Source organism: Acidobacteriota bacterium (assembly GCA_022562055.1).
Lineage (GTDB): Bacteria > Actinomycetota > Acidimicrobiia > Spongiisociales > UBA5794 > BMS3BBIN02.
Genome location: JADFQA010000014.1, coordinates 1 through 55,781 on the forward strand (window position 1 = coordinate 1; position 55,781 = coordinate 55,781).

Consider the following 55,781-nt stretch of genomic DNA (forward strand, 5'->3'; position numbering starts at 1 on the left):
GGACCTGCCTCAAGAAGCGCCGAGACGAAATGGGCAACGACACGGGGACCGCCCATCGCTCCACCTTCGACAAGGTAGTCGAGGCGCGGCCCGATGGCGTTGAACGGCCGGATGATGGAGTAATCGAGGTCGCCGCGCAACGAGTAGGCATGGATCACCCGCTCAATCATCTGCTTCGACGTGGCGTAAATCCAACGTTGATTCGTCACAGGACCCATCACGAGCGGGGTGGTGTCCTCCTGGTACGTGTTCCCCTGCGGGCGGCCGTAGATTTCCGAGGTCGAATACTGGATGAGACGCTTCTTATGCTTCACACACAGGTCCACAACCTCGAGGTTGCGGCGGAAGGTAATGTTGAAAATGAGCAGTGGGTCGCTTACATAGAGAGACGGGTTTGGCATCGAAATGAGGTCGACAACCACGTCGGCACGTTTGATGAGTCCTTCTACCGTTTCGGTATTCCCCATCAGGTCAGCCTTGATGAATTCGAAGTTGTCACCTTCGATCCCCGCAAGCTTCGCATCACTGATATCGGCGCCGATGATCTGATGATCACCGCGTTCGATCATGTGCTCAACGATGTGAGAGCCGAGAAATCCGCCGGCGCCAAGAAGTAGAAGTTTCATGAAATCCCCAGTGGTGGTTTGAATTGCTACGTAGGTGCGAAAGCCTATCAAAGGCCACTACAAGTGTAAATATGACTACTCTCTGTGGCTGTGCATATTCGTCTGAGTGCAAAACTGGCTAGTCACCCGATGAACACGTTTCCGTCGGGCGTACACTCGGGACCACATGAGCTTCGCACGTCACATCGAATCGCGCCTGGAACGTCTCATCGAAGGCGCATCTGCAGGTCTGTTCGGGGGTAAGACAGGTCCTCTCGACATTGAGAACAAGCTACTCCGAACGGCCGACCTCGAGATGTTCGACGGCCTCGTGGGGCCGACGATTCCAAACGCCTTTGCTCTGTACCTCCACCCTGAAAATCTGACCGCGCTAGCCAATTCTTCGCTTACAACAGACCTTGCGCAATCACTCACTGCGCTTGCCGTAGTGGAAGGTTGGCGCCTCGACGGCCCGGTGGCCATAACGATCAGCAGCGACCCTGAAATGTCCAAGAGGAAGATCCGCTGTGAGTCACGAATTATCGTCGGCGAGAACGATCCGTGGGGCACCCTCATCAGTTCAAACGCAGACCGAGCGTACCCGGTTCAGCACATCAGATCGCTTATCGGTCGGGGCACGGACTGCGATATCCAGATCCCAAATGCTGACATCTCACGCAACCACTGCGTCATCTTCCAAAAAGGCCAAGACACCTGGATAGTGGACCTATCCTCTTCGAACGGAACCCGTGTGAACGATGTCGACGTCACGTCCTCACCGATTCTCATCCGGGCGGACGACTACATTTCACTAGGAACTCACCGCTTCACACTGAAACGAGTCTAGGGACGCTAGCCAGACAGAACGGAACCACCGCCCTGCAAACGAGGATCGCAAGACCCGCGTAGCGTGGACGCCCGATACACTGAGCCTCTCCGACAACACGGTTGCCGCATGCCCGCTCTTTTCCTCAGCATACTCAAACTCATTTTCCTCGCTCTCGTCTATCTGTTCATCTGGCAGATCGCCCGTTCGATCGGTGCCCACGTGGGCCCCGGACAAAGATCCAGAAAGACGAAAGCAGCGGACGAGCTCACGGTGATCCGCTCTGAGACAATGGCCGGACAGACGATTCGCATCGGTGCGGGAATAGTCATAGGACGCAGCGACGAAGCCGACCTCGTCATTGATGACACCTACGCATCCGAGTTCCACGTTCGTATCGGACAGCACCAAAACAAGGTCCTTCTCACTGACCTAGGATCAACGAACGGTACGTACGTGAACGGACGCCGGGTGACCGTTCCAACGTCGCTGCGAAAAGGCGATACTGTCCAGATTGGTAAAACAATCTTCGAGGTCAGATGAAGTACACGTGGTCAAGCGCAACACATGTCGGGTTTGTTCGAGAGAACAACCAGGATGCCGTCGCGCCGAAGGACGACGGGACCACTGACGGAATTCTGATCGCCGCAGTAGCGGACGGGATGGGTGGCGCGGCTGCTGGCGACGTTGCTTCGCGAGTTGCACTCGCCGCCGCAATCGCACCCTCGCCGCAAGACCAGCCCGATCCCGGCGAGCGCGTGCAGTTTGCGAACGAAGCAGTGATCCAGGCCGAGGCCGAAGATGTGGCGCGTAGGGGCATGGGCACAACGCTCACCCTCGCGATGTTCCACCCCGATGGGCATGTCGACGTTGGCCACGTAGGAGACTCACGGCTGTACCTATTCCGTTCAGGAAAACTCAGCCAGGTGACCGAAGATCACTCCTTTGTTGGCGAATTGGTGCGCGCCGGCAAGCTCAACCCAACCGAGGCCATGCACCATCCTCGCAGGAACATCATCACGCGGGTCCTTGGCATGCCGGGAATCGTCGCGGATCGGATAACACTTCACCTCGAGCCTGACGATCGTGTATTGATCTGCTCTGATGGGCTCACCGACATGGTCACCCGCGGCGGTATCGAAACAATATTGGACGATGCCCAAACCGTGACAGATGCTTCATGGGGTCTCGTCGAAGCAGCAAATAAGGCCGGGGGTGTTGACAACACCACCGTGGTTGTCGTCGCCGCCGCCCAATGAACCGCAACGCCGAGGCGTCGCTTCTGATCGGGGCAGCTCTTCTTGTGTCTCTCGGTGTCGCGATGGTGAACTTCACGATCGGTCGAGGCTTCGATGCACAGGTTGCCCTCAGCTTTATTGTGTGGATCGTGTCTTTCGGGTCTGTCAGCCTGGCGCTGCGACGATGGGCTCCAGCCGCGACACCGTACCTCCTCCCGTTGGCCGCAATCCTCGCCGCGCTCGGATTCACCGAGATCTATCGGCTAGACGCCGGTCTGGCGGCAATCCAACGGTGGTCATTCTTGGTAGCCGGAGCGGTGGCATCTCTTGTCCTGTTCCTACTAAGGGACGAAGGGGTGGCAAGGCTCCGACGGTATCGGTACCTGTTCCTCACCGGCGGAATCCTGCTTCTCCTCCTGCCGCTTCTGCCGGATTCCCTCCCGCTGCACGGGGCCGAGATCAATGGATCCCGTCTGTGGGTACGGTTCCAAGGATTTAGCTTCCAGCCGGGCGAAGTGGCGAAATTGTTCCTCGCCGTCTTCCTGGCCTCGTACCTCGCGGAGAACCACATTTCCATGTCGCGACACACACGTCGGGTGTTCGGCCTCGGCTTCCCACCGCTACGGCATTTCGGACCAATCCTGATCGCCGGTGGCGTCGCATTCATCGTATTGGTCTACCAAAGGGACCTTGGAGCGTCGCTGCTGCTCTTCGCCTTGTTCGTGGGGATGACCTACATAGCAACAGGGCGCCGGTCATACCTCGCCGTCGGAGGAATCCTGGTCGTGATAGGAGGTGGTGTTGCCTACCAGGCGTTTGACCACGTACAACGCAGAGTTTCCGCGTGGTTAAACCCCTTCGGCGACTATGCGGACAGCGGGTACCAGATAGCCCAGAGCCTCTTCGCCATGGGCAGTGGAAGCCTTACGGGGTCAGGTATCGGTCTTGGCCGGCCGGATCTGATTCCGGCTGCATCAACCGACTTCATCTTCGCCGCCGTTGCTGAGGAAATGGGTTTCGCTGGCTCAGTCGCGGTAATTGCGGCGTTCGCCTTGTTGGTTGCAGCCGGATTTGGCATCGCGTTGCGCACGAGAGACGTGTTCAGAAAGTTCTTGGCCGCAGCGCTAACGATCGTCATCGGTGTCCAGACTCTGTTGATTCTCGCCGGCGTCCTGCGCCTGTTCCCGGTCACCGGTATCACGTTGCCATTCATGTCCTATGGAGGATCGAGCCTTGTGGCGAACATGGTCCTGATTGCACTGCTCGCCCGAATCTCGCATACCGGACGCAGTGTATGAACCCACCGATTCGTCATCTAGCCCTGATCATGTTTGTGGCATTCTCGCTGCTCATTGGGGCCACAACATACCATCAGCTCATTGCAGGCCCTGGGTACCGCGACGACCCCAGGAACCTCCGCGTTGCGGCCTCCCGTCTCGGAAGAGAGCGGGGGACGATCATCACACGAGATGGGGAGGTCGTTGCCGAGTCCATCCAAGACGCTAACGACCCGAGCGTATTCCAACGCTCATACCCACGCGGTGTTTTGTACGCCCACATAGTCGGGTACGACTCTCTGCTGTTTGGGACGACCGGTCTTGAATCATCTCGAAGCACCGACCTTGTCTCCACCAGGGACGCGACAATATCGGGGCTATTAGCTGCCCTCTTCGGCAGCGATCTACGACCAAAAGGCCTGCGGCTCACCATCGATCACCAGCTACAGCTTGTTGCGGCCACCGCTCTTGGAGATCAGCGTGGAGCAGTGATCGCTATTGATCCGGCCACCGGAGCCATCCTTGCAATGGTGTCGACACCCAGTTTTGATCCCAACAGCCTCATCGGGCCTCGAGCCGGCGACGCAGGACAGGCTCTCGATAGCGACCCAGCGCTTCCGCTACTAAACCGCACCACAAGCGAATCGTATGCCCCCGGGTCCATATTCAAGATCATCACTATCGCCGCAGCGCTTGAAAACGGTAACGCCAACCCACTGACTCTTTTCGACGATCCGGTCGCCCTCGACCTTCCGGGCTCCACCGCGGTGATCCACAACTTTTCCGGCAAGACGTGCACCGCCGGAGACACGGTTAGCCTTGAAAACGCGTTCATCCGGTCATGCAACACCATTTTCGCACAGCTCGGCATGGACGTCGGCTCGGACGTTTTGGTCAGTCAGGCCGAGAAATTCGGCTTTAACGACGAAATGCCCGCCGACTTCCCCACACTGGGCTCAGTCATCCCTGCCGCAAACACATTTACATTCGATCTGCCAGGTCTGGCACAAACAGCAATCGGTCAGAAAGATGTTCAGGCGACACCCCTCCAAATGGTCCTTGTCGCGGCGGCAATTGCCAACGGTGGCGACATCATGGTCCCCTACATCGTCGACGAAGTGTTCACCGCCGAAGCAACTGTGGTCGAGCGAACGCAACCCGCGGTGTGGCGAAAGGCGGTGGGTCGTGCCACCGCCGAAACCGTAACAACGCTTATGGAACGCGTCGTCACCTCCGGAACCGCCCGCCGAGCGGCAGTAGCAAATGTGCGGATCGCCGGCAAGACCGGCACCGCCGAAGTCCCCGGCGGTCCTCCTCACGCGTGGTTCGTCGGCTTCGGTCCAGTGGCCCCAGAACCGGGCGAAGCACAGATCGCGATAGTCGTGATCGTGGAGTCGGGTGGGGACATAGGAGAGAGCGCGACCGGTGGGTCTTTGGCTGCGCCGATCGCACAACAGCTGCTCGCCACATTCTTTGGCGTTCCCAAGTAGCGAGACGCCGTGTTTGCGTAGAACAGGGGTAGCATCTACGGGCCGTGACAGAAATACGCATTCTCTCAGACCGATATAGGCTCATTCGACACATCGCCCGCGGGGGTATGGCTGACGTGTGGGAAGCAGCAGACCAGCTTCTTAACCGTCGAGTCGCGGTGAAGATGCTGCACCCGCAGTTCGCCAGGGATGAAGCATTTGTGAAGCGGTTCCGCAAAGAAGCCCAGAACGCTGCGAACCTGACCCACCCAAACATCGTCGCCATTTACGACTGGGGTGAGGAGGGGGACACTTACTTCATAGTGATGGAACTCATTGACGGACGAACGCTGCGAGACATTCTCCGCTCGGAGGGCGAGTTCCTCCCGCGGCGGGCGGCCGAAATCGCCGCAGAGACGGCTGCTGCATTGACCGTTGCACATGAAGCTGGTGTCTTCCACCGAGACGTCAAGTCTGGCAACATTCTTCTCACACCGGACGGGTCGGTGAAGGTCACAGATTTCGGCATTGCGCGAGCTCTCGACGACTCGGAAGAACTCACAAAGACGGGCGCAGTTATCGGGACCGCGACATATTTCTCACCCGAGCAGGCGCAAGGCCTGCCCGCGGACGAACGGTCTGACATCTACTCACTCGGCGTTGTCCTGTACGAACTGGTTACCGGGCAACCCCCGTTCAGCGGTGAAAGCCCCGTTGCCGTCGCCTATCAGCACGTATCCGAACTCGCGCCACCTCCGTCGGGCATCAATCCGGACGTCCCAGCCGCGCTCGAAACGATCATCGAAAAAGCCCTTGAGAAAGATCCCGCGGTTCGCTACCAAACAGCGATCGAGATCCGCAACGACCTCCTGCGTTTCTTACGCGGTGAGGCACCGATCGCTGCGCCTGGCACAACACCTCCGCCTCTTATCCCGGTCGGATATGAGCCCCAAGCCCCAATTGTGCAGCCCGATGCCGCAACACAAGTCATGCACAGCGCGTACGCCTCGAGTCAGCCGCCACCACCGACGGCGACACCCGACGAAGTAGGTCGTCACGTCTCGTACGTCCCGGTAGAAGAGACTGAATCACACCTCAACTACATTCTTATGGTTGTGGGTCTTGTCGCGGTGCTGGCTCTCGGTCTCTTCCTATTGACGAAGGTCCTGTCTCAGCCCGATGTTGTCGCAGCAGACATCACGATCCCGGCCCTCGCAGGACAGGCAGAAAGCGACGCCTTTCGCGCCCTCCAGGATCTCGATCTCAAGGTCCGGCGCACGTTCGTGTCTTCGCTTGACGTGCCAGCTGGATTTGTGGTCAAGACCGATCCTCCCGCGGGAGAACTAGTTTTGGCGGGAACCCTGGTCGACGTCTCTATCTCGACCGGCGAGGAGACCAGTAAGGTACCGAGCCTCGTCAACCAAGACATCGACAGCGCCACAGCATCGATCCTCGCAAGTGGGTTCATTGTCGGAGAGATAACGATTGATGAGAACTCCAACGCCGACGAAGGGACCGTGCTTCGCCAAAGTCCTCTTCCGGCAAGCGACCAGCCTGCTGGAACCGTTATCAATCTGGTCGTGTCGGGTGGACCGTTTGCGGTAATCATCCCAAATCTTTTGAACATGACTGAAGAGTCCGCCCGTCTCGCTCTCGACCGTGTGGGGTTCTCCAGCGTCGAGATCGAGACCGAATTCAGTCTTGAGGTAGACGAAGACCTCGTCATTCGATCAGTACCAGGCGCCAACAACCTCCACGACCGGAAGCAGCCGGTAGTCATCGTTCTTTCCCTCGGTCCTGAACCGTTTGCGATGCCGGATTTCACGGGCCTTACCGTGCAAGGGGCACAGGATCTCGCCAACCTGCGGGGATTGACGATGATTCTCGACACCTCCGCAATCGAAGTGTCCGCGGCGTCGGGCCTCGATGGCCTCATTGCTGCACAGTCCATCGATGAGGGCACCGAGTCGCGCGCAGGCGACACGATTACTTTGAAACTAGGTCTGCTTAAGCAAGTGACCATGCCGAACCTTGGCGGGAAGACCGTTGCAACCGCACAGGCCGAACTCGCTGCGATAGGCCTCTCCATCGAGGTTCTCGGCGATCTTGAGGTTGCCGCCGATTCTGGTCTCGTCGGAGTCATCGCTGATCAGATTCCGGCACCGGGAGACCTCGTCAACGATGGCTCTACAATCGGTGTGTGGATCGGAGTCCTTCCCGCAACCACGACAACCACAACAACTACACCTCCGACCACGACATCTACGACGACAACCGCTCCCCCGTAGTCGTGAGCACGGTGGAGCACGAGCGAGCCGCCGCTTTGCTCGACTGGTATGCGACTTCTAAACGAACGCTTCCGTGGCGTGACACCGGGAGCCGCTACCACGTTCTCGTTTCCGAGTTCATGCTGCAGCAGACTCGGGTGGATCGAGTGATTTCATATTTCGAGGCGTGGGTCGCGGCGTACCCAACCATCGAGGATCTGGCTAACGCGTCTCTTGCGGACGTCCTGAAACTGTGGAACGGGCTGGGCTACAACAACAGGTGCAAGCGTCTGCTTGAGTGCGCCAGAATTATCGCCGCTGACGGCTGGCCTACGTCTGTCACTGGACTGCAAGAACTGCCGGGAGTCGGTGCGTATACCGCAAGCGCGATAGCGGCATTTGCAATGGGTGCACATGTGGCAACAACTGATACCAACCTACGACGTATTTTGAGCCGATGGCATGGGGAGCCGCTCACGGGCGAAGCGCTCAAGCTGGCAGCGGACCGCAGCCTCGTAGCCCCAGCCGCCGATTGGAATCAGGCGATGATGGACCTTGGAGCGCTCGTATGCCGAAGCCACGACCCTTCATGCGGCGAATGCCCTGTCGCCGCTTGGTGTGCGGGACCCGGGCTGATTCTCGAGGTGCCCCGCCAAACCAAGTTCGAAGATTCCAAAAGACAGGTACGCGGGGCTGTCATAAGAGCGCTCGTGAGGAAAACCCCTCAATCCACGCACGAACTCGTGTCGACTACGCGGTTTCCAACACCCCGCGTCGTCGATGCGATCTCCTCCCTGGTTGAAGATCAGCTCGTCGAATCGGCGGGCGGCGTGGTACGCCTGCGCGACTCTTGAGTCCGTCAACAGATGTTCGCCCCTACAGGTGCAAGCATCACGGCGGCTCGGGAATCTCTTCAGGAACTCTGTTGGGAAAACCTCAAGAAGTTCGCCAGTAGAGGTTTCCCCTGCGTCGTCAAGATCGACTCTGGGTGGAACTGCACACCGCTGATAGGTAGGTCGGTGTGGCGGATCGCCTGTATAACGCCGTCCTCAGAACGGGCGCTTACTTCAAGAACGTCGGGGAGTTCTTTGCTCGACAGGGAGTGGTATCTGGTCGCTGTAAAGGGGCTGGGCAGGTCTGCGAACACCCCTTTGCCGTCATGAGTTATCTCGGAGGTCTTGCCGTGGCGCGGCTCAGGAGCCAATCCAATCGAACCACCGAACGCGACGGCGATTGCCTGGTGCCCGAGGCAGACACCGAGGATCGGCACCTTCCCTGCGAAGTGCTGCACATACGCGACCGAGTAGCCGGCATCTTGGGGTACGCCCGGGCCGGGCGAGATCAAGAGGCTATCAATCTCAAGATCTTCAGCATCCTCAGGCGACAGGGCGTCGTTGCGGACAACATGAGGATCGGCGCCAAGTTCACCTAGATACTGGACCAGGTTGAAAGTGAACGAGTCGTAGTTGTCGATGACCAGGACCCTCAATTGATCACTCCGCCGGTGTCGAGGAACGTGTTTCCCATCCAGTCGTACACAATGTTAAGTAGCAGCAGAAAGACAACCATCGCGACGGTAGCCAGCAGTATCCGTAACGGTTTCGGTCCGGGGAGCGCTCGGTAGGCGCGTTTGAAGATCACAGTGACCCCAGAATAACTTCCGCGTTCGGGCCCGAAATCAGCTCGGCAAAGATGATCAGTCTCTCACGAGAGGAGAACCTTGGATTGCACGTCGTGAGCGTCAACCACGCTCCCGTTCTGTTGTCAGTAACCCATACGTCCGTCGGGGCGACAATGAGCGTTTCCCTGACCATATATGTGTGAACACCGAGGGCGGTCTCTACCTCGATGATGTCGCCGATCTCAAGCAGATCTAAATCGCGGAAGGGAGCACCGTAGGTTGTGCGGTGCCCGCTTATCACGGCGTTGCCGGGCTGACCAGGAAGCGGGGTACCCGCCATGTGCCCTGCGCCGTTCCTGAGGTCGGCAACCGATGTACCTTCGACAACGTTCCATCCCTGCGCCAGAGACTCGATGCTCGGAATCCGAATCAACGCAAATGCCTCACCCTTGGCGGGTGGCAATTCCCTTTCGATGATCAAAGGAACGCCGTCGCCAGAGTCGATGAGAGTGTCCGAACCAGAGACGTCTACGCCTTCAGAGATCGGCGCACTGAGATCGGCCCCCGATACCAGCGGAGTCCACTCGACCTCCTCAATCACAGCACTGTCAAAATTGGCGACCCGTTCCTCGGCGAGCGCCACCTGGTTCCTTTCTGCAAAGAAAGTCGTGATGAACACCGCATGGACCACGAAGCCAATGAGAAACAACCCGAGGTTTATCGAAACCCAACCGACACTACGCACAATCCGCGCCACCATCCGTCGACGCCCACCGGGCAAATCGTCTACTCCGTCAGATTGGAATGCAATTGGTTGTTCTGCCTGCGCACTCTCGATTGTTTCAGTCTGCATGGGTGCTCCTCGCGAGCAAAGACAACCGAAACGAACCCTAGACACATTGTCCGAATACATGGCACCCCGGCGATGAAATCGACAGCGAACTGACGGTCATTGAGCACTATCGGCAGCGATTGCTACTCTATGAAGCTATGCCTGTATCGAAAGGGCGCAAGAGCGCCAACAAACGTCCTGCCCCACCACCGACAAAGGACCCCGGCAAGACGAAAGGTCCTTCGCCGACGTGGTACGTCGCCACAATGTTCGCCCTCATGGGTGTCGGCATTCTGGTGATAGTCATCAACTACATGGCCGTGTTCCCGGGAACTCCCAAAAACACGCTTCTCCTGGGCGGTCTTGCCGGCATCGGTGCTGGGTTCGCAATGACCATGGACTATCGATAGCGTTTCGCGCAATTTGGTGGTACGCAGTGAAAACACCTGATTCCTCAGCCGATCTGGGAGACTGGTTCGAAGACAAAGCCGATGTGCTCATTGGTTTTTCGCACACACGGACATCTGCGTACGCGTCAGACGAATTACACTGTGGCGAAATCGCAGCGGGAGAGTTCGCGACATGAAAACCTCGATGGCGCTGGTTGTGGCAATGTTGATGATCGTCGCCGCATGCGGCGGGAGCAACGACAACGGAACACAGACTGACATCTCCTCACCGGCCGACATCTCCTCACCGGCCGAAACGGCAGCACCGGCTGACACCGGAGGAGGGCTCGGCGGCGCACTGAGCGCCGATGAGAAGGCCGCCGCGGCGAAGTTTGCGATCAGCTTAAAAGACAGCTTCGATGACGTAGATAGCGGAGTGTCGGTCACCAGCGAACAGGCAACATGTGCAGCCGAAACGTTCGTCGATGCGTTCGGAATCAGCGCGCTCGAAAACATTGAGAACGCCACCGCAGGTGACGAGTTTGCGCTGTCCCTCGCCGAGGCCAAACAAATGGCTCCCCTGTTTCTTGACTGCGTACCGTTAAAAGACATCATGATCGGAACCATGCTGACCGGCGCTGAGATGACTCAGGCCCAGGTGGACTGTATTTCCGATGCCTTCACGGACGAGGTCATAGAAGACATGCTTGTGCAGTCGCTCGCTGGAGAAAACACCGATACCGGGAACAACGCACTGTTCGCTGCAATGCTCCCGTGCCTAACTTCCTGAGAGCAGACTTTGCCAGAGGAACGGGTCGGCGCAAACAGCGTGCCGGGTGCGCGTATCTAGCACTGCGACTCGATGGGCGGGGAACTACATGTACGTAGTTATCCACGCAATTGTCCCCATGGTGTGGAAATATCGACTCCGTTTTCCGTTGGAAGCGCCTCGTGGTCGAAGCCGTCGGTCGCCGACCGCGTTTAGGACTCTTGGCTCGGCTCCCACGCGGGATCCATGTCTTCACGGCAGTGGCGAGGGGCTTCGATATCGTCGGATTGTGCATGCGTTACCGTCAGACGCAGACCGCACACGGCGCATTTGTAGAGCTGGTCAACCTCGCCCACATCCTCCGGATCGGGCTCTGGCGGCACCGGAATCGCCAGCATTCTGACAACCCACGCGATTGTCCGAAAGATCACGGCCGCAAGAACGCCGGCAAAAGCGAGCTTTAGCATATGGCGTCAGTCCAGACGTTCGATGATCGTGGCGTTGGCCAGACCGCCACCCTCGCACATGGTCTGCAGACCATAACGACCTCCTGTCCGCTCCAACTCGTTCAGCAGGGTGGTCATAAGCTTGGTCCCCGAGGCACCCAATGGGTGGCCGAGAGCGATCGCCCCTCCATTCACATTCGTCTTTTTCAAGTCAGCCCCGGTTTCGCGCTGCCATGCAGCGACGACCGTGGCAAAGGCTTCGTTCACTTCGAACAGATCGATGTCGTCGATCGTCATCTCTGCTTTTTCTAGAACCTTCCTAGTCGCGGGAATTGGGCCGGTCAGCATCGTGATCGGGTCGGTTCCCGCGAGAGCGAACGTGTGGAAGCGGGCACGTGCCTTGAGACCTAGACACTTGGCTTTCTCTGCAGACATGATCAGCACCGCGGAAGCTCCGTCACAGATCTGCGACGAGTTGCCGGCGGTGACAACTCCACCTTCCTTGAAAACTGCAGGAAGGCCAGCGAGTCCCTCAAGTGTGGTTGTTGGACGGATGCCCTCATCTCGACCGGCCATCTCGATTGATCCGTCGTCCTTGGCGACTCGGATCGGAACGATCTCATTCTCAAACCGGCCTTCTTCGGTGGCCCGATTCGCCCGCACGTGCGATTCGTTCGCTATCGCGTCAATCTCTTCTCGAGAGATTTTCCACTTGTCTGCGATGAGTTCTGCAGAGATACCTTGCGGTACGATTCCGTCGTCGTAGCGTCGCAGCATCATTGGGCCGAAGGGTTTGCCCGGGCCATCCATGTTCGAACCCATGGGCACCCTTGTCATCGACTCGACGCCAGCAGCGATCACGATGTCATAAGCACCGGCAATCACACCTTGTGCAGCAAAATGGGCAGCCTGCTGGCTAGAACCGCACTGCCGATCTACCGTTGTGGCGGGAACAGTCTCCGGGAAATCGGCGGCAAGTACGGCGTTCCGGCCGATGTTCAGACCCTGCTCCCCAAGCTGTGAAACACACCCAACAATGACGTCGTCAATAAGCGCTGTATCGAGTTGGTTGCGTTCGCTCAAAGATTTCAGTACCTCGGCGAGTAGATCGACAGGGTGCCAATCCTTGAACTGGCCTCCGCGCCTCCCACCAGGTGTGCGGACGGCGTCAACGATGACTGCGTCAATCATGTGAGCTCACTTTCGTTGCGCAACAATGGTGGCGCCCTCGTACGGACGATAGCCATGGCTACGTCGGCGTCTGGCCAGCGAACTCACCGTTTTCTTAGGTGTTGCTCGTCTGTCCCTACGAGTGGAGACGATCGGATTCGAACCGACGACCCCCTGAATGCAAATCAGGTGCTCTGCCAGGCTGAGCTACGTCCCCGAGGGTTAGATGATTCTACTCCCCACCCCACGAACTCCGATCGCACCCGCAAACAGGTCGACCTTTCCACCTTCCGCGTGGATTCGGGAAATGGTATGCTCACGCTTCCTTTGGGCCCATGGCTCAGCTTGGTTAGAGCGCATCCCTGATAAGGATGAGGTCCCTGGTTCAAATCCAGGTGGGCCCACGGCTACGCCTCAGGAGGCGTTGGGAACCCCTTCGGCGCTCGGCGGCGCCAGGGGGTTCCTTGGAGGAATCCTCCGGATTCTCCATACCAAAGGTTCGGCGCAGACTGCGAGTCCTCCCGACCGCCGTGTGCGGGATCCTCACCAACGGCTAGGTCCACCCTTTAGAATCCTTCCGGCCTCGGACCCGACTAGCTGCCGATTATTGGGCTGCGGAGTGCTGCGAGTACGACGAACCAGCTACCGACGATGATCAAGATGTACCCGCTTGATCGTTTCACGGTTGAGCCGGTGGAGCGCACCGTCCGCAGTACCTCGGCGTTTAGGAACGACACCGCCACTGAGCTGCCGACGAGCAGCGTCACAAACACCACTGCGGCAGTGCCAAAGCCGACCGTTGCTTGGGTAGCACCGACCGTGAGGGATTGAGCTGCCAGACCGGCAAGCAGCGGCCCGGTTCAGCCAAACCCCGCCAGCAGGTACCCGAACCCATAGAGGACGTCGCCCTGAGCTGCGCTCTTGACACGCGATGGGGCGAAGGTTTTCCCCGCCGATCGCGCAACACTATCGAGCCACGGCATCCGAAATCTGACCAGCCGGGCCTGGCGAAGCCCGAAGGCAACAAGCGTTGCACCGACGGCGAACCTAAAGACTCGCCCTGTGACGCTGTCGAACGCAACGACCGACGTTAAGGCGGTGCCCCCACCTGCAACAACAGCGGCGACCACGCCAAGGAGCGCCGCGGCGCCTATACCGACGCGAAGAGCGCTGAGGACCGCAGCGCCCCGCGACTCGGTCGACTTCCTGGTGAGAAACGTCAGGAGCAGCGGGAACGAACACGGCGAGAAGAAGGCCGCAAACCCCGTGACGGCGCCCAGAGCAACGACGCCGACGCCGGTATCTCGGTCGGAGCCGGCAAACGCCACAAAACCCACGTATCCAGCTATCCCGACGACCATGACACCTAGAGCATTTGCGGCAAACCGGACCCGTGTTTTACGAAGCACCTGGGAGTCTTTCGATGTCATGGTCTGTCGTTGCCTGATGTCATACCAAGACCGTAACCGTTCGACCCGCTCGAATGTCAAGGAGCGAAATGACCTGGTCCAGACCGCCTCAAATCCGGGCCACAGCCCTCGTTGTCGCGCTTCGAACGCGTTAGCGCGACAACGCTACGTTTGGATTGTCTCGAGCGTCGCTAGTCCGTGGAATACCAGCGACTTCGTGTAGAGATGTTTACGGCTCGCCGCATACCGTTCGAGCCACCGATCAGAGGTCCACTTCAAGCCTCGACTTGCGGTTGCCCGCTACCACACGTGCACCATGGCGTTACGGAGACGGCCGTTCGACCCAGTCGGAAGCGTCGCAACCGCTGCGGACGGATCGCCAACACCCGTGGGTGTCAGCACCACAAGCTCATTATCGGGTTTGAGAACCCGAAGCGCTTCGTCAACGAGTGGTCCGGGGTCGTCGAGCAGGAACAACACCGAACACAGACACGCGGCGTCAAACGAATCTTCGGCGAACGGAAGAGGCTCGCCTTCGTGCGAGAGGATTAACGAAGTCTGGACTCGGTCCAGCTTCTTGGCCGCCCGGGTCCGGTTCCGATGTCCAAGACCCGTGACCTCTGTGGCAGGCCGGCAAACTGATCAAGCACTGGATCCAAAAAGGCTTCGTACCAGGGTTCGTCCACAGCTCGAACTAGTGGGGAAAATGCCATCAGGCATCGACCGTCGCGGCATCGGACGAAGACATCTTGTCGGATGCCGGACCGGAGACATACCGGCCAAGGATTGTGACAAACACCACCGGCAAAAACGCGGCCGTCGTCACCTGCGCAATCGTGACTGCTCCGGCGAACAGATAAACCACGGTAGCTACCCAGTCGATGGCCTGGACACCGATCATCGCCCGTATCCATGTCATGTGGGGCTCCGGGTTGCGAGCAGCGAAGAACATCCCATATGAAAAGCCAAGAGCCCGGGCGCTAAACATGGCGAACAGCCAATTGGTCCATTCGGGGGCATCACTGAACCCGACCATCGCGGCGAATAGGCCTGGAACAAGGAACACGAGGCCGAGCACAAGTTGCACGGCTCCGATTACAAATAGCGTACGTTTCAAGCCAGTCATAGCGACTCCAAATAGCTTATCTAGAGCTTATGTTGATGTAGTTTTGGCATTTGAGATGACCGTCGCGATGGACGGTCCGAATTGCGGTTTAGCTCTTCGAAATGCCGGCGATCGTAACCTCCTCCAGGCTCAAGCGCATGACCCGCTCTGCGTCGCCCAAGGCCCGACGGAGGGCGGCTTGACGCCGTGTCGGCGTCGTACCTTTGACTCGCGGGGCAGAATCCGTGCGAAACAGAGGCAGATCCCTTTCGATCGCATCGACAACCGCCAACAGAGTCACCTCGTCCGGTGGTACCGCAAGTCGGACTCCGCCGCGGGCCCCCTCACGAGTTTCAATGACCCCGGCTTTGTGCAAACTCCGCAGCAACCTCGCCAAGCTGGGTGCCGGGATATCGAGGTCCTTTGCAAGACGGCTCGTGGGGACAAAGTCGAACTCTCCGAGCTGTACTTTGTCTGCCACATACACCGTTGCCAGCATTGCTTGCCACACCCCCAACGAATAGCTCATGACTTGGCTCCGCGTTCTTTAACTACGTCAACTATATATTGAGTTACAATATATTGTCAAGAGTTGACCGCCACAAGCGTTGTGGACCAGCCGCAGATCCACAAAGCGGCGGCAGTGCGTAGCGCGTCGGTACAAACTCGGTTTGTCGTACCAGTGTGCGACTATTGGAGCGTGAAAGGCGTAGCGTCATGAAACGAGTCACCCCATGAACCAAATCACCAGCGTTCTCGCAGTGGCGAGTATCGAATCCGAGCTACCCCTGTGGAGAGATCGGCTTGGGTTCGACGTCACAACCGTTGTCCACCATGAGGGTGTCATGGGATTCGCGATTCTTCAGAGAGGCACAGTCGAGGTAATGCTGCAGTCCTTCGCCAGTCTCGACGCCGATGTCGGTGACGTTGGGGGAAAAGCGTTGCGGGGTCTGTCGATGCTGTTCATCAAGGTGAAAGACCTTGATGTTGCCCGCTCGCGGTTGACAGATACTGACATCGTCATGGAGGAACGAACCACGTTCTACGGGGCGAGAGAACTCGGGGTTCGCACCGCCTCCGGACACTTCGTCGTGCTCGCAGAATTCCCGGGCGAGGACTGACCCAGAACCGGGGCGCCAGAGATCCACACGAACAAGCCGTAGATGTCGGATCGTAGAATGCGGTCCGGGCCGGTCAGGAGACACAGTGCCACCGTCGTATCACATGACATCTGATGAATTTCGTCGTCACGGGAAACGTATGGTCGATTGGATCGCCGACTACATGGACTCGGCGGGTGACTACCCGGTTCTCAGCAGGGTCGAACCAGGATGGGTCGGATCACAGCTCCCCGACGCGGCCCCACAACACGGGGAGTCGTTTGACGACATCATGGACGACGTCGACCGCATCATCATGCCGGGCATCACTCACTGGCAGTCGCCAAATTTCTTCGCTTACTTTCAAGCAAATGTATCGGGACCATCGATCCTGGGCGAGCTGTTGTCCGCCGGTCTCGGTGTCCAAGGAATGCTCTGGGCAACCAGCCCAGCTTGCACCGAAGTCGAAACGCGGGTGCTCGATTGGCTTGTCGACATGATGGGACTACCGCAGGGATTTCTCTCGACCGGCAAAGGTGGCGGAGTCATCCAGGACTCGGCGTCGTCAGCGGCACTCACTGCGTTGATCGCAGCCAGAGAGCGGGCAACCAACCAAACATCGAACCGTATAGGCACCATGGGGAACCTCGTGGTGTATGTGTCGGAACACACCCACTCGTCACTCGAAAAGGGGGTCCGTGTCGCGGGCCTGGGAGACGCACAGCTACGCACTATCAGCGTCGATGCTGACCACGCAATGGATACTGAACACCTGGCAAAACAAATCGCTGCAGACAGGGCCGCTGGTCTCACTCCGATCATGGTCACGGGCACACTCGGCACAACGTCGTCGAACGCAATGGACTCGCTTTCATCTATCGGCGAGATCGCGAACCGAGAAGGTCTTTGGTTCCACGTCGACGCCGCAATGTCCGGAACCGCAATGGTGTGCCCCGAGTTCCGTCATCTCATGAATGGTGTCGAACTCGCAGACTCGTACTGTTTCAACCCGCACAAATGGATGTTCACTAACTTCGACTGCACAGCCTTCTACGTGAAGGACCGCGGGGATCTCATCAATTCTCTGACTGTGCTCCCGGAGTATCTCCGTAACGAAGCCACAGAGTCGGGAGCCGTCATTGACTACCGCGACTGGCAGATCCCCCTTGGTCGCCGGTTTCGGGCACTCAAGCTGTGGTTCGTCATCCGTCACTACGGTGTCGAAGGAATCCAGCACCACATTCGTGAGCATGTTGCATGGGCGCGATCGTTCGCCGACCGCATTGTGATGCATCCCGACTTCGAACTCTCCGCCCCACTCCCGCTTAACCTCGTGTGTTTTCGTCACACCGGTGGAGACGACATCAACCAACACATCATGGACACCCTCAACAATGACGGTGAGATGTACCTCACCCACACCAGGCTCAACGACCAGATCGTATTGCGGATGTCTATTGGGGGGACGAACACCACAGAGTCAAACGTCGTTTCAGCCTGGGAACGCATCGTCGAAGTGACCGACCGGGCTGCCCTGTAACACGCCGTTACACGCCGCCTACCCGTGTTCAGGCATTGTTCATTATCTGTTCACGGCTTATTTGCTGGTCATTCTCGGCGGTTTCGATACGCTCGAAAGTGTAAGTCAAGGCGTCCAAAGGAGACACAAAATGCGCCGAATTCTGTCACTTCTCGCAGTCGGAGTCATGGTCGTTGCCATGGCCGTTCCTGCGTTTGCAAGCAAGTCCCCACGCGATGGAAACGGGGATCTTTTACGCCCCGTCGTGTACGTTGAAAGCCAAGGCCTGTTCTATGACTCGGTCGTTCTGACGGACCTGCCGATGCCGGGCAACTTCCAACAACTCTTTCCTGAGGATGGTCCTGACGGCACTCTCCTCACCGAGTTTGGACCTGGTGATCAGGGTTACGTAGGTGGCCGCTGGTGGGTCGACGTAACCGGTGACGGTGTAATGAACGAGGGCGACGCGTTCTTCCTCTGTCCTCTGCAGGGCCCGGGACGCACTTCGGCTTAGCAGTTACACAACCAAACAACTGCTCGGACCCGGAGAACCGCAAAACGTTTCCTCCGGGTCCGAGCTTTTTGCCCACTAGGGGTTACGCTTCAGATACACGGTGATGATCCACCTCGGAGCCACCAACTGGGGTCTAGGCCTAACCTGCACACATGACAGCAAACGATCCGTCCCATGTCTGGGAACACGTCCGTGGTTGGGCCACGATGCGGTCGTTTGTCTACTACCAGCGCGAGAACTTCCTTCCACAAGGAATCGTCACCGGTCGAGATGTAGTCGATTACTCCGCGGGCCTAGGAGACCTCTCGTCCTACGCCGCAACGCTCGGGCCGCGAAGTCTGCTCGCAACCGCACCTGAACCACACGCCCCGCGACCCGCTGCTCTCCCACAACGCGTTCGTTGGCAACCCGGTGTCGGGGCGACGCACATATCCCGCGAACTCGGCACTTCGTCGGCTGACGTGATCCTTGCCCGCATGGTGATCCAATTCCCGACTGTCGAACAAGACGCTGTTGACGTCGATGCCATCCTCGAGCAGATGCACACGGTGCTTCGTGACGACGGCTCAATTGTCGTTACCACCCACGCCCATTTCTCACTACCCCGATTTGAGGGCGACCACTCGCACGTAGCTGACCACCTCGCAGCGGTTGGTGCCGACGTTGCGCCCCTCATCGACGACTCAAACGGTTTCACCCGCGGTGTAGCCCAGGAAACAGCGGGTCTTATCGAACTGATTCGTTACCTCGACTTGCCACCCCGCGAAGGTCCGTTCGGGCGGACTGGTTTTGGCTTGAAAATTCCCATGTTGGTCAATTCGTTTATTCGCGCCGGGTTCGACATCACAAGCGTCGAGGTGATCGAACCGTTCACGTTCCCAATCGGGCTGCAAGCTGCCGTCGCCGCCGGCGACTCAGATACTGTTCAGCTCGGGAAACAAGTTATGGCGATCAAGCGACGGTATCTGACGTTGCCCGCGGCCAGCGACCCCTATCAGAGACCACACATCCTCGCCTCGATGATCGCCGAGATTCGCAAACTCATACCGATCACGACCGTGCCGATTGTTCGCGTCTGTGCCACCAAGAAATAGCATGCAGGATCCGTTCATCACGTCCTTAGAAAACGATGGGCGGCTGATAGATGCAGCCCTAGACAGGGTATCGGAAAACGCGGCCGTGCCAACGTGCCCCGATTGGACTGTTCGAGATCTCATCCTCCATTTGGGATCAAAACACATTTGGGTCGCTGAGCTGTTACGACAGAAGTCCTCCGAAGCGCTGCGACCGTCATCGCACAGCCCGCAGGAGTCGGAGTCTCTCCGTGAGTGGTATCGCAACGCCAACCAGAGACTCCGCGAAATGCTTGCAGCCACTTCGCCATCTACACCGGTCTGGAACGTCACTGGAGACAACGTTGCCGGTTCGTGGCGGAGGCGTCAGGCGCACGAAACCGCGATCCACCGCTTCGATCTTGAGCACGTCACCGGTCGAGCAAACGACATTGACGAGATCCTGGCGGAAGCGTTTATGGACGAGTTCGGACTCTTCCTACCTTTTCTTCGTGAGTTCCGCGATGCACCTATTCCCGACAGAGACATCGTGCTTTCCACGCCTGAGAGTTCGTGGACACTTGAAGCGAACACCGGCGAGATCACCAACGGCCCGGCGCTCACGAATGCCGATGTTGTCGGATCGGCGAGCGCGCTGGTGCTTGCGCTGTGGGGACGCCCGCAAGACGCCGATGTACGGAGCCCGGAGCTACTAAAACGCTGGATTGTCGACTGGTAGCAACGGTAACGAGATCACTGCTCGGCGAGTCCCGCAGCCAGTCGGTCAGCCATCGCCGCAATGACGGTGGGTCCAACACCGCAGCAGCCCCCGATGTGTGTCGCGCCCTCGTCGACCCACCCGAATACGATGTCCACGATGCGCTCGGTCGTCAGGTCGCGGCGCTTGCCGCGCGGTGACGGCGCTTCGAACGACCAATCCTCAGGGACGGGCTCGAGCATGTTCGGATATCCACCTGTCGCTACCGGGAGGCTTGCAACGGACCGGATCGCGGCGGTGATAGCTTCCGGCTCTGAACAGTTGAACAGCACCGTGTCAACACCGAGGTCCTTCATCGCGCTTACGGCTTCGGACGCAGGCTCTCCGCTCAAGAGTGCGCCGGATCGGTCACCGCTGAGAACAAACGCGACCCACGTTTCTCGCCCGGTTTCAGTCGCTGCGGTGACCGCTGCTGTCGCCTCCCGCACACTTGACATGGTTTCGCATAGAAACAAGTCGGGGACGTCGCCCATTGCTTCGACAATGCGCCGATAGGAGAATAGATTTTCATCGTCGGGTCCGACGAGATCGGGTCGGTACGAGTGACCGAGCGGCGCAAGAGATCCCGCAATACGAACGTCACCAGCGGTATCGCGCGCTTCTTCCGCGAGCTTCATTGCGGTCTTGACCAAATCCTCTACGCGGTCCCCCAAATCTTCAAGCGCGAGCAGGTTGGGCACGGTCGCGTACGTGTTGGAGCTGATGACATCTGCTCCAGCTTCGATGAATGACACATGGCACGCACGTACGACATCGGGAGCATCAAGCAATGCAGCAGCGGACCAGATCGTCGGTGGAAGCACCACCCCGGCTTCCTTGAGCGTGGTCCCCATGCCACCGTCGAGCAATGTGACGCTCGTCAATGGAGAGAGTGCATCGGGGTTCAACTGGACTCCTGTATTCGATCGGAAGGACTAAAGACGGCCTGCGTCAGTGACGCGGCGGAGAAACTGTTGCGTCCGCGGCATTTTCGGGTCTGAAAAGAACTGCGCCGGCGGACCCTCCTCGATGATCGTGCCACCGTCGAGAAAACACACACGGGTTGCAACGTCTCTGGCGAACCCCATTTCGTGCGTGGCGAATATGAGAGTCATGCCGTCGGTTATGAGGTCACGCACAATGCCAAGCACCTCACCGACGAGTTCGGGGTCGAGTGCTGCCGTTATTTCGTCGAGCAACAAGACTTCGGGTTCGGTGGCGAGTGCGCGAACGACCGCGACCCGCTGCTGCTGGCCACCGGACAAGCGATCGGGGTACTCGAGAGCCTTGTCAGAAAGACCGAAGCGCTTCAGCAGTTCAACGGCGTGTTCCTCAGCCTCTTCCTTACTCTTGCCGTGGACGCGTCGAGGACTCAATGTGATGTTGTCGAGGACCCGCATGTGGGGGAACAGGTTGTAACTCTGGAATACGATGCCTACGTACTGGCGCACCAGGTTGGGATCGGTTTCAGGTCGGGTAACAAGTTCACCGTCAAGATAGATCGCTCCGGCGTCGATACGTTCGAGCAAGTTGATACAGCGCAGGATCGTCGATTTTCCCGACCCGGATGAGCCGATGAGGCAGACAACGTCATGGTTGGCCACGGAAAGATTGATCCCCTCCAGCACCTTTTTATCGCCAAAGGACTTATGCACGTTGTCGAGTCTGACGCGATCGCTCATTGCAGACCCTTCGTGCGCGCCCGGCGATCGCGAGCGGTGTACCAATCAGCGAAACGCGCCACCGGAACGCTGACGATCAAGAACAACAACGCAGCAACAAGCAGACTGGTGTAGTTGAAGGTCCTGGCCTTGTAGATCTCGGCTTGTCGAACGGCCTCGCGCACACCAAGGACGGAGATGAGTGCAACATCCTTCTGAAGACTGACCAGCCCGTTGAGCAGCGCAGGAACGACGTTTCGGATGGCCTGAGGCAGAATCGCGAACCGCAATGCCTGCCACTGGCCCAGACCCAACGCCCTGGCTGCGGCTCGTTGCGATTCGTGGACGCTCTCAAGCCCGGACCGATACACCTCTGCTGTGTACGCCGAATAGCTGAGCACGAGGGCGGTGACACCCCAGAACATTGCGCCGTTCGGCACGCCCGGCAAATCAAGTGCTGGAATCCCGAAGCCCAAGAGGAACAACACAAGTATGAGTGGGACACCGCGAAACAGGTCGATGTACACGATCGACAATACCCGCAGCGGCGTAAAGGCTGGTCCCCGAAAAACTCTGAGGACCGCGACCAGTAGTGCAAAGCTGAGGATGAGCACCTCGGCGATCACGAACATTCGCATGTCCAGCCAAAACGCACCCACGATGTCGGGGAAGGACAATTTGAAGTGTTCCCAATTCAAGAACTGGTTTTGGACCTTCGGCCAGGCATCCGAATTGACTACGACCACGACGGTCAACACCACGAAAAGCACCGTCGACCCGAAAGCGACAAGCGCCCCCCGCGATCCAGATTGGCCTAAAAGACCGCTGAACCGGCCCGGTTTCTTACGCGAAACGAACCGCGAGCCGGCAGAAGTCTTAGAGACTTCTGCCGGTTCACGAGTGTTCGTATCGGTCATCCCTGACGGTTAGGGCTTAATGACAGTGATGTCGCCAGCCTGGTTGAGCCACTGTGTCTCAATCTTGCCGAGAGTTCCATTCGCATCGAGGGCGTCGAGAGCCTTGTTAACACAAGCAACAAGATCAGACCCCTCCTCAAACAGGAGACCCAGCTCCTCAGGCGCATTATCAAGACCCGGCAGAATTCCGACGATCTCTGAGCCCTCGATTTCGACCGCAGTGATGTAGTACGCCGACGGCAGATCGAATACCAGCACATCAATCTGACCAGCCTCAAGCGCCGACTTGGCGTCAACATTGTCGTCGTACACAGCAGCAGCTGTCGTCGGTTTGATCACATCGTCGATGTAACCGAGACTCGTCGTGCCGATCGCGGCGCCAAAACGAAGGCCCTTCAAGTCAGCAATGGTCGCGTTCGCTGGAACGATGCCCGCGCTGAACGCAACAAGCGCTTGTTTTGCGCTGTAATACGGACGAGAAAAATCGACAATCTCATCGCGCTCAGCGGTTATGGAATACTGCTGAATATTGAAGTCGTAGTCTTTTTCGCCACCAGCGATGGCCGAGTCAAAATCGGTGCGGACCCATTCGACGTTCGAGATCCCCATTTCGGTTGCGAGTGCATACACAATGGCGCTCTCAAATCCCTTACCATTGCTGGGGTCGTCGTCTTCCATCCACGGTGGGAACACCGGCTCGCCGGTGGCGACCGTAAGAGTGCCTGCACTCTTCAGGGCTAGGTCCTCGACGCCGCAAGCGACGTTGTCGCCGGCATCACCCGAGGTCGCGTCGTCCGAACTCCCACAGGCAGCACCCACCAGCGCGAGCACTGCAATGAGGCTAATAAATGTCCTCTTCATTCCATTCCTCCACAATCAGGATTGACCACCACTAAACATGCACTGCTTGGTGATGGGAAATACTAAATTAGTATGGTCCGTCTTCAGACAAATCCACAGACGAGTGGTGTACACACCGCCCCAGGAGTGAGAATGTTTTCAGACTTTAAGGTGGCCGACATCTCCCTCGCCGACTTCGGTCGCATGGAGATCGAGCTGGCCGAAACCGAGATGCCGGGGCTGATGGCGATACGGGAACAATACGGTCCCGACAAACCGCTGGCTGGAGCGCTTATCGTCGGCTCCCTTCATATGACGATCCAAACAGCGGTTCTCATAGAAACCCTCGCCGAACTCGGTGCGGATATCCGATGGGCATCGTGCAATATATTTTCCACACAGGATCACGCCGCGGCGGCCATCGCCGTTGGAAGCAACGGCACGTCAGAACATCCGCAAGGAATACCCGTGTTCGCCTGGAAAGGCGAAACACTCGACGAGTACTGGTGGTGCATTGAGCAGACGTTTCGCTGGTCAGAGGGTGTCATCCCTAACTTGATCCTCGACGACGGCGGGGATGCGACCATGGCAGCCATCCTTGGCCAACGGTACGAGGCAGATGGTTTGGCCGCTGCCGACACGGCCGAATCTCCCGACGAGATCGCCCTGCTTGGGATGCTGACTCGTGTTGCAGAACAAGATGGTGCGTTCTGGAGTTCCAAGACAGCAGCAATCAAAGGTGTCACCGAGGAGACCACGACGGGCGTGCACCGCCTCTATCAGTTGGCCGAAAACGGGCAACTCCCTTTCCCGGCAATCAACGTCAATGATTCTGTCACGAAATCGAAGTTCGACAATATTTACGGCGTGCGCCACTCGGTCGTTGATGGCCTCAACCGAGCTACCGATGTGATGATCGCCGGCAAGCTCGCCCTGGTGCTGGGTTACGGCGATGTCGGCAAGGGAGTGGTTAAAGCTCTACATGGGCAGGGCGCGCGAATAGTCGTCACTGAGATCGACCCCATTTGCGCGTTGCAAGCCTCTATGGACGGCTTTGGTGTCGTACTTCTCGATTCCGTCGTGGATGAGGTGGATATTTTCATAACCGCAACCGGGAACAAGGGCATCATCACCCTTGAGGACATGGCAAAAATGAAACACCGTGCAATCGTAGCGAACATTGGACATTTCGACAATGAGATCCAGGTCGAGGAACTCATGAACCACCCCTCAGTTACGCGACGTAACATCAAGCCGCAGGTCGATGAGTTCATCTTCGACGACGGTCACTCGATAATCCTGCTCTCCGAAGGTCGCTTGATGAATCTCGGCAACGCAACCGGCCACCCAAGCTTCGTCATGTCGTGCAGTTTCTCCAACCAGGTGCTCGCCCAGATCGAGTTGTTCCAAAACACCGATAGTTATGAAGTTGGCGTCACAGTCTTGCCGAAGCATCTCGACGAACTCGTCGCTCGATTCCATCTTGACTCGCTCGGTGTCGAACTCACCGAACTCTCCAAGGAACAATCCGAATACCTCCAGATCCCGATCGACGGACCGTACAAACCCGACCACTACCGGTACTAACGCGAGGCGGCCCGGGTGTTGTACATCGACGGTACCTGGCGGGCCGCGTCAAGCGGCGCGACATTTGCAGTCTCAAATCCAGCAACTGGAGAGATCGTTGGAACGGTCGCCGATGCAGGCGGAGCCGATATCGACGCCGCTATCGAGTCAGCTACACACGCATTTCCGGCCTGGTCGCAGGCGACCGCCGGCTTCCGGAGCAGAATTCTGCTCGACGCATACCTGCTGATGCTGGAGCGCAAGGAACATCTTGCTCGACTGATGACCGAGGAGCAGGGCAAACCTCTCAAAGCGGCCCGTAACGAGGTGCAATAAGCTGCAGACTTCCTGCTGTGGTTCTCAGAAGAAGCAAAACGTGTCTATGGCACAACGATTCCGGCGCCTAGGCCAGACCAGCGATTCATCGTCTTACGCCAGCCGGTTGGGGTTGTTGGCGCAATCACACCATGGAACTACCCGATATCGATGGTCACACGCAAGGTTGCGCCAGCATTGGCTGCCGGGTGCACAATCGTGCTCAAACCAGCAGAGCAGACACCGCTGTGCGCAATAGAAGTTTTCGAAATCCTGAAGGAGGTCGGCCTTCCCGTCGGTGTCGCTAACTTGATACCCACGTCCGACCCGATTCCTGTGGGACTCGCGTTCACCACCGCTCCTCGAATCGCCAAAATCACGTTCACTGGTTCGACCGAAGTTGGCAAAATGTTAGCCACCCAGGCCGCACCAAACCTGAAGCGTGTGTCATTGGAACTTGGCGGCCATGCACCATTCATCGTGTTCGAGGACGCAGACCCGGTTCATGCGGCCAAGGGTGCCGGCCTCGTAAAGTTCCTCAACACCGGCCAGGCGTGTATTTCCCCAAACCGGATGTATGTGCACCGATCGATCGCCGACACATTCATCGAGACGCTCACCCAACGGACAGCGGCTCTGCGGGCCGGAAACGGACTCGATGACGGCGTATCAATTGGACCCCTCATCGACCAGTCCTCCATCGACAAGGTGCAACGCCATGTCGATGACGCTCTCGGCAAGGATGCAATACTCCGAACAGGAGGTCACCGCATCATGACCGGCGGTCTGGATCGGGGGTTCTTCTTTGAGCCGACGGTGCTCAGCGCGGTTACCGACGATATGGCTATAGCGCACGAAGAAACGTTTGGACCCGTTGCCGCGGTGTTCGTGTTTGACGATGAGGACGCAGTCATCGCCGCTGCGAACGATACGGTGTACGGACTTGCCGCATACGTCTACACAAACAACCTCTCGCGAGCTATGAAGGCGTTTGAAGCGCTGCGTTTTGGAATTGTCGGCATCAACGACATCAACCCGACCGCCGCCGCTCCATTTGGCGGTATGAAACACTCCGGTGTCGGGCGAGAGGGTATTGCAGAGTATTTGGAGACAAAACCGGCGGATTTTCCATCTAAAACCATGTCCATTGATCGTTCTGGCGTCCTGGCACGGCACCGTAGGTGTGGTGCCAGGACGCCAGAACGATCAAGGTCTTACCTGCGGGCGAGATTATGCATTTGACGTCTCGCTGCCTGAAGTCGATCCGCCATAATTTCAGCGACCCGTCCAATCACGTGATACCCCAAGGCAGTGTCCTCTTCAAACTTCTGTCGCAACGTCGTGGCTTCGAATGCAAAGCAGCGCACCTGAGTCTGCGCCACGGCATTGAACTGCCACACGTACGGAGAAAAGAGCCATGACCAGCCGAGCGCCGACCCTTCGGAGATCGTCTGCACGCGCCGAGCATGCGATCTGCCAGTATCGACCTGCAGTGCTACGACTCCCGTGCGGATGAGATAAAAAGACTCGGCCGCAGCACCAGACTCGAAAAGGATCTCGTGTGGTGCAAACTCAACTGCCGTGACCAGAGCCGCGAGAGAGGCTATGTCCTGAGTCGAGAGTCCCTTTACAAATGGGTGCGTGCTCAACTGTTGAGCGAGGCCTGGTAGTGATGAAGCTTCCTGCACGCTTTCCTCCACTTCGGTTAGCTGTACGGTACTCCGCCAACGCACTGATGTCGTTCCCGGCCTTTCGGTAGCTACTGGTCGAGCAGCGGGTGGCGGACATATGCCTGTGCTGACAGCAGAGATGTAGGTAGATACAGTCGAATAGAATGCGTGGTATGACCGAAGTGCACACAGAGACGCCGGTTCCCTACGAACCACACATTGGAGAATCTCGCCAGTATTGGCGCGACATCATTCTAGGTGTGAACGATGGGCTCGTATCGACTCTGTTACTCGTCGCTGCCGTTGTAGGCGGCGGATTTGCCACTCCTGTAGTGCTGTTCACCGCGCTTGCTGGAGCGGTCGCCGGCGCGGTATCGATGGCCGCGGGCGAGTACCTGGCAACCGAATCGCAACGTGAAATCATCGAGGCCGAACTCAATCTTGAACGAACCCATATCCGTGACTACCGCGAGATGGAGGTCGACCAGCTCGCCGACATGATCTCAGACATCGGAGTGTCCCCGGACCGTCTCGACATGGTCGTCGAGGCTCTTAGCGCCGATGATGAAGTGCTGCTCAATTCGATGAAGGTTCTCGAATTCGGCGTCGTCGAATCCGAAATAAGATCGTCTTACAAGGCAATGTTGATTTCTGGGAGCTTGTTTCTTGCCGGATCGCTCACGTCGGTGGTGCCTTTTCTCTTCGATGTCTCACCGTCGCGTGCCCTTGCTGTTGCCGCGACCCTGACCGCACTTGGACTGTTTACCGTCGGGTGGGTGAAGGCTGGCGTGACAAAGCGAAATCAGATCGTCGACGGCTTTGGCAACCTCCTCATCGCAGGACTAGGCGGCGTGTTGGCATTTTTCATAGGCGGGGTACTTCAAAACCTTATCGGCTAGTTGCCCAGGTTTCATCGGCTCCGCTCTGCGCGGTCAGAAATCGATGCCCTTCATGGCTCGAATACCCTGCTGATAAGCGTGTTTTACATTCTGCATCACGGTCACAGTGTCAGCAAGATCGACGAGCGCATCGGGTGCGTCACGACCGGTGAGGATCACGTTGACGTGCTCGGGTCGGGTGGCCACGATCTCGACGACGCGATCGAGGTCTACCCATCCCCAGGTCAGCGGGTACGTGACCTCGTCGAGAATAACGAGCGAGTACTCCCCCGATGTGATGACCTCTTCAGCCTTAGCCCACGCCTTGAGAGCAATGGCGGCGCTTTCGTCGAGGTCGTCAGAGTCCCAGGTGAACCCGTCACCGATCGCCCACCAGTCGACACCCATCTGTTCCGCAGCCTTCTGTTCGCCGGTCGCCCAGTTGCCAGACTTGAGAAATTGGACAACTGCTACTTTCCATCCACGCGCCACCGAGCGAAGCATTACACCCATTGCCGCTGTGGACTTGCCCTTCCCATCACCCGTGTTGAGCATCACAAGCGATGGTGCCCGTCGCAGTTCACGGGTGGGATCATCGGTAGGTGGGAGTTCTGTCACTCAACGTCTCCTGGTCGTGCAGGCACGAAATCGACTATCAAACGTCTCGCGAAACCGAGCGCCGCCACGGGACAACCACCGGATGGTCGTCGTCGTCGCGAAGGATACGGACGTTGGCGCCGTAATGCTCGCTGATCAGCTCCGTTGTCAGTACGTCGCTTGCGGTCCCCTCAGCCACAACGACACCGCGGGCCAGCAGAACCAGAGTGTCTGCAAACTGCCCAACCAAGGTGAGGTCGTGCATTGTTGAAATTACGGTGAGCTGCTTGGTCAGCCGCAGATCATCGATCAAATCCAGGACGTCTTGTTGGTGACCGATATCGAGAGCTGTCGTCGGTTCATCGAGAAGCATGAGCGGAGCCTGCTGTGCTAGAGCTCTCGCAAGAATCACACGCTGAGCCTCTCCTCCAGACAGTTCGGTGACACGACGCTGCCTGAAATCCACGAGGTCGAGTGTCGTAAGAACGTCCGAAACGATGTTAAGGTCGCTTTTCCCCTCTGTTCCAAAGTACGAGATGTACGGGGTACGGCCAAGGAGCACAAAGTCGGCGACACTCATGCCTTCGGGAAGCTCAGGGGTCTGCGATACATACGCGACGGCACGCGCAAGCGATCGTCGGTCAAGATCACGAATGTCTTCGCCATCGAATGTAATCGAACCCTGATACGGCAAGAGTCTGGCGATCGCGCGCAGCAACGTCGTCTTCCCTGCGCCGTTCGGACCGATGATTCCCAGCCAGGAGCCCGTCGGAACCTGGAGCGATACATCGTCGAGAGCCGGTTCGGCACCGTAGCTCGCTGACAAACCCGCGACACCGACGTTCATAAGATTCCTCCCCTCGAACGACGCAATATGAATGCAAAAAAAGGCGCGCCTGCGAAGGCTGTGATAACGCCGAGGGGTAACTCAGCCGGCGCCGCGACGGTTCGTGCGGCGACATCGGCGACCACAAGAAACGCGGCGCCGAACAGCACCGAAAGAGCGAGCAGCCGACGGTAGCTCGATCCTGCAATAAGTCGCACCGCGTGGGGGACGATGATGCCGACAAATCCGATAAGCCCAGATACCGCAACGACCGCGGCCGTACCGAGGCTCGCAAAGATGACGACGGTCAGTCGCACACGAGAAACATGGATACCAAGGGCCGAGGCTTCCTCGTCACCCAGGGAAATCACATCGAGAAGTCGTCCATGAAACAACACCACGCCGACCGACACGATCACATATGGGAGGACCAGTTGCACCTCCGACCAAGAGGCCGTTTGGAGACCACCAAGGATCCACGAATACACCTCTCGCAACCGCTCGCTGTTGCGCTGCTGTATGTATGTCTGAAGTGCCGTCAAGAATGACGCCACTGCGACACCGGCAAGAATAAGCGTCGTCGCGGTGCGTCCGGAGCGCACGGAGTACCCGACGAAATACGTGAGGGTGACGCCACCGAGCGCCCCGACAAAGGCCGCTAGGGGCAAAATCGTTGACGACAACGCTCCAACTCCCGCAATCGCAAGCGTCGCACCAAGTCCGGCACCGGCGGCGACACCGAGCAACCACGGATCCGCAAGCGGGTTTCTGAACACGCCCTGATACGCTCCACCGGCAACAGCAAGGGTCCCTCCGGCTATTAACCCGAGAACGACACGGGGCAAGCGGACATCGATGAGGATTGCAGATTGCAATTCTGTCAGACCAGTGTCAATTGAGACGCCTGGGAGCCGGTCCAAGACCTCCTTGACAACATCGCCCGTGGCGATATCGATAGGGCCTGACAAAAGGCTGAAGAGTCCCGCAACCACGACCGCCATCACGCCGCCAAACAACCACTTAAACGGCAGATAGCCGGGCCGGGACTCTCCCTTCACCTACGACTCCGCTGTCGCAACGTCGTTCACAACGGCTGCGATTACACGAAGAAGATCGACAACGCGGGGTCCCCACCGAGAAGCAATATCGTCGTCAAGCTCGACCACTCGTCCGCTGATCACGGCGGCGAGGCCGTCCCAGCCGGGGCGTTCAGCAACTGATTCCGCGGACGCTCCGCAACAAATGGTATCGGCGAGAAAGATGAAATCAGGGTTTTGGTCAAGGATCCACTCGCCGGACAGTTGCGGGAAGCCAAACCCGTCAACATCGGCGGCGTCGGCAATGTTGACGAATCCAAGAATGGCATAGACCTCGCCTATGAAGGTCGCGGACGTGGCGGTGTAGAGCTCCGGGCCGAGTTCGTGATAGTACGTGGGTGCGGCCATAACATCTACAAGTCCAGCAACGATCTCATCAATGTCCGCCCGCATACTCGCGACTAGTTCTGACGCCCCATCGATGTTCCCCGTCGCGGTACCGAGTTGTTCGATCTGCGCGAAGACGTCTTCCAAGGTCGCCGCGGACGGAGCAAGCAGCACGGGAATCCCAACAGCCGCGAGCGAAGCGACAAGATCGTTTGGATCGAACGAAACAACCACAAGGTCTGGTTCGTAGGACGCAATTGCCTCGACACTCGGCTGAAATCCGCTCAAATCGGTGACCGGCGCCGACTCCGGGAAAGTAGAAAACTCATCAACCGCTACCACCTGGTCGCCCGCTCCGAGAGCAAACAGCATCTCGGTCGCCGTCGGGGAGATCGAGATAATCCGCGTAGGACGCGTATCCAGAACCACGTCCCCATTTGCAGCCGATAGCGTGACCGGAAACCCGGTGTCAAGATTCGCCGTCGTTGTCGGGCGGGCTGCGGTCGTGGCGACGACCGTTGTCGTAGGGTTTCGAATCGCTACCGTCGTAGTCGACTCTGCGGCTGCTCCCCCGCACGCCACAGCAACAAGCGCCCACAAGATACTCAGGTTTGCAAGACGTCTCTTCATCAAGGTTCCTCCTTCTGTGGAGGATCTTTAATGACTCGCCTCGGATACGGCCCTCTCCTCCGAAACGCAGCATCACCACGGCGAAAGAGGCGACCTGACTAGCCATACGGCATCACAGATGCGGGACAGTGCCGGAATCTCACCGGACTTCGCTCGTTTCGTCGTGCCCAGAACGATCTCTGGGAGCAAACGAAACACTAGCTGGTTTGCAACAAGCCCATGCCCGGCAACTCGAGCCACTGACAGCGTCTGACCGGTCGTCCTAGACGCTCAAATCAGGGATGCGGTGGTCTCCCCGATGAGTCGAGCGTCGCACAGGGCGCGGCGTTCCTCTCCGTCCAATTCAGCTGCCTGGATCGCTGTCCAGAGAGCGCCGATCGTCTCATACCGTCGTGTGGCGAGAGCTGCGACGAACCTATCTGCCAGACGGAGACCTGGTGAGATCGGTATGGCCGATCCCCATCCAACGTATGCCTTCACTCTGCCCCCGGCGACGAGCGCATGGCCGAAGGATTCTCCGTCATCGGGAGCGGCCAAGGTGGAGCAGGCGAAGGCGAGCACGACGCTGACGGGCGAGGTCACCGATCTTGTTCGGTCGAAGTGGTGTGTACGCACGGTCTGATAGCCGTTCCAACCCCTCGCCCGGCCATGGCCCAGATACAGCACAACATCCACACCGCCACAAAGGTCGTCGACAATCGTCGCTCGTGGTGTCACCACAGCTCGGTGGTCACGAACTCGCAGCCCACTCGCCGTCAGTTCGGCTATCCATCGCTCGGCTATTCGCGTGAAGGGTCTCTTGCCCATGGCACATACTGCAAAGGTCGGGTTCGATGTCACGCTGCTTGCACGACATCAATGTATGGCTGCCAGGAACTCCAGTCCGCCTGAGGCCGATTCTCCTCGTATCGACGTACGTAGTAATGCTTGACGATGTTGGCCTGCTGTTCTGGGTTGAAGACCCCAAAGTCACCTTGTGCGGCGTCCAACGCAGCATCTGCGCCGTTCCCATTGGAACTATTCGTGTAGCCGTAGTTGTAGGCATCTGGACCTCCAAGCGCCTCTTCAAGCTGCGCATGAATAGCCTCGACGAGATACAGGGGACCGTTGTTTGTTGCCTGCCACACATGCGTGAGCTCATGAATCAGGGTCGCATCCGTAATGCCGTCGTCAACGTCAAAGTTGATGAGGTTGAACGTGACGAACGCTCTGCTGTTGGGATCCTCTGAAAACCCGTCCTGAACCCAGAAGATGAGATCGTTCACCAGATCGTCCTGGGAGATGTAGACATCAGTGAGATCGATGGAGTCAGCAAACATCAAAACGGCGTTTGCGCGTTCAGATGCCGTCAGCGGCCGGTACGAAGCGATTGTACTGAGGATCGCCGCGAGGGCTACTCCGATCAGACCACCACCAACCTCCCAGATCGCCCCAACGAGAACTTCCATTGCGGTCCCAACCGCGACCAACGCAACGATGATATCGTCGGCGAGCTCAGCAATCGCAGAATTGACCGCACGCATGACGTCAGCAACTGATTGTTCCATTTCGTCGAGCGCCCTCATGACGTGCTCCACAATGTTCGCTGGATCGGCAACTACCTCGAGAAGCAGCTCTGCCAACGTGACGCCGATCGCGAGGGCGCCTTTGAACGCGGCTCCGACGACCTGAATACCGTGTGTCACAACTCGACTCACCAAGTCGGTAATCGCATACCCAGCATCGAGGAGTCCTCCGACGAACGCCTCCACACCTGCAAGGAAATCGTTTTCAAGGTATCCGAGAACATACGTGACTGAATTGCGCAACGCGAACGTTGCTCTACCGATAACCTCGAACACGAGGTCTCCGGTAGCGACAGCCACGTCTTTCGCCCAGCGGTAGACATCGATCAACGCTTCGCCGATGTCCTCCCACGCCTGTAAGACCTGCTGGAGTACTGCAATTGCCTGCCCGCGAGTCCAATCAAGCACTTCCACGAGCTGGGCTCCCGCAAACCGCAGAGCGTTCAGAGTTGCGCGCCATCCGTCACCAACAAAATCTTCGACGACACCCAAAACTGCGTCCAGAATGGCGCCAACCGGTCCGGTTGCCGCAATGATGCCGTTGACGATCCTTCGAAACGCCCAGTAGGTGCTGCCGACTACCTCACCAACAAGCTCCAATACGGCGACTCCCGCACGCATCGCCGCCGCGACGAATTTGACCACGGAATCATATGCCATGGTGCTCAACGTCACGACGAGGTCTCCAACCAGGAGGCCGATTGCAAGAGCAGTTTCCATGAACACCTCAATTGTGTCGAGCGCAGGCTCGGCGAGGACGATTATCAAGCCGGCGAATGTCTCTCCGATTTCCAGAAGTGCGGTGATAACTTTCTGCATGAGATCGAGACCGAGTTGGGCGACGTCCACGATCAGGGAAACGACGCCACCCACAGCGTCGAGTAGCCCGCGCACGGCGGCCTTCACTACAGCAATGGCTGTCGTTGCCATCCACACGACGAAGTCGGCAATCGCTCGCCCAGCGGCAACCGCGATCGCCACGACCTCCCGAACCGCGCCAACTGCGATGTCAGCGACCTCGCCAAGGACATCGGCAACGAGCTGCGCAGCCCCCAGCAACGCAACACCCATCCGAACCAAGAAGTCGGTGCCGCTCACAGCGGCCGCGGCGAGTATCTCACCTATCGACCGTCCGGCTGCCAAGAGTGCCACAGCGAGGTCGGAGAGCGCATCAGCCGCCCAGTTGACAGCATCGACAATGGCGTCAGCGAGCGACCCAACGGCATCGACAATCGACTCAACAGCCTCGCTCAGCGCGTCAACGATGTCCTCAAGTCCATCGGAGATCCAATCAATGAGCCCACCGAGGTTTTCGGTAGCATTTTCAGTTTGGCGCAGCACGGCACCGGCGGTCGCAAGCCAAGTCGTCACATCGCCGAGACTGCCACCGGAGTTCAGAAATTCACCGATCATGAGTTTCGCGTCGGCCGCCGGCAGTGTGCTTACGCGATCAACAAGGAGGACGCCTCCGCCAGCGAGACGTGCAGCTCGAGCGATGGTGTTCATCGCGACCGGTCCCTCAGAAACGGCCCAGGAAACCATCTGCAATAACTCGTCGGCGGTTTGATCGAGGTCGTCGGAAGTGGTCAGTATCCCTCGCGCTAAACGCAGGCCCTTTGTTTGCGAGCCGGACAACGCAAAACCGATAGCCGGGCCGACGTCACCGCTTCCGACGCCAAGGCCGCGGAATGAATCGCCGGCATCATCGTTGGATGCAAAGTTAAGACTCAGAATCTGCGTCGCGGTAACAGCCACGTCAGACACCCCCCAAACTGTTTCCCGGATGTTCACCACGGGGCGACTTCGACATCGCCTGCGATTGAGAACGGCTAGACAACCGCTCGATGATCTCTTGCCTCATGTGACCTCACCATTCCCCTTCATTCGGAATTGTCCCTCCGACGCAGATAACACACGGCGTCTCACAAGAAGACCGCAAGAACGGATCCCAAATACATGATCAGTAAACAAATGGTCACCCGATATTTCGACACCGGAATCCGGGCTGCGACGCGACCGTGTGGAGCCTGCGGGCGCCGACGCGCTACAACAGCCCGAGGGATGGTTAATCTTGTCTCCATGAAGATTCGGCCATCGCTTACGATGTGGGCGGCAATCGCAGTCGCAATAGCCGCCGCGGCATACGCGAAACGACCGGTGCGCCACCCCGATATATCCGGCACTTGGCAACCGGTGGCATCTGCGGCGCAGCGACACTGATATGCGAATCGCAATCGAAGCGACCCAAGAAGTGGGCCGGCGAGCGGCGAGGATCCTCCTCAATGAGTCCTGCCTTGCGATGCTCGGTCTCATCAATCCGGAACATGAACTTGTGGGGCCGCGCATCGAGCGAGTCACAGACCTGTCTTCATACGACGTTCTGGTTACGGACTCAGAGAAACCAATCGGTGCGTTCGAGCGTGCTATCGATTCCGGCATCGATAGTGTGACTTGGCGTGGGGCAGAAGCTTTCAGCTCCGCTATGTCAGACGAGCTTGAGGTGGCTGGCCGCAGTCTTGTCATCAATGCAAACCTTGGAAGGGGCATCGGTCCCGCGCTCGCAGGCCATGAAATTGCTCGCGGTGGGGAGGTCCTCGACGTCGACGTCGCTTGGACGGAGCCGGGAAGGCCACTTCGCCGAGGCACACCCGTGCCGTTTCCCGAGCCTGTCGGGTCAAGGTGGGGCAGAACAGAAGTCGATCAATGGGGCCAGTCAGTCACCGTCGTTCCCGTTCGCGGCGAATGGGCCGCCGCGATGGCTCGAGTGACGACGGCAGGAGGGGACGGCGTCTCCACGAGCGTCGTCGGAGTCTCGGACCATGCCGCCCATCTTGAGGCAATCTCCCTCGCAGCCGCAGCCGCAGCGGCGGCCTCAGGGGCGTATCCCATGGGTCGCCAGGGTGCCGCCGATATTGGCGACGCCTACCTTCATCGAGCGATTGACATGGGACTCGATATCGCGTTCTTCTCCTACAGCCCATAGTTGCCGAGTCCGCTGCGGCGCAACGGACCACCCGATTACCCAACCTGCCTCCCCTTCCGCCACCCGGCATGTTTCCACAGTCAACACCGAACGCGGGTCCTTCAAGCACCAGGCTCCAAGGCCGATAGACAGAGAGAGATCGACCGGCTGGGCGCTACGACGGCGTCGCTAGCCGGCGTCGTCGTTGACAGCGGTGTCACCCGATCACAAAGAACGAACCGGAGATTGATCACGCCGTGAAAAGATCCATTGCTGGAGGGGTCTTGGACTCTGGATTGACGTTGCTGGCGTCCCTCCTAATCTTTTTCTACGCGCAGAGCGTCTTCTCCGACCCGAAAGAACTCGGGTACTTTCCCTTTTTATGGCCGCGGTGTTGCTTGCCGCCACGCTAGTACGCGAACTCATCTACATTCCCGCGCAGAAGAGGGTTCTCCATCTCGAGTCCCCGCACCGGCTGCTGCTGGTCCCGAAGATGATTGGTCTCGAATTCAAGGTTGCGACTGTTACCGCGCTAACAGTGCTTCTTGCCACAGTCTTTCTCTCGTTCGAAGCGGCCGCAGACAACGTGCTTCTCCCGTTCACGATCACGGCCTACCTGGCGGCCGTGTCGCTTCCGGCACAAGAACACTCTCGCCGGATGCTCCACTTAGCCGACTTCCACGCGTCGGCAGTAATAGTCGCAGCATCTCAATTGGTCCTAGCAGTCATCGTGTTGACCTTGGCCTTGCTATTCGACGCACTAACGGCTTGGGTCCCCTTCCTCGCAATAGCGATAATTCGCCTGTCGTCGCTGATAGTGGCGTTTGTCATCGTGGGCACCAAAGTCCGACGACTCGAGCATGTTCCCACCGGTGCCGTCAGCTCTACAAGTGCGGCACTCACCACAAGAGCTTTGATGGTGGATGGTCGCTGGCTGCTTGGTGGCACAGGTCTCATTACCGCGACAAACCTTGTCACTATCGGTGTTGTCGGCGGAATCGCGGGATTCGAAGCAGCCGGCTACGCGGAGGCGGCACGGATTCTGGCTTCGCCGATTCAGGTCCTTGGCATGGGGCTCAATAGTGCACTGTCGCGCCAAGTGCTGGCGGCTGGCCGTGCACGAGATGCCCTGACAGCAAAACGGATCGTTCGAGTCACTTGGGGCGTTCTCAGCGGTGCCGCCGTTGCGTACGGAGCCTTCTCTTTCGGGTTGGGATCGATCACTGCGGTAGTCGATCGATTCCCATCCGCTTTTGAGATCCCGGGTCTGGTGGCAATCTGGGTCGCTTCCTACGCACTTGTGTCCGCAGCTCTCCCTCGCCGCAGTGAACTCATCGGAGCTGACCACGAACAGTCGTTGCTTCGGTCCAACCTGATTGCGGCGAGCGCGCAGCTGGTCGTGGCTGTCGTCTTGGCATCCCTCGGCACCGTGTGGCTTGCGGTCGGTGCCGCTGCCGGACCCCTAGCGCTTGCCTCCCAAGGATTCTCCAATACGCTCGGGTATGGCAGAACGTCCAAGAAGATGCACAACTCCCACGACTCTTTGCCGACAGACATGCCGGCTGTCTCTTGGGCCGAATCCCATTAGGCCGTGGGCGCTGCATCTCATGGCTGGAAGAGTGTCGCGCTCAGCTCCCGGTGACGCCGGAGTACCGACTCGATGTCGATAGTTTGTAGCTGGCCGTGCTCGACAACGCTGCGCCCGTTGATCACTGAGAACGAAACGTTGTTGGGTGCGCACAGGACGAGTGCCGCGATCGGGTCGTGAAGGGCACCGGCATAGGTCGGGGCATTGAGATCGAAGCCGACTATGTCAGCCGCCTTGCCGACCTCGATGGTACCGATATCGTCTCGACCAAGTACTTCGGCACCTCCAATTGTCGCGATCTCGAGACTCCGCATATACGAAAACAACGACCCACCATGCTGTACACGCTGGAGGAGCATCGCTTGGCGGGCTTCGCCCAGCATGTGGGAACCGTCGTTGCTTGCAGAACCGTCAACACCGAGACCTACTCTCGCTCCAGCACTCATCAGTGCAGATATTGGGGCGATACCGCTCCCGAGGCGCATATTGCTCGTTGGGCAATGAGCGACACCAGTGCGGGTCGAACCGATGAGGTCGACCTCGCTGTCGGTGAGCACAACACCGTGCGCCCACCAGACGTCGTCACCCACCCAACCAAGATCCTCTGCGTGAGCCACCGGCTTACGGCCGAAAGTCTCGAGACAGAAGTCCTCCTCGTCCCGAGTCTCGGCAAGATGAGTGTGCATGGTTACCCCGTAGTAACGGGCGAGTGAAGCAGATTCACGCATAAGATCCGGAGTCACCGAAAACGGCGAACAGGGCGCAACCACCACCCGGGTCATCGAAAACGGTTCGGGGTCGTGATGTTCTTCAATCGCCCGTGCGGTGTCCGCAAGGATCACATCAGCGGCCTGTACCACCGAGTCTGGGGGCAGACCACCCTGGCTCTCACCGAGAGACATAGAACCGCGAGCAGCGTGCAGCCGTATCCCTATTTCTTTCCCCGCCCGGATCTCGTCATCAATCGTCGAGTCGTTCGGAAACAGGTACAGGTGGTCGCTGGTGGTCGTGCATCCAGAGAGAATCAGTTCTGCCATCCCGACCAACGCAGCTACGTAGATGGATTCAGCCGTGAGTCGGGCCCACATCGGATACAGAGTGGTTAGCCAGGGGAATAGCTCTGCTTCAGTCGCTACGGCGCGGGTCAACGTCTGATACAGATGGTGATGGGTGTTCACCATCCCGGCGATGACGACGTGGTCTGACGCGTCAATCGTGGTATCGCTAGCCAGATAGTGGCTCGGGGTGTCGGCGGTGTGTCCTACCCACACAATCTCTCGATCACGAACCGCAATCGAGCACTCGGCGATGCGCTCGCCGGTTCTGGCGTTCACCAAGACTTCCGTGGCATTGCTGATGAGGAGGGTCGACATGACCTCAGCCTAGATGTCTCGATTGTCAGCGCTGGTGCGCTGCTCTCAGACGTCGCCGATGTCCAGTCGGTACCGCCCATGCGTATGTGGTCAAGTCCTGGTCACACATGTCCTTGCCGGCATCTCATGGACACAGTGGCGCTGCAGTTGCAATAGGCTCGCTACTAAGCCTGTTTGGCCTGGGTTTTGAACATCGCATCGCGGATTCTGGAGACCTGCGAAGACCGTGGATTCGGGTCGTAGGTCTCCTCGAGGACCGTGAGTTCGATACCCCCAACGATGTCGGAGATGAGGTTGTAGACGATCGCACCCAGGGTCATCGACGCTGTTGCTAACACCGTCCACATGATTGCTAGATATCGGACAATCGTCATATACAGGTCACCGTCTGGCGTGTACACAAGATCCACTGCAGAAAACACTTCGCTGATGGACTGCGGGATACCCCGTTGGTCGAGGATCTCCCACATGACCCACACGCCCATCCCAAAAATAAGGGCAGCAATAGCGTTGAATATCAACGTTACTTTGAAAACCGTCCAAGGGTCGATCTTACGAACGACCCTGCGCACGCGACGCACAGGCATGCGTCCTCCTTACCGAATGAAACGTCAGTGTACCCGCCGCATGCAGTAACCCGGGTTGCCGAGGCGATGGCATTGCGGGCCGACTCGCTACTCGTCCTCATCATCTCTAGGGACAAGGGCAACAGCCGTGAGTTCAGCACCTTCGGCGAGGTCCATCACCTTCACGCCGGTCGAATCGCGCCGTTGTCGTGAGATAGCGTCGACAGATTGGCGGATGACAATTCCATCGGACGAAGTTATAAAAATCTCGTCTCCAGGCGAGACCGCCCTTGCGGCAACCATGAGACCCCGAGTTCGGGTGAGCTTCATGGCCTTTACCCCCATGCCGCCCCTCTTCTGCTTGGGGAACTCTGTCATTCTTATTCGTTTTCCGTACCCGCCCGAGGTGAGCATCACAATATCGTTGCTGTCATCGACGCTTGCCGCGGCAACCACTTCGTCACCATCTTTCAGCCGGATGCCACGCACTCCCTGCGTGTCACGACCCATCGGCCGGGCATCAGATTCGGCGAATCGGATCCCTTGGCCATTCTTGGTGAACATCACAAGATCGTTGTTGCCTGTGGTAGCCCGCACCGCGACAACTTCGTCGCCGTCCTGGAGACGGATGGCGTTGAGCACTGAGTTGCGGGAGTTGTACTCCTTGAACGCCGTCTTTTTTACCTGACCGAGCTTTGTAAAGGCGACCAGATACCTGAAACTCTCGTAGTCCCTGGTGTCGATGATCGCCTCGATTACCTCATCCGGTTCCAGCGCGAGCACCGACTGGACGAGCACACCCTTGGCGGTGCGTTCTTTACGGGGGATCTCGTGAGCCCTAATGCGGTACACCTTGCCTCGGTTCGTAAAGAACAACAGGAAAGCGTGTGCCGAGGTGTGGAGAAGCTGAGCAATGACGTCGTCCTCGCGAATGTTGGCACCCTTCACGCCGCGGCCGCCGCGGCCTTGAGTTCTATAGGTGCTGGCGAGCACCGACTTGACGTAACCGTTTGCCGTTATCGATACAACGATTTCCTCATCTGCAATCAGATCTTCGAGTGACATGTCTCCGGTGTCGGGGATGATCCTGCTGCGACGGGCATCGCCAAACTTGTCACGGATGGCCCTGAGTTCTTCGGCAACGATCTCGCGACGCAGTGTCTCGGAGTCCAACACCGATCTCAGCTCAGCTATCAGTGCTTGTAGTTCGTTCCATTCCTCGCGTAACTTGTCAGTCTCGAGTGCTGTAAGACGGCGGAGCGGCATGTCGAGAATGTGGTTCGACTGAATCAGCGACAGCTCGAAACGCTCCATCAACCCTTCGCGGGCGGCGTCAACGTCAGCCGACTGGCGGATGATCTTCACGACCTCGTCGATGTTGTCGAGAGCAATGAGCAGCCCCTCAACAATGTGTGCCCTGTCCTCGGCCTTGCGGAGCCGGAACGCCGCACGGCGTTCAACAACTTCAAGCTGATGATCCACATAGTGATGGATCATCTCTGCAATGCCCATGGTGCGTGGGACACCATCTACCAGCGCAATAGCGTTCACAGCAAACGTGTCTTCAAGCTGGGTGTGTTTGAACAAAAGGTTGAGTTCGACCTGGGGGCGGGCGTCGCGTTTGAGCTCGATGACGAGTCTGGTTTCTTTGCCTGATTCGTCGCGAAGGTCAGCAACACCGGTGATCACCTTGTTGCGCACCAGTTCGGCGATTTTCGCCATGATCCGGTCGCGGGACACCTGATACGGGATCTCGGTGACAACAATTGCGGTGCGGCCCTTGCGGATCTCGACGATCTCGGTGACGGACCGCATCCGAATCGATCCGCGCCCCGTCAACAACGCGTCTCGTACACCCTGGTTGCCGAGGATGTACGCCCCTGTCGGAAAGTCTGGACCCTTTACGAACTCCATCATGTCTTGCGAGGTCGCATCCGGATTGTCAATCGCGAGCAACGTCGCATCACAGATTTCGTTGAGGTTGTGCGGCGGGATGTTGGTTGCCATTCCAACGGCGATACCCGTCGATCCGTTAACCAGCAAATTTGGGTAACGCGATGGCATGACTGTCGGTTCCTGGCGTTCCCCTGAATAGTTGTCGACGAACTCGACCGTGTCCTCGTTGATGCCCTCTAGAAGATGCATTGCAAGCGGCGCCAATCGGGTCTCGGTGTAGCGCATTGCGGCGGGAGGATCGTCGACTGTGCCGAAGTTCCCCTGCGGTTGGACCAACGGGTAACGAGATGCAAAGTCTTGCCCGAGGCGGACCAGGGCATCGTAGATAGCGTCGTTCGAGTGCGGATGGAACCAGCCCATCACATCGCCAATGACGCGGGCACACTTCCTGAATGGTGTTCCCGGTCGGATGCCGGCATCGTACATTGCGAACAAGATACGTCGGTGGACGGGTTTCAGACCGTCGCGCACATCAGGCAGTGCACGCGACACAATGACAGACATAGCGTATTCGAGAAACGAGTCGCGCATCTCCTTGCGGATGTCGATCGGAATGATTCTTTCAGAGGTAGCTTCTTCAGGCATGGTGTGTGAGCCTCCGCCCTAAATGTCGAGGAATCGCACGTCGGCAGCGTTCTGCATGATGAACGTCCGCCGCGCCGAAACGTCGGTCCCCATCAGCGTCATGAAGGTTTCTTCAGCAACAAACCTGTCGCTCATCTCCACTCGCAACATGGTCCGATCGCCCGGATTCATGGTGGTGTCCCAAAGCTGGTCCGCGTTCATCTCACCGAGACCCTTGAAACGCTGAATGTTGAGCTTGCGGCCCTTGAGGCTCGCTTTGACCTCATCGAGATGCTGATCGTTGTACACCCAGGTGGTTTTTGTTCCGGCCTTTACCGAATACAAGGGAGACTGGGCAATGTACACATAGCCCGCATCGATGAGCCCTGGCATGTGCCGAAACAGAAACGTCAGCAGCAGCGTCCGGATGTGGGCGCCGTCGACATCAGCATCGGTCATGATGATCACCTTGTGATACCGGGCCTTCTCGATGTCGAACTCTTCGCCGATGCCGGTACCGATTGCGGTAATGAGCGACTGTATTTCGTTGTTCTGGAGGACACGCGAAAGGCGATTCTTCTCGACGTTGATGATCTTGCCTCTAATGGGCAAGATCGCCTGATACTTCGAGTTACGCGCCTGCTTTGCGGAGCCGCCGGCGGAGTCTCCCTCAACAATGAAGATCTCAGAAAGAGCAGGGTCTTTTGATGAACAGTCCGAGAGCTTGCCAGGCAGACCACCCGATTCAAGAAGGCTCTTACGCCGTGTCAGATCACGAGCCTGTCTGGCAGCGAGACGCGCTTTTGCGGCGTTGAGAGACTTTTCGCATATCTTGCGCGCCTCCGTCGGATTTCTTTCGAGCCACTCCGGAAAGGCTTGGTTCATGGCCTTCTCGACGAAGGAACGGATCTCGGTGTTACCCAGTTTCGTTTTTGTTTGGCCCTCGAACTGTGGACGCCGGACCTTGACGGAAACAACCGCAGTGATGCCCTCACGGACGTCGTCCCCGCCGAGATTGGCATCCTTCTCTTTGAGAATGCCGCGGTTGCGGGCGAATATGTTGATGGCGCTCGTCAACGCCTTGCGAAACCCCTCCTCGTGAGTCCCACCCTCGTGAGTGTTGATGTTATTGGCAAACGAAAGCACAGTCTCGTTGTAACTGCCGGTCCATTGCAGTGCCACCTCAATCTCGGCATCGTCACCGGCAAAACGGAAGTGTGCGATGTGCTTGTGAATCGGTTCGCGAGACGAATTGAGATGTTTTACAAAGTCGATCAGCCCGCCCTTGTAGAGAAACGTGTCGACGCTCGGATTGTCGCCACGCTCATCGGCGAAAATGATCTCAAGCCCTTTGTTAAGGAATGCCATCTCGCGCAGCCGACTCTTCACAATGTCGTGCTCGTAGGTCGTCGTCTCGGCAAAGATCTCTGGATCAGCCCAGAACGTCACTGTTGTACCGGTGCGTTTGGCGGGTTGGCCTTTCTTCAGCGGTGCGACCGCAACGCCAAATTCGAATTCTTGATGCCACTTGGCACCGTCGCGGACCACTTCGACTTCGAGACGCGACGACAGCGCATTGACGACAGAAACGCCGACGCCGTGGGTACCGCCCGAGACCGCATAGGCGTCTGATTCGAACTTACCCCCGGCACCCAATGTGGTGAGCACCGTAGTCACGGCCGGCAATTTGGTTTTAGCGTGTTTATCGACGGGAATGCCGCGACCGTTGTCCTTAACCTTGACCCCACCGTCGTCGAGAATCGTGACCTCGATTCGGGTACAAAAGCCAGCCATGGCTTCATCTACCGAGTTGTCCAAAACCTCCCAGATCAGATGATGCAGTCCCTTGGGACCAGTCGTGCCGATATACATGGATGGACGTTTGCGGACATGCTCCATGCCCTCCAGGACCTCGATGGTCTTGGCGTCATACAACGCGCTGGGTGCACGCATGGACTTACTCACAGGACTCCTCGGAGGGCCGACATCGGCCCGAAATATCGTGAACTTTCACTATTGTGATTATACCCGAAAACCTCAATAAGCATGCATCCTGAGGGACTTTCAATCGTGGTTGGCGCCATCTGTTTCACCCTATGATCGGCGCTGCACACGAAGGCGAATCTTGACGAACGGGAGCGCCCCGAGAGCTGCCTCTAGGTCGTGCAGAAGCGATGTCGACTCGTACCTCAGCAGTGAGGCAACCGATCCGTCGGCGACCTCGATGATGAGGGTGTCGTGGTCGATTCGGACAGGCTCAGAGCGCCCCGCCCACGACGGCCCGGCAACGTCGCTCCACGAACTCTTGAGGTTTATCAACAGCCCTGCGGAAGACCCCGCGATTCGTGCGATCAGTCCATCGAGTACGTCGGCAACGTTGGTCAGCTCTCGCTTGTTCTGGTCGTGCAAGTACATGATTAGGTCACAGTCCCTTCTGAAACCGTCCAACGCCGACCTCCTGTTGGAACCTCATCCTCGCGAGCACTTGTGACAAAAACCTGACCTCGCGGCAACAATTTCATGACGCCCTGTGCACGATCAACATCAAGTTCAGAAAATACATCGTCGAGAAGAAGCACCGGTGGCTGCCCGAACCTCTCTTCGAGAAGATCGTAAGCAGCCAACCTCAGGCTCAGCGCGACCGATCTCTGCTCACCCTGACTTGCCTGATTTCTCGTTGTTCGGTCATCAAGAAGAAACGTCGGTTCATCACGGTGCGGTCCCACGCTGGTGACCCGCATATCCATGTCGCGCTCTCGTCTTGCCAACAACGCATCTCGCAACATCATCGCCACTTCTTCTTGCGGTGTGTTCGGCGTGCAACCCGTCGCCCACGAAGAGTCGTAGCGCCACCCCAATACAGCGTCTGCAGAGCTCACCGTCGCATACGACTTTCGCAGGGGCCCACCCATCAAAGTCAGAAGCCGCAATCTGTGGAGCAGCACCCGCGCCCCCGCCAAACAAAACCGCTCATCCCACACGTCGAGAGTCAACAGGTCAGTCGCTCTACCCCCTTGTTTCAGCAGTGTGTTTCGCTGTCTGAGGGTGCGACGAAACTCATCGATGTCTGCTGCTGTCGTCGGTGTGAGTTGACTCGCGAGGTCGTCAACAAGATCTCTCCTCGCGGCAGGGCCACCCTTGACCATCGCTAAATCGTCGGGGAGGAAAGCGACGACAGGAAACTCCGCAGCCAGCACCGTGGATCGCGCCGGACGTTTGCTGTTGAACAAGACTCGACGGCGACCATTTCGCGGAATCTCTATTTCGATACGCCCTTCGCCAGTAGGTCTGCCAATAGCGAGACGGATCACGGCAAGGTCGGCGTTCGTATCGATGAGAGAGTCATCAGGAGCATTGCGAAACGACCGCAGGGTCGAACCATAGGCAATCGCCTCGAGGACGTTGGTTTTACCGGATCCGTTCGGCCCAACGAGGATGTTTATACCCTCTTCCGGTACAAAATCGAGAGAGGTGTAGTTACGAAAGCCAGAAAGTGTAAGCCACGCAACATGCATGCAAGATCGAGTTACAGACGGACCGGCATGAGGAGATAGCGGAAGTTCTCCTCACCCTGACCATGCATAAGGCCGGGCTTGAGAGGATCCGACGTGTCGAGCACCACCTTGTCGGAAGTGATCGCCTTCACACCGTCCATGAGATAACGCGTGTTGAACGCAATCGTCATCTCCTCACCGGTGTAGTCACCGTCAATGTGCTCCGTCTCTTCACCTACTTCTTGGCGGGTGACCAACAACTCAACACCTCCGCTGTGGAGATGGAAACGGATTGGGATGTGATCCTCGGCCACGAGCGATGCCCTATTGACAGCATCAACGAGGCTCGAACGGTCGATGATCAAACGAGACGGATAGCTGTCGGGTATGAGTTGACGGTAGTTCGGAAAGGTTGCTTCGATGATACGAACAGTGAGCGATCCGCGGCGCGTGGTAAACGTTGCATCTCGATCTGTGATCGACACCTGCATTGATTCGTCGGCGATAGAACGATCGAGTTCGCGCAATGCTCGATAAGGTACGAGAGCCGTTGTGGGGCCTTCCATTCCTGGAAGATCACACACCGCAAGCCGGTAGGAGTCTGTCGCAACAAGTCGAAGTCCGTGATCAGTTTTTTCGAAGAGAACGCCCGTCAGCGTGGGACGCGCCTCGTCAGTCGATGCCGCGATACCAACTTGAGCAAGTGCTTTGATAAACACCTTCGAGTCGACGGAAAACCCGTCGCTTGTCTCGGAAATTGCCAACACTGGAAAATCGCCGACAGTCATTTCCCGGAGCCTGAATCGAGGGCCGTTTCCGGTGATCTCAACTTCCCCGTCGGCCGCGGTCAACGCCACCGCACCATCTGGTAGGCGTTTAACGGCGTCCGCAGCCAACTTGGCCGGAATCACGGTTTTTCCCTCTTCAAGCACTTCGACCTTGAGGGTTGTGCGGATCGTAATTTCGGTGTCCGTGCCAGTAACGCGGAGCTCGTCTCCAACTACTTCACACAGCAGTCCTTGAAGTATCGGGAGAGGAGATCGGCTACTCACCGCTCGTGCGGCGCGTGCCAACACATCAGCGAGATCATCTCGTTCAGCTCTTATACGCACAGTGGTTCACCTGCTATTGATGTAGAGAATTATCTAAGTTAGTAGTTGTAGTAGTAGGCCCTGTGGATTGTGGGTAACTCCACAAAAGTGCTGGTAGGACCCGGTTTTGTTGTAAACAGGCTGCTGTGGTCAAACCGATGTTGTCCACGAGACGTCGTATCGGCGTCGTATTGGTTGTGGACAACATCTAACTTTTCCTCAGCTTGTGGGACAACGTCGTGATCTCATCAAACACCATTTTATCGCTGAGCATAAGAGTCTTGACACGTTGCACAGCGTGGATGACTGTGGTGTGATCGCGTCCTCTAAACGCCTTTCCTATCTTGGGGAGCGACAGATCCGTCAGGTCACGACACAAATACATCGCAATCTGGCGCGACAGGGCGAGCGGTTGTTTGCGCGAAGGGCCGATCATTTCAAGAACGGACACACCAAAGTAGTCACTCACCAACTTGATGATTGTTTCTGCAGTCAACGATCGGTTGGAATATTGAGGAGCGAGGTCACTCAAGACATCCTTCGCCATGTCTAGGGTGACAGTTTTCTTGGTGAGCGAGGCAAATGCGGCGACACGCGTTAAAGCACCTTCGAGTTCTCTGATGTTGTCGAGTACGTTCTCCGCGATGAAGTTGAGGACATCCATAGGTATAGGGACGGGTGCCAGTTCGACGTTTTTCCGTAAGATTGCAAGCCGTGTCTCAACATCCGGCGGTTGAATGTCGGTCAGAAGGCCCCATTCAAACCGCGACCGCAGACGCGCTTCGAGAGAGTCAAGGTTCTTCGGATGCCGATCCGAGCTGATGACCATCTGTTTTCCGGCTTCGTACAGAGAATTGAACGTGTGAAAGAACTCTTCGAGGATCTGTTCCTTGCCTTCGAAAAACTGGACGTCGTCGAGCAACAGAACGTCGGTGGTGCGATATCGTGCCTTGAATTCACCCATTTGCTTACGGCGGATTCCGTGGATGAACTCGTTAAAGAACTGTTCCGAAGTGACGTACCGAATCACTGCAGTGGTGTCGAGCTCTCGGCAGTGCTGTCCAACGGCGTGCAGGAGGTGAGTTTTTCCTAACCCTGCCGGGCCGTAAATGAATAGTGGGTTGTACTGTTTTCCGGGTTCTTCGGCCACGGCCATCGCTGCTGCGTGGGCGAAACGGTTCGACTGTCCAACAACAAAGTTATCGAAATTGTACCTCGGGATAAGCCGCGTATCGGTCCTACGAATCTCAGGTTTAGCGACAACGTGACGAGTGTTCACGACCGGGGAAACGGGGACTTTGGCGGAGTCGACAGGGTCGGCACCAACCGGTGCCGGACTTCCGGCGTCGTCCGTAGCGAACGTTTCAACCACAACACTTGTCGTTTCATACGCAGCCGCCGCCGCAGCTGCAATAATGTCGAGGTAGCGGTCTCGCACCCAGTGCGCATGAAACTCGGTCGGGGCGGTGAGTCGGAGGACTTCTCCCTCTACGTGGGCATCGAGAGGTTCTATCCAGGTCTGGCGAGCAGTGTCAGGTATTGATCGTGCGACCTGATGTTGAAAGGCGTCCCATCGGGAGGTGGATTGTTCTATCTCCACGTCTGCTCGTGCTCCCTCAAAGAGTTGTTGGCTCGACACTATGTTTGTCCACACCACTATCCACAGGTGTGGAGAACACACGCGACCCCTCGAGGCAAACCTCGTATCAACCAGGTAGGAAATCGTCCGGATGGGACCGCTTCTGTGGCGGCGAGTATATGGCAGCAGATCGCTCGGGATCAAGAACGATAAATTCGTCGCTATCCACATTTCGCCACTAGATAGTGATTCCTGAAAACCCCTTGTTTCACAGGGGATTTTGGGCTGTTTCGCGGGCTGCAGCGAGCTGGCGACGGGCGAAGTCGCTGGATTCGAGTCAAAGCAATATTTCGCGAGTGCTTACGAGATTTCGCGTTCTGACAGATTTCAGGTCTGTTCGGCTAGCAGCGGTCTCGCGATCGTAGGTGTCTGGGTGCGTACCGCCGCCGGTCGCGCATTCCAGCTGGGCTACACCGGGCGGTCGTGCGTGTGTGTCTTTGACACTAAGCGGAGCCATCCGTAACCTACCTGCCCAGACCGCGATTCCCTTTTTTGGAAGTCCTCTCATGAAACGTACATACCAACCAAACGTGCGCCGTCGTAAGCGCAAGCACGGGTTTCGCTCCCGTATGCGTGACCGATCCGGCCGCGCGCTCATCAAGCGCCGCCGTGAAAAAGGCCGTAGCCGGCTCACCGCCTAAAAGGCGACCGTACTCCTCGTTGCGTGGCCGCACGGCTTTTCGCCACGTATATAGGACGGGTCAAAGACGGCGGGTCGAAGGTATAACCGTTATTCGTGCAACAGGGCTACGAGGCCAACCCCAGGTTGGCATTGTGGCTGGACGCCGTACGGGAAACGCTGTCGCTCGGAACAGAGCGAAGCGGCGCATTCGTGCTGCCCTCTGCTTTGTTCCGTTGCGAGACGACGCGAGTTATATCGTGCTCGCCGGCACGGAAGTGCTGACGGCGCCCTTTGACCGTCTCGTAAATTGGCTATGCGCCGCGAGCGGGTTCTCCCGCGACCAGCGCGAGGAGGAACGATGAACGAGCAGAGCACGCAGCCGGGTTTTGGGACGCGGGTGTTGATGCGCGCCATTCGAAGGTACCAACGCCTCGTTTCGCCGTACCTTGGCAAGAATTGTCGGTACTACCCAACCTGCTCGTCATATACCCTTGAGGCCCTTGAGACCCACGGGTTTTGGCGGGGCTCGTGGCTTGGAACGCGGCGTGTTGGCCGTTGTCACCCGTTTCACAGTGGTGGTTTTGACCCTGTGCCGGAAGCCTCGGGAACGGGCGACATGACCGTACTCGGCACCCTGGAAATCCCGAAGGAACCTAACCTGTGAACCCGTTCACCATACTCGCCCCCCCGATGGGGAAGGCACTCGAATTCTTCTACTCAGTCTTACCAGTTTATGGAATATCCATTATTTTGCTGACCCTGACCGTCAGTTTGTTGCTGTTCCCGATGACGCTGAAGCAGACTCGTTCGATGAAAGCTATGCAGGAGATTCAGCCACAGGTCAAGAAGCTTCAGAAGGAACACAAAGGCAACCGCGAAGAGCTCAACAAGGCACTCATGGCGTTGTACCAGGAAAAGGGCGTGAACCCCGCAGCAGGCTGCTTGCCGCTTATTCTTCAGATGCCGGTGTGGTTCGCCCTCTTCAGGGTGCTTCGGGTGTCGGTTGTTGACGGCACGCTTGATCCGGACAACATCATCAGTCCCGCATCTGATCTCGGCCAGGCACTCATCGACGGGCGCACGCGGTTTCTCAGCATGGATCTTCTGATCACTCCGAGCAACGCACTCCAGGACACCTTTGTAACGTTCCTCCCCTATCTGTTACTGATGGCCGTCATTCTCGCTACCAGTTATTACCAGCAGTATCAGACGACGCGCACCAGGACCGACGCGCAGAAGCAGCAGCAGCAAGAGCAACCCCAGGGCATGCAGGTCATGATGAAGGTAATGCCTCTTATGATGGGCGTGTTCTCATTCAATTTTCCGGCCGGTCTCGGCATTTACTGGGCAGTGTCGAGTGCCTTCAGAATTGGTCAGCAGGCAATGATTCTGCGGATCGACGGTGACCCCCGGGAGGCGGAGAAGTTGGCGAAGTCCAAGAAGGACGAAACCGAGAAGGAAGCTCCGAAGTCCAAGAATCCGGGTCCATCGCCGAATACCAGCAAGAAGCGCTCCAAGAAGCGCAGAAAGAAGTAGTCCTCAATGGAGTGGATTGAAGTTGAAGCCGTCACGGTCGACGAGGCAATCAGCGAAGCGCTGAAGGAACTCGGGTTGTCCTCAGACGAGGAGGCCAAGATCGAAGTGTTGCGTGAGGGGAAAACGGGCTTCATCGGCATCGGTCGGCAGATGGCCGTTGTGAAAGTGAGCAAGGCTCCTCCCCAGAAGCGCCGTCGCGGTCGTCGTCGTGGGCGTGGCCGAGACGAAGCGGATGAAAGTAAGCGGGCGAGCACCGGTCGAGACCAACGAGAAGGCAAGGCGAGATCGACCGGTAGCACAAAAAAATCAAGCAATCGTAATCAGGGCGGTGCGAAGAACCGGCCAGACAGAGGGAAACGGCGCCCCGAGATGAATGACTCAGAGAAACAGCAGCGGACCGACGACGGACGTCAGTACAGCGACGGTGAGGGGGGCAGTACACATTCGAACGATGCCTCGAATCTAAGCGAGCAAACCGAAGTGGCGGCGGACTTTTTGCGCGGACTCCTCGACGCGTTTGGTCTCGAAGGAACTGTCGAGACCCGCACGGAAAAGGACATTCTGTACATCGACATCGAAGGTGATCAGACCGAAGCGTTAGTTGGCCCGCGGGGCACGGTGCTACAGGCGGTACACGAACTAACTCGGACCGTCGTGCAACGAAAAACGTACCGAGCGCCTCGCATTCGTCTCGATATAGCCGGCTACGCTGCTCGGCGCCGCAAGGCGTTGCAAATATACTCCAAGCAGCTCGCTGAGAAGGTCATATCTGAACACGAAGAGATCATGCTCGAACCCATGGCAGCTGTTGACCGCAAGGTGGTGCACGACGCCATCGGGGATATTGACGGCGTGCGTAGCTTTAGCGAGGGTCAGGAACCACACCGCTCCGTCGTGGTTGCTCTGGCGGAGTAGGTTTAGTACTCGCAGACACACAAAGAAGATGTGGATGGAGGGGAGTGTTGATGCAAACACTCCCCTCCGTTTATGGAAACACTGTTTCACGTGAAACATCTACACTGACCTTATGAACCCGACAGATCGTCAGCGTTTCAGCCGGTTGATCGCTAACGACATCAGCAAAATTGAATGCGAACGTCTCACGCGATACGCCGATTGGCTGTGTGACGAAGCTGCTGCGGCAGGAGCGATAGGGCCGAACGAAGCTGATCGAATCTGGGATCGTCACCTCCTCGACTCCACTGCGTTTCTCCCACTGCTGGAATCGGTTGAAGGAACCGCCGTCGTTGACATCGGGAGCGGAGCAGGTCTTCCAGGAATCGTAGTTGCCATACTAAAGCCGCAAACAGAGGTATTTCTTGTGGACCGTTCAGCGAATCGCTCACAGCTGCAGCACAGGGTGATACAAATCCTAGGCTTAGACAACTGTTCGCCAATACTCGCCGACGTGTACGCGGATTCGATTCCCGATGGCATACGGGTGTTCCGTGCGTCGCTGGCACCACTACGGGCACTCGAGTTGCACATCAATCGACCGACTCCGCTAGCAAGCATCGTTGCGCTGTCGCGCGCAGGGGAAGGCACGGTCTCGGATGCCATGGCAATCAACGCAGCTCGCGCTGACATCAAACTATCGACTAGAAGGATTGGGAGCGAGATCCTTGACTCTCCGGGATGGTTCCTTATCATGCGGTCGAAGTAATCCGTCCAAAAGTCCGGGAATTCATGGCTAAAGCACGTGCATCTGCGACAGTCGTTGCGATTGCGAACCAAAAAGGTGGTGTCGGCAAATCGACCACCGCGATCAATCTTAGCGCAGGCCTGGCGTTTCAGGGCGAACGCGTGCTCCTCGTCGACCTTGACCCGCAGGGGAACAGTTCGTCTGGTGTCGGGATTGACCGGGGGGCTATCGAGCTCAGCACGTACGAGGTCATCATCGACGGAGTGGCCATCGAAGACGCAATCGAGCCGACGAGCGTCAACGGGTTCCACATCATGCCGGCAACGATCGGACTAGCTGGGGCGGAAATCGAACTCGTAGCACTGATGAACCGCGAGCGTCGGTTGGCGACACCACTCAAAAAGATCTCCCGCGACTACGATTTCGTGCTTATCGATTGCCCACCTTCCTTGGGTTTGCTCACCATCAACGGACTCACCGCAGCCTCTGAAGTCCTGATACCGATCCAATGCGAGTATTACGCGCTCGAAGGCGTTTCTCAGTTGGTGAGCAACATTCAGTTGGTTCGCCAGAACATTAACCCTCAACTTAAAGTTGAAGGTGTGGTGTTGACCATGTTCGATGGCCGCACCACGTTGTCGGCCGATGTTGTTGCGCAGGTTCGTCAACACTTCGAAGACACTACATATCGAACCATCATTCCAAGAACCGTACGGCTAAGCGAAGCCCCCTCATATGGAGAGCCGATTGAGGCGCTTGACCCGATGTCGCGCGGTGCTATGGCTTACAGAGAACTCGCCAAAGAATTTAGGAGGCGTCATGGCCGGTCGTAAAAGTGGACTCGGGAGAGGCCTTGACGCTCTGCTGCCAGCGGACCGTCCCGGCAGGGGGTTTGCGAATCTTTCGATCGACGACATCGTACCGAACCCACAGCAACCCCGCGTTCAATTTGCTGAGGATTCGATTGCGTCCTTGGCGGAGTCGATTTCTCGCGTCGGAGTTCTTCAGCCGATCGTGGTTCGTCCACCGAACGAAGACGGCGCTTACGTGTTGGTCGCCGGAGAACGGCGCTTGCGGGCTTCGCGAGCTGCGGGGCTGACCGAAATCCCCGCGGTGATCCGAGATTCTGCTGACGGTCGGACAAACCTCACTGAGGCGCTTATCGAGAATATTCAACGTGAGGATCTCTCGTCGCTTGAGGAGGCGGCCGCTTTTCGCGAGCTTTCTGACGTGTACGACCTAACGCATGATGACATTGCGCAGAGGGTGGGGAGGTCCCGGAGCGCAGTGTCGAACACGCTTCGCCTACTGCTGCTTCCCGCTGATATACAGGCGCTGGTGGAATCGAGGGAGCTATCCGCGGGCCATGCGCGTGCGCTGTTGGGTCTTGAGGACGAGGTCTACGCGATTCATATCGCCGAACGCGCAGCTGCTGAGGGGTGGTCGGTCCGCCAGGTAGAGGAGGCCGTCCGGGTGCGGAGTGGGACCCCTGAAACCGACATGAGCAAGTCTCTTGCGACCCGACCGATGCGCCCTGCTGCGATAATCGAGCTCGAGCAACAGCTTGCCGAGCGTCTCGATACAAAGGTGAAGATCGACTACAACGGATCGGAGGGCAAGGTGGTGCTCCGCTTCTCTTCTCTTTCTGACCTTGAGCGAATCTATCGTCAACTAGTCTGATTCTGTCGGCATCAGGCGCGTTGGAATATATTAGGATATGCAGTCTCGGACAGGTGCGATTCAGCCAGGTTGACTGTCACGTATCGAGGCGAGCGTCGATTGCAGTGCTCGTGACACTTCTTTGCCGGACAGGACTGCGTCGATAGCCATGGACACGACGATCGACGTGGCACGCGTGTCTTTTAGCAGTGGGATTGTGCGACCGCTTGGCGCGAGATCCAGGCGTGCGGCGAGTCCTTGCGCGATTTTCCGCCCCGAAGCGCTTTGCGAGTGTGCCGACGCGAAGTAAAACACACCGGTATCGCCCCCGACGGGTATGGCGAACGAGACGATGAAGTCCACCCCCAAGCTATTTGCGCGCTGGGCTCTAACCTCTTCGGTCGGTGCGGTGTCGATCCCACGAGAAAACACGATACCAACACCCATTTTCTGGAAGTCATTGGCGAAGTCTGTCGCCGTTGCCCAGGTAGCCTGCGCTTCGGCTTCTGTGCGACAGAACGGGTCGACGTAAACACGTGACCCCGCAATTGCGGTGGATATCGACGACAACCACCGATTCTCACGGACCCGCTCGCGTCCATGCTTTCTGGTTGCCATACGCATCAGGGAGAGATCGTCCACAACGGCCGGGCCCGCAATGCCGTCTTCAACCATTGCACGGTTGTGCTGGAAGTCGAGAACCGCACCCAGAGTGTCCGGCCCAAAGATGCCGTCGACAATTCCTGCGTCGAAGCCGAGTGCATTGAGTCTTCGTTGAAGGTCGGCGATGTCGTCGCCGCGCGTCATCGGGGAGCGCAAATACAGCAACCGGTCTCCGAGCTGATATCCCGCTTCGACCAAGGAGTTCCAGGTCACCGGTCCTACGTAACCATCGCTGGGAAGACCGCGGACACTTTGAAATGCGCGCACCGCCTCAAGAGTTCCATTTCCGAACACACCGGTCCTGTCGCCGGAGATGTCGTGTCCAAGCGCGCAAAGCCGGTCCTGGATGTCCCGGACCGGCTCGCCTTGATCTCCGTGGTGATAGAGCCTCACAGCTGTATCGTCTCACATCGGAGGACTCAGTTGATGTACTCCGCGATCTCCGCTTCGAGTTGCGCCTTGGAGCGCGCACCGGTGAGTCGCTTCAACGTTTCGCCGTTCTTGAACAACATGAGCGTCGGGATACTCATCACCTGGTAGTTCATCGAGATAGAAGGGTGCTCGTCGATGTTGAGTTTTGCGACATTCAACTTGCCGACGTTCTCGTCCGCGATCTCTTCGAGCGGACCGTTCATGATCTTGCACGGACCACACCATTCCGCCCAAAAGTCAACGAGCACCGGGGTGTCGGACCCGATGATCTCATCAAAGTTCTCGGCTGTTGCTGTAAGAGTGTTCTGACCCACGCCAGTCTCCTTGTTTTCTGTGGCCTTGCATCGCGGAGAAACCCCGCCACAGCGACCGATATTCCGTTCGTCTACTCTGCCTGAGCCAACGACTCGCTTTCAATCCACCGTTCGGCGTCCAACGCAGCTTGGCATCCCATCCCGGCCGCGGTAACCGCTTGGCGGTACACGGTGTCTGCCACGTCTCCTCCTGCGAAGACTCCCTCCACCGAGGTGTGCGTACCGTTTACGAGCACGTAACCTGCATCATCGAGATCGATTTGACCCTTGAAAATGTCGGTGTTTGGTATGTGGCCAATGGCTACGAAAACAAAGCTGACTTTGAGTTCGCTGGTCTCGCCGGTCTGAGTGTCTTCGATTAATGCACCGCTGACCGAGTCATCACCCAGGATCTCGATGACCTTCGAGTTCCACAAGACCTCGATC

General features: G+C 57.8%; 60 protein-coding genes, 2 tRNA genes, 1 pseudogene and 1 riboswitch (1 of these 64 running past the window's edge). Of the genes and pseudogenes, 29 read left to right on the forward strand and 34 right to left on the reverse strand.

All coding sequences use genetic code 11. The features are described from left to right. The coding region (locus IIC71_06335) for an NAD-dependent epimerase/dehydratase family protein (protein MCH7668804.1) at positions 1-626 on the reverse strand (626 nt) is incomplete at its 3' end. A gap of 166 nt (positions 627-792) precedes the next feature. Here IIC71_06335 and IIC71_06340 point away from each other — a divergent pair. The 7 genes from IIC71_06340 to IIC71_06370 all read left to right on the forward strand — a co-directional run bounded on the left by IIC71_06340 (position 793) and on the right by IIC71_06370 (position 8,536). Next, on the forward strand, positions 793-1,452 hold the full coding sequence (locus IIC71_06340; GenBank protein ID MCH7668805.1) for a DUF3662 domain-containing protein: 660 nt from the start codon (positions 793-795) through the stop codon (positions 1,450-1,452). A 108-nt stretch (positions 1,453-1,560) separates the two neighbouring features. Next, positions 1,561-1,974, forward strand: coding sequence for an FHA domain-containing protein (locus tag IIC71_06345; protein ID MCH7668806.1), 414 nt, complete (start codon positions 1,561-1,563; stop codon positions 1,972-1,974). After that, positions 1,971-2,690, forward strand: coding sequence for a serine/threonine-protein phosphatase (locus IIC71_06350; protein MCH7668807.1), 720 nt, complete (start codon positions 1,971-1,973; stop codon positions 2,688-2,690). Before IIC71_06345 ends, IIC71_06350 begins: the two co-directional genes overlap by 4 nt. Next, positions 2,687-3,967: an FtsW/RodA/SpoVE family cell cycle protein gene (locus IIC71_06355; GenBank protein ID MCH7668808.1), complete on the forward strand. Its 1,281-nt coding sequence runs from the start codon at positions 2,687-2,689 to the stop codon at positions 3,965-3,967. The genes IIC71_06350 and IIC71_06355 overlap by 4 nt, the downstream gene beginning before the upstream one ends. Beyond that, positions 3,964-5,436, forward strand: a complete 1,473-nt coding sequence (locus IIC71_06360) for a penicillin-binding protein 2 (GenBank protein MCH7668809.1) — start codon at positions 3,964-3,966, stop codon at positions 5,434-5,436. Before IIC71_06355 ends, IIC71_06360 begins: the two co-directional genes overlap by 4 nt. A gap of 44 nt (positions 5,437-5,480) precedes the next feature. Continuing rightward, complete coding sequence (gene pknB / locus IIC71_06365) at positions 5,481-7,703, forward strand: Stk1 family PASTA domain-containing Ser/Thr kinase (GenBank protein ID MCH7668810.1); 2,223 nt, start codon at positions 5,481-5,483, stop codon at positions 7,701-7,703. Beyond that, complete coding sequence (locus tag IIC71_06370) at positions 7,616-8,536, forward strand: A/G-specific adenine glycosylase (protein ID MCH7668811.1); 921 nt, start codon at positions 7,616-7,618, stop codon at positions 8,534-8,536. The genes pknB and IIC71_06370 overlap by 88 nt, the downstream gene beginning before the upstream one ends. A gap of 59 nt (positions 8,537-8,595) precedes the next feature. Here the strand turns inward: IIC71_06370 and IIC71_06375 are convergent, their stop codons facing one another. The 3 genes from IIC71_06375 to IIC71_06385 are packed head-to-tail and all read right to left on the reverse strand — an operon-like array spanning position 8,596 to position 10,156. After that, entirely contained in the window at positions 8,596-9,171 is a 576-nt protein-coding gene (locus IIC71_06375) for an aminodeoxychorismate/anthranilate synthase component II (protein ID MCH7668812.1), read from the reverse strand. Then, complete coding sequence (locus IIC71_06380; GenBank protein MCH7668813.1) at positions 9,168-9,323, reverse strand: hypothetical protein; 156 nt, start codon at positions 9,321-9,323, stop codon at positions 9,168-9,170. Before IIC71_06380 ends, IIC71_06375 begins: the two co-directional genes overlap by 4 nt. Continuing rightward, positions 9,320-10,156 carry a class E sortase gene (locus IIC71_06385; GenBank protein ID MCH7668814.1) on the reverse strand — a complete coding sequence of 279 codons (837 nt, stop codon included), beginning with the start codon at positions 10,154-10,156 and terminating at the stop codon, positions 9,320-9,322. Before IIC71_06385 ends, IIC71_06380 begins: the two co-directional genes overlap by 4 nt. A gap of 137 nt (positions 10,157-10,293) precedes the next feature. On the opposite strand from IIC71_06385, the gene IIC71_06390 reads away from it, so the two are divergent. After that, on the forward strand, positions 10,294-10,545 hold the full coding sequence (locus tag IIC71_06390) for a cell division protein CrgA (protein ID MCH7668815.1): 252 nt from the start codon (positions 10,294-10,296) through the stop codon (positions 10,543-10,545). Between the two features lie 172 nt (positions 10,546-10,717). After that, positions 10,718-11,314: a hypothetical protein gene (locus IIC71_06395; protein MCH7668816.1), complete on the forward strand. Its 597-nt coding sequence runs from the start codon at positions 10,718-10,720 to the stop codon at positions 11,312-11,314. A gap of 191 nt (positions 11,315-11,505) precedes the next feature. On the opposite strand, the gene IIC71_06400 is transcribed toward IIC71_06395, so the two are convergent. From IIC71_06400 to IIC71_06410, 3 genes are all read right to left on the reverse strand, one after another. Then, a complete protein-coding gene (locus IIC71_06400; protein MCH7668817.1) occupies positions 11,506-11,760 on the reverse strand; it encodes a hypothetical protein in 255 nt (84 codons plus the stop codon). Between the two features lie 6 nt (positions 11,761-11,766). Next, positions 11,767-12,930 (reverse strand): acetyl-CoA C-acyltransferase, encoded by a 1,164-nt coding sequence (locus tag IIC71_06405; protein MCH7668818.1) that lies wholly within the window; start codon positions 12,928-12,930, stop codon positions 11,767-11,769. A 122-nt stretch (positions 12,931-13,052) separates the two neighbouring features. Continuing rightward, positions 13,053-13,126 (reverse strand) — tRNA-Ala (locus tag IIC71_06410). A gap of 112 nt (positions 13,127-13,238) precedes the next feature. On the opposite strand from IIC71_06410, the gene IIC71_06415 reads away from it, so the two are divergent. Then, positions 13,239-13,313, forward strand: a tRNA-Ile gene (locus IIC71_06415). Positions 13,314-13,502: 189 nt separating this feature from the next. Here the strand turns inward: IIC71_06415 and IIC71_06420 are convergent. The 5 genes from IIC71_06420 to IIC71_06440 all read right to left on the reverse strand — a co-directional run bounded on the left by IIC71_06420 (position 13,503) and on the right by IIC71_06440 (position 15,952). Beyond that, positions 13,503-13,685 (reverse strand): hypothetical protein, encoded by a 183-nt coding sequence (locus IIC71_06420; GenBank protein ID MCH7668819.1) that lies wholly within the window; start codon positions 13,683-13,685, stop codon positions 13,503-13,505. Positions 13,686-13,769: 84 nt separating this feature from the next. After that, positions 13,770-14,339 (reverse strand): hypothetical protein, encoded by a 570-nt coding sequence (locus tag IIC71_06425; GenBank protein ID MCH7668820.1) that lies wholly within the window; start codon positions 14,337-14,339, stop codon positions 13,770-13,772. 279 nt (positions 14,340-14,618) lie between these two features. Further along, the gene (locus IIC71_06430; GenBank protein ID MCH7668821.1) at positions 14,619-14,891 is read right to left on the reverse strand and encodes a methyltransferase domain-containing protein; all 273 of its coding nucleotides are present in this window, start codon (positions 14,889-14,891) and stop codon (positions 14,619-14,621) included. A gap of 139 nt (positions 14,892-15,030) precedes the next feature. Further along, complete coding sequence (locus IIC71_06435; protein MCH7668822.1) at positions 15,031-15,444, reverse strand: hypothetical protein; 414 nt, start codon at positions 15,442-15,444, stop codon at positions 15,031-15,033. Between the two features lie 88 nt (positions 15,445-15,532). Further along, positions 15,533-15,952, reverse strand: a complete 420-nt coding sequence (locus IIC71_06440) for an Rrf2 family transcriptional regulator (GenBank protein ID MCH7668823.1) — start codon at positions 15,950-15,952, stop codon at positions 15,533-15,535. 205 nt (positions 15,953-16,157) lie between these two features. Between IIC71_06440 and IIC71_06445 the strand changes: the two genes are divergently transcribed. From IIC71_06445 to IIC71_06465, 5 genes are all read left to right on the forward strand, one after another. Next, positions 16,158-16,544 (forward strand): hypothetical protein, encoded by a 387-nt coding sequence (locus tag IIC71_06445; protein ID MCH7668824.1) that lies wholly within the window; start codon positions 16,158-16,160, stop codon positions 16,542-16,544. 103 nt (positions 16,545-16,647) lie between these two features. Further along, positions 16,648-18,063 carry an aspartate aminotransferase family protein gene (locus tag IIC71_06450; protein ID MCH7668825.1) on the forward strand — a complete coding sequence of 472 codons (1,416 nt, stop codon included), beginning with the start codon at positions 16,648-16,650 and terminating at the stop codon, positions 18,061-18,063. A 130-nt stretch (positions 18,064-18,193) separates the two neighbouring features. Then, the gene (locus tag IIC71_06455) at positions 18,194-18,556 is read left to right on the forward strand and encodes a hypothetical protein (GenBank protein MCH7668826.1); all 363 of its coding nucleotides are present in this window, start codon (positions 18,194-18,196) and stop codon (positions 18,554-18,556) included. Positions 18,557-18,708: 152 nt separating this feature from the next. Continuing rightward, positions 18,709-19,650: a hypothetical protein gene (locus IIC71_06460; protein MCH7668827.1), complete on the forward strand. Its 942-nt coding sequence runs from the start codon at positions 18,709-18,711 to the stop codon at positions 19,648-19,650. A gap of 1 nt (position 19,651) precedes the next feature. Then, the gene (locus IIC71_06465; protein MCH7668828.1) at positions 19,652-20,347 is read left to right on the forward strand and encodes a maleylpyruvate isomerase family mycothiol-dependent enzyme; all 696 of its coding nucleotides are present in this window, start codon (positions 19,652-19,654) and stop codon (positions 20,345-20,347) included. Between the two features lie 14 nt (positions 20,348-20,361). Here IIC71_06465 and IIC71_06470 read toward each other — a convergent pair whose 3' ends face one another. The 4 genes from IIC71_06470 to IIC71_06485 are packed head-to-tail and all read right to left on the reverse strand — an operon-like array spanning position 20,362 to position 23,804. Continuing rightward, positions 20,362-21,273: a homocysteine S-methyltransferase family protein gene (locus tag IIC71_06470; GenBank protein MCH7668829.1), complete on the reverse strand. Its 912-nt coding sequence runs from the start codon at positions 21,271-21,273 to the stop codon at positions 20,362-20,364. A gap of 27 nt (positions 21,274-21,300) precedes the next feature. Next, a complete protein-coding gene (locus tag IIC71_06475; protein MCH7668830.1) occupies positions 21,301-22,047 on the reverse strand; it encodes an amino acid ABC transporter ATP-binding protein in 747 nt (248 codons plus the stop codon). Beyond that, positions 22,044-22,943, reverse strand: coding sequence for an amino acid ABC transporter permease (locus tag IIC71_06480; GenBank protein ID MCH7668831.1), 900 nt, complete (start codon positions 22,941-22,943; stop codon positions 22,044-22,046). Before IIC71_06480 ends, IIC71_06475 begins: the two co-directional genes overlap by 4 nt. 9 nt (positions 22,944-22,952) lie before the next feature. Then, entirely contained in the window at positions 22,953-23,804 is an 852-nt protein-coding gene (locus tag IIC71_06485; GenBank protein MCH7668832.1) for an amino acid ABC transporter substrate-binding protein, read from the reverse strand. A 132-nt stretch (positions 23,805-23,936) separates the two neighbouring features. On the opposite strand from IIC71_06485, the gene IIC71_06490 reads away from it, so the two are divergent. Further along, positions 23,937-25,370, forward strand: coding sequence for an adenosylhomocysteinase (locus tag IIC71_06490; GenBank protein MCH7668833.1), 1,434 nt, complete (start codon positions 23,937-23,939; stop codon positions 25,368-25,370). A gap of 18 nt (positions 25,371-25,388) precedes the next feature. Then, positions 25,389-26,906 (forward strand): annotated as a pseudogene (locus tag IIC71_06495) (NAD-dependent succinate-semialdehyde dehydrogenase). Here the strand turns inward: IIC71_06495 and IIC71_06500 are convergent. Continuing rightward, positions 26,879-27,352 (reverse strand): cyclic nucleotide-binding domain-containing protein, encoded by a 474-nt coding sequence (locus tag IIC71_06500; protein MCH7668834.1) that lies wholly within the window; start codon positions 27,350-27,352, stop codon positions 26,879-26,881. The pseudogene IIC71_06495 and the gene IIC71_06500 sit on opposite strands and share 28 nt — an antisense overlap. Positions 27,353-27,507: 155 nt before the next feature. Here IIC71_06500 and IIC71_06505 point away from each other — a divergent pair, with 155 nt between their 5' ends. Continuing rightward, complete coding sequence (locus IIC71_06505; GenBank protein MCH7668835.1) at positions 27,508-28,233, forward strand: VIT1/CCC1 transporter family protein; 726 nt, start codon at positions 27,508-27,510, stop codon at positions 28,231-28,233. A gap of 33 nt (positions 28,234-28,266) precedes the next feature. Here the strand turns inward: IIC71_06505 and cobO are convergent, their stop codons facing one another. The 6 genes from cobO to IIC71_06535 form a co-directional block, all read right to left on the reverse strand. Next, entirely contained in the window at positions 28,267-28,767 is a 501-nt protein-coding gene (gene cobO, locus IIC71_06510; GenBank protein ID MCH7668836.1) for a cob(I)yrinic acid a,c-diamide adenosyltransferase, read from the reverse strand. 100 nt (positions 28,768-28,867) lie between these two features. Beyond that, positions 28,868-29,656 (reverse strand): ABC transporter ATP-binding protein, encoded by a 789-nt coding sequence (locus IIC71_06515; GenBank protein MCH7668837.1) that lies wholly within the window; start codon positions 29,654-29,656, stop codon positions 28,868-28,870. Beyond that, positions 29,653-30,636: an iron ABC transporter permease gene (locus IIC71_06520; GenBank protein MCH7668838.1), complete on the reverse strand. Its 984-nt coding sequence runs from the start codon at positions 30,634-30,636 to the stop codon at positions 29,653-29,655. Before IIC71_06520 ends, IIC71_06515 begins: the two co-directional genes overlap by 4 nt. Positions 30,637-30,693: 57 nt before the next feature. Further along, entirely contained in the window at positions 30,694-31,689 is a 996-nt protein-coding gene (locus tag IIC71_06525; GenBank protein MCH7668839.1) for an ABC transporter substrate-binding protein, read from the reverse strand. 69 nt (positions 31,690-31,758) lie between these two features. Then, a riboswitch (cobalamin riboswitch) is annotated at positions 31,759-31,886 on the reverse strand. 73 nt (positions 31,887-31,959) lie between these two features. After that, positions 31,960-32,496 (reverse strand): hypothetical protein, encoded by a 537-nt coding sequence (locus IIC71_06530; protein MCH7668840.1) that lies wholly within the window; start codon positions 32,494-32,496, stop codon positions 31,960-31,962. A 29-nt stretch (positions 32,497-32,525) separates the two neighbouring features. Beyond that, on the reverse strand, positions 32,526-35,018 hold the full coding sequence (locus tag IIC71_06535) for a hypothetical protein (protein MCH7668841.1): 2,493 nt from the start codon (positions 35,016-35,018) through the stop codon (positions 32,526-32,528). 315 nt (positions 35,019-35,333) lie between these two features. Here IIC71_06535 and IIC71_06540 point away from each other — a divergent pair, with 315 nt between their 5' ends. The 3 genes from IIC71_06540 to IIC71_06550 all read left to right on the forward strand — a co-directional run bounded on the left by IIC71_06540 (position 35,334) and on the right by IIC71_06550 (position 37,804). Continuing rightward, entirely contained in the window at positions 35,334-35,474 is a 141-nt protein-coding gene (locus tag IIC71_06540; GenBank protein ID MCH7668842.1) for a hypothetical protein, read from the forward strand. A gap of 1 nt (position 35,475) precedes the next feature. Beyond that, entirely contained in the window at positions 35,476-36,237 is a 762-nt protein-coding gene (locus IIC71_06545; GenBank protein ID MCH7668843.1) for a hypothetical protein, read from the forward strand. A gap of 361 nt (positions 36,238-36,598) precedes the next feature. After that, positions 36,599-37,804, forward strand: a complete 1,206-nt coding sequence (locus IIC71_06550; protein MCH7668844.1) for a hypothetical protein — start codon at positions 36,599-36,601, stop codon at positions 37,802-37,804. Positions 37,805-37,821: 17 nt separating this feature from the next. On the opposite strand, the gene IIC71_06555 is transcribed toward IIC71_06550, so the two are convergent. The 8 genes from IIC71_06555 to dnaA form a co-directional block, all read right to left on the reverse strand. Further along, positions 37,822-39,177, reverse strand: a complete 1,356-nt coding sequence (locus IIC71_06555) for an 8-oxoguanine deaminase (protein ID MCH7668845.1) — start codon at positions 39,175-39,177, stop codon at positions 37,822-37,824. A gap of 164 nt (positions 39,178-39,341) precedes the next feature. Further along, positions 39,342-39,764 (reverse strand): DUF3566 domain-containing protein, encoded by a 423-nt coding sequence (locus IIC71_06560; protein ID MCH7668846.1) that lies wholly within the window; start codon positions 39,762-39,764, stop codon positions 39,342-39,344. A gap of 87 nt (positions 39,765-39,851) precedes the next feature. After that, positions 39,852-42,284 (reverse strand): DNA gyrase subunit A, encoded by a 2,433-nt coding sequence (gene gyrA, locus IIC71_06565; GenBank protein MCH7668847.1) that lies wholly within the window; start codon positions 42,282-42,284, stop codon positions 39,852-39,854. A gap of 18 nt (positions 42,285-42,302) precedes the next feature. Beyond that, entirely contained in the window at positions 42,303-44,216 is a 1,914-nt protein-coding gene (gene gyrB / locus IIC71_06570) for a DNA topoisomerase (ATP-hydrolyzing) subunit B (GenBank protein ID MCH7668848.1), read from the reverse strand. 141 nt (positions 44,217-44,357) lie between these two features. Further along, the gene (locus tag IIC71_06575) at positions 44,358-44,678 is read right to left on the reverse strand and encodes a DUF721 domain-containing protein (protein MCH7668849.1); all 321 of its coding nucleotides are present in this window, start codon (positions 44,676-44,678) and stop codon (positions 44,358-44,360) included. A 2-nt stretch (positions 44,679-44,680) separates the two neighbouring features. After that, positions 44,681-45,778, reverse strand: coding sequence for a DNA replication/repair protein RecF (locus IIC71_06580; protein ID MCH7668850.1), 1,098 nt, complete (start codon positions 45,776-45,778; stop codon positions 44,681-44,683). A gap of 11 nt (positions 45,779-45,789) precedes the next feature. Then, entirely contained in the window at positions 45,790-46,869 is a 1,080-nt protein-coding gene (gene dnaN, locus IIC71_06585; GenBank protein MCH7668851.1) for a DNA polymerase III subunit beta, read from the reverse strand. A 187-nt stretch (positions 46,870-47,056) separates the two neighbouring features. After that, the gene (gene dnaA, locus IIC71_06590) at positions 47,057-48,448 is read right to left on the reverse strand and encodes a chromosomal replication initiator protein DnaA (GenBank protein ID MCH7668852.1); all 1,392 of its coding nucleotides are present in this window, start codon (positions 48,446-48,448) and stop codon (positions 47,057-47,059) included. A 545-nt stretch (positions 48,449-48,993) separates the two neighbouring features. Here dnaA and rpmH point away from each other — a divergent pair. From rpmH to IIC71_06630, 8 genes are all read left to right on the forward strand, one after another. Next, positions 48,994-49,128 (forward strand): 50S ribosomal protein L34, encoded by a 135-nt coding sequence (gene rpmH / locus IIC71_06595; GenBank protein MCH7668853.1) that lies wholly within the window; start codon positions 48,994-48,996, stop codon positions 49,126-49,128. A gap of 19 nt (positions 49,129-49,147) precedes the next feature. Next, the gene (locus tag IIC71_06600) at positions 49,148-49,471 is read left to right on the forward strand and encodes a ribonuclease P protein component (protein ID MCH7668854.1); all 324 of its coding nucleotides are present in this window, start codon (positions 49,148-49,150) and stop codon (positions 49,469-49,471) included. Next, the gene (gene yidD, locus IIC71_06605) at positions 49,468-49,773 is read left to right on the forward strand and encodes a membrane protein insertion efficiency factor YidD (GenBank protein ID MCH7668855.1); all 306 of its coding nucleotides are present in this window, start codon (positions 49,468-49,470) and stop codon (positions 49,771-49,773) included. The genes IIC71_06600 and yidD overlap by 4 nt, the downstream gene beginning before the upstream one ends. Continuing rightward, on the forward strand, positions 49,770-50,645 hold the full coding sequence (locus IIC71_06610; protein ID MCH7668856.1) for a YidC/Oxa1 family membrane protein insertase: 876 nt from the start codon (positions 49,770-49,772) through the stop codon (positions 50,643-50,645). Before yidD ends, IIC71_06610 begins: the two co-directional genes overlap by 4 nt. A gap of 6 nt (positions 50,646-50,651) precedes the next feature. Then, a complete protein-coding gene (locus tag IIC71_06615) occupies positions 50,652-51,560 on the forward strand; it encodes a Jag N-terminal domain-containing protein (protein ID MCH7668857.1) in 909 nt (302 codons plus the stop codon). Positions 51,561-51,672: 112 nt separating this feature from the next. Beyond that, a complete protein-coding gene (locus IIC71_06620) occupies positions 51,673-52,308 on the forward strand; it encodes a class I SAM-dependent methyltransferase (GenBank protein ID MCH7668858.1) in 636 nt (211 codons plus the stop codon). A 23-nt stretch (positions 52,309-52,331) separates the two neighbouring features. Continuing rightward, positions 52,332-53,120, forward strand: a complete 789-nt coding sequence (locus IIC71_06625; GenBank protein ID MCH7668859.1) for a ParA family protein — start codon at positions 52,332-52,334, stop codon at positions 53,118-53,120. Continuing rightward, positions 53,107-53,967, forward strand: coding sequence for a ParB/RepB/Spo0J family partition protein (locus IIC71_06630; protein MCH7668860.1), 861 nt, complete (start codon positions 53,107-53,109; stop codon positions 53,965-53,967). Before IIC71_06625 ends, IIC71_06630 begins: the two co-directional genes overlap by 14 nt. A gap of 60 nt (positions 53,968-54,027) precedes the next feature. On the opposite strand, the gene IIC71_06635 is transcribed toward IIC71_06630, so the two are convergent. The 3 genes from IIC71_06635 to trxB all read right to left on the reverse strand — a co-directional run. Beyond that, positions 54,028-55,002, reverse strand: coding sequence for a peptidoglycan-binding protein (locus IIC71_06635; protein ID MCH7668861.1), 975 nt, complete (start codon positions 55,000-55,002; stop codon positions 54,028-54,030). A 26-nt stretch (positions 55,003-55,028) separates the two neighbouring features. After that, positions 55,029-55,355 (reverse strand): thioredoxin, encoded by a 327-nt coding sequence (gene trxA / locus IIC71_06640; protein MCH7668862.1) that lies wholly within the window; start codon positions 55,353-55,355, stop codon positions 55,029-55,031. A 71-nt stretch (positions 55,356-55,426) separates the two neighbouring features. Then, positions 55,427-55,781: the 3' end of a thioredoxin-disulfide reductase gene (trxB, locus tag IIC71_06645; protein MCH7668863.1), read on the reverse strand. It continues 575 nt past the right edge of the window; 355 of the gene's 930 nt are visible here — the last part of the coding sequence; its start codon lies beyond the right edge, outside the window; its stop codon occupies positions 55,427-55,429.

Excerpts from the sequence above, each read along its gene's own strand:
- IIC71_06425 (MCH7668820.1), bottom strand. The coding sequence starts at position 14,339 with ATGACATCGAAAGACTCCCAGGTGCTTCGTAAAACACGGGTCCGGTTT.
- IIC71_06395 (MCH7668816.1), top strand. The coding sequence starts at position 10,718 with ATGAAAACCTCGATGGCGCTGGTTGTGGCAATGTTGATGATCGTCGCC.
- IIC71_06480 (MCH7668831.1), bottom strand. The coding sequence starts at position 22,943 with ATGACCGATACGAACACTCGTGAACCGGCAGAAGTCTCTAAGACTTCT.
- IIC71_06445 (MCH7668824.1), top strand. The coding sequence starts at position 16,158 with ATGAACCAAATCACCAGCGTTCTCGCAGTGGCGAGTATCGAATCCGAG.
- IIC71_06525 (MCH7668839.1), bottom strand. The coding sequence starts at position 31,689 with ATGAAGAGACGTCTTGCAAACCTGAGTATCTTGTGGGCGCTTGTTGCT.
- IIC71_06405 (MCH7668818.1), bottom strand. The coding sequence starts at position 12,930 with ATGATTGACGCAGTCATCGTTGACGCCGTCCGCACACCTGGTGGGAGG.
- IIC71_06455 (MCH7668826.1), top strand. The coding sequence starts at position 18,194 with ATGCGCCGAATTCTGTCACTTCTCGCAGTCGGAGTCATGGTCGTTGCC.
- IIC71_06340 (MCH7668805.1), top strand. The coding sequence starts at position 793 with ATGAGCTTCGCACGTCACATCGAATCGCGCCTGGAACGTCTCATCGAA.
- IIC71_06400 (MCH7668817.1), bottom strand. The coding sequence starts at position 11,760 with ATGCTAAAGCTCGCTTTTGCCGGCGTTCTTGCGGCCGTGATCTTTCGG.
- gyrB (MCH7668848.1), bottom strand. The coding sequence starts at position 44,216 with ATGCGTGCACCCAGCGCGTTGTATGACGCCAAGACCATCGAGGTCCTG.
- IIC71_06505 (MCH7668835.1), top strand. The coding sequence starts at position 27,508 with ATGACCGAAGTGCACACAGAGACGCCGGTTCCCTACGAACCACACATT.
- IIC71_06485 (MCH7668832.1), bottom strand. The coding sequence starts at position 23,804 with ATGAAGAGGACATTTATTAGCCTCATTGCAGTGCTCGCGCTGGTGGGT.
- gyrA (MCH7668847.1), bottom strand. The coding sequence starts at position 42,284 with ATGCCTGAAGAAGCTACCTCTGAAAGAATCATTCCGATCGACATCCGC.
- IIC71_06390 (MCH7668815.1), top strand. The coding sequence starts at position 10,294 with ATGCCTGTATCGAAAGGGCGCAAGAGCGCCAACAAACGTCCTGCCCCA.
- IIC71_06540 (MCH7668842.1), top strand. The coding sequence starts at position 35,334 with ATGAAGATTCGGCCATCGCTTACGATGTGGGCGGCAATCGCAGTCGCA.
- IIC71_06450 (MCH7668825.1), top strand. The coding sequence starts at position 16,648 with ATGACATCTGATGAATTTCGTCGTCACGGGAAACGTATGGTCGATTGG.
- IIC71_06575 (MCH7668849.1), bottom strand. The coding sequence starts at position 44,678 with ATGTACTTGCACGACCAGAACAAGCGAGAGCTGACCAACGTTGCCGAC.
- IIC71_06550 (MCH7668844.1), top strand. The coding sequence starts at position 36,599 with ATGGCCGCGGTGTTGCTTGCCGCCACGCTAGTACGCGAACTCATCTAC.
- IIC71_06435 (MCH7668822.1), bottom strand. The coding sequence starts at position 15,444 with ATGACTGGCTTGAAACGTACGCTATTTGTAATCGGAGCCGTGCAACTT.
- IIC71_06530 (MCH7668840.1), bottom strand. The coding sequence starts at position 32,496 with ATGGGCAAGAGACCCTTCACGCGAATAGCCGAGCGATGGATAGCCGAA.
- IIC71_06560 (MCH7668846.1), bottom strand. The coding sequence starts at position 39,764 with ATGCCTGTGCGTCGCGTGCGCAGGGTCGTTCGTAAGATCGACCCTTGG.
- IIC71_06440 (MCH7668823.1), bottom strand. The coding sequence starts at position 15,952 with ATGAGCTATTCGTTGGGGGTGTGGCAAGCAATGCTGGCAACGGTGTAT.
- yidD (MCH7668855.1), top strand. The coding sequence starts at position 49,468 with ATGAACGAGCAGAGCACGCAGCCGGGTTTTGGGACGCGGGTGTTGATG.
- IIC71_06475 (MCH7668830.1), bottom strand. The coding sequence starts at position 22,047 with ATGAGCGATCGCGTCAGACTCGACAACGTGCATAAGTCCTTTGGCGAT.
- IIC71_06360 (MCH7668809.1), top strand. The coding sequence starts at position 3,964 with ATGAACCCACCGATTCGTCATCTAGCCCTGATCATGTTTGTGGCATTC.
- cobO (MCH7668836.1), bottom strand. The coding sequence starts at position 28,767 with ATGCTCAACACGGGTGATGGGAAGGGCAAGTCCACAGCGGCAATGGGT.
- IIC71_06515 (MCH7668837.1), bottom strand. The coding sequence starts at position 29,656 with ATGAACGTCGGTGTCGCGGGTTTGTCAGCGAGCTACGGTGCCGAACCG.
- IIC71_06460 (MCH7668827.1), top strand. The coding sequence starts at position 18,709 with ATGACAGCAAACGATCCGTCCCATGTCTGGGAACACGTCCGTGGTTGG.
- IIC71_06520 (MCH7668838.1), bottom strand. The coding sequence starts at position 30,636 with ATGGCGGTCGTGGTTGCGGGACTCTTCAGCCTTTTGTCAGGCCCTATC.
- IIC71_06625 (MCH7668859.1), top strand. The coding sequence starts at position 52,332 with ATGGCTAAAGCACGTGCATCTGCGACAGTCGTTGCGATTGCGAACCAA.
- IIC71_06615 (MCH7668857.1), top strand. The coding sequence starts at position 50,652 with ATGGAGTGGATTGAAGTTGAAGCCGTCACGGTCGACGAGGCAATCAGC.
- IIC71_06630 (MCH7668860.1), top strand. The coding sequence starts at position 53,107 with ATGGCCGGTCGTAAAAGTGGACTCGGGAGAGGCCTTGACGCTCTGCTG.
- IIC71_06355 (MCH7668808.1), top strand. The coding sequence starts at position 2,687 with ATGAACCGCAACGCCGAGGCGTCGCTTCTGATCGGGGCAGCTCTTCTT.
- IIC71_06385 (MCH7668814.1), bottom strand. The coding sequence starts at position 10,156 with ATGCAGACTGAAACAATCGAGAGTGCGCAGGCAGAACAACCAATTGCA.
- IIC71_06345 (MCH7668806.1), top strand. The coding sequence starts at position 1,561 with ATGCCCGCTCTTTTCCTCAGCATACTCAAACTCATTTTCCTCGCTCTC.
- IIC71_06490 (MCH7668833.1), top strand. The coding sequence starts at position 23,937 with ATGTTTTCAGACTTTAAGGTGGCCGACATCTCCCTCGCCGACTTCGGT.
- IIC71_06465 (MCH7668828.1), top strand. The coding sequence starts at position 19,652 with ATGCAGGATCCGTTCATCACGTCCTTAGAAAACGATGGGCGGCTGATA.
- rpmH (MCH7668853.1), top strand. The coding sequence starts at position 48,994 with ATGAAACGTACATACCAACCAAACGTGCGCCGTCGTAAGCGCAAGCAC.
- IIC71_06350 (MCH7668807.1), top strand. The coding sequence starts at position 1,971 with ATGAAGTACACGTGGTCAAGCGCAACACATGTCGGGTTTGTTCGAGAG.
- IIC71_06545 (MCH7668843.1), top strand. The coding sequence starts at position 35,476 with ATGCGAATCGCAATCGAAGCGACCCAAGAAGTGGGCCGGCGAGCGGCG.
- IIC71_06555 (MCH7668845.1), bottom strand. The coding sequence starts at position 39,177 with ATGTCGACCCTCCTCATCAGCAATGCCACGGAAGTCTTGGTGAACGCC.
- IIC71_06620 (MCH7668858.1), top strand. The coding sequence starts at position 51,673 with ATGAACCCGACAGATCGTCAGCGTTTCAGCCGGTTGATCGCTAACGAC.
- IIC71_06580 (MCH7668850.1), bottom strand. The coding sequence starts at position 45,778 with ATGCATGTTGCGTGGCTTACACTTTCTGGCTTTCGTAACTACACCTCT.